The 57,671-nt window shown below is 30.0% G+C and carries 59 protein-coding genes (2 of these 59 cut by a window edge); 23 read left to right on the top strand and 36 right to left on the bottom strand.

The features are described from left to right. The 3 genes in view from LPB136_RS05095 to LPB136_RS05085 are tightly spaced (each overlapping or abutting the next) and all read right to left on the bottom strand, a layout consistent with a single transcriptional unit that may run on beyond the window. Positions 1 to 78 carry the start of a carboxypeptidase-like regulatory domain-containing protein gene (locus LPB136_RS05095; protein ID WP_072555095.1) on the bottom strand. 690 nt of this gene lie to the left of the window's left edge, so the window shows 78 of its 768 coding nt (coding positions 1-78); it begins with the start codon at positions 76 to 78; the stop codon falls past the left edge of the window. After that, a complete protein-coding gene (locus LPB136_RS05090; RefSeq protein WP_072555094.1) occupies positions 75 to 872 on the bottom strand; it encodes a carboxypeptidase-like regulatory domain-containing protein in 798 nt (265 codons plus the stop codon). The genes LPB136_RS05095 and LPB136_RS05090 overlap by 4 nt, the downstream gene beginning before the upstream one ends. Further along, positions 869 to 1,678 (bottom strand): carboxypeptidase-like regulatory domain-containing protein, encoded by an 810-nt coding sequence (locus LPB136_RS05085; RefSeq protein ID WP_072555093.1) that lies wholly within the window; start codon positions 1,676 to 1,678, stop codon positions 869 to 871. Before LPB136_RS05085 ends, LPB136_RS05090 begins: the two co-directional genes overlap by 4 nt. 83 nt (positions 1,679 to 1,761) lie before the next feature. Between LPB136_RS05085 and pepE the strand changes: the two genes are divergently transcribed. Further along, complete coding sequence (pepE, locus tag LPB136_RS05080; protein WP_072555092.1) at positions 1,762 to 2,469, top strand: dipeptidase PepE; 708 nt, start codon at positions 1,762 to 1,764, stop codon at positions 2,467 to 2,469. Positions 2,470 to 2,534: 65 nt separating this feature from the next. Here pepE and ribB read toward each other — a convergent pair whose 3' ends face one another. From ribB to tpx, 6 genes are read right to left on the bottom strand one after another with little or no spacing between them, the layout of a single operon-like run. After that, a complete protein-coding gene (ribB, locus tag LPB136_RS05075) occupies positions 2,535 to 3,677 on the bottom strand; it encodes a 3,4-dihydroxy-2-butanone-4-phosphate synthase (RefSeq protein ID WP_072555091.1) in 1,143 nt (380 codons plus the stop codon). A gap of 1 nt (position 3,678) precedes the next feature. Further along, complete coding sequence (locus tag LPB136_RS05070) at positions 3,679 to 5,127, bottom strand: LptF/LptG family permease (protein ID WP_072555090.1); 1,449 nt, start codon at positions 5,125 to 5,127, stop codon at positions 3,679 to 3,681. A 58-nt stretch (positions 5,128 to 5,185) separates the two neighbouring features. Continuing rightward, positions 5,186 to 5,836, bottom strand: coding sequence for an outer membrane lipoprotein periplasmic chaperone LolA1 (gene lolA1 / locus LPB136_RS05065; protein WP_072555089.1), 651 nt, complete (start codon positions 5,834 to 5,836; stop codon positions 5,186 to 5,188). Positions 5,837 to 5,866: 30 nt separating this feature from the next. Beyond that, complete coding sequence (locus LPB136_RS05060; protein WP_072555088.1) at positions 5,867 to 8,323, bottom strand: DNA translocase FtsK; 2,457 nt, start codon at positions 8,321 to 8,323, stop codon at positions 5,867 to 5,869. Between the two features lie 36 nt (positions 8,324 to 8,359). After that, positions 8,360 to 8,743: a diacylglycerol kinase family protein gene (locus LPB136_RS05055; RefSeq protein WP_072555087.1), complete on the bottom strand. Its 384-nt coding sequence runs from the start codon at positions 8,741 to 8,743 to the stop codon at positions 8,360 to 8,362. After that, the gene (tpx, locus tag LPB136_RS05050; RefSeq protein WP_072555086.1) at positions 8,744 to 9,241 is read right to left on the bottom strand and encodes a thiol peroxidase; all 498 of its coding nucleotides are present in this window, start codon (positions 9,239 to 9,241) and stop codon (positions 8,744 to 8,746) included. 118 nt (positions 9,242 to 9,359) lie between these two features. On the opposite strand from tpx, the gene LPB136_RS05045 reads away from it, so the two are divergent. The 3 genes from LPB136_RS05045 to LPB136_RS05035 all read left to right on the top strand — a co-directional run bounded on the left by LPB136_RS05045 (position 9,360) and on the right by LPB136_RS05035 (position 11,910). Continuing rightward, positions 9,360 to 10,748, top strand: coding sequence for an MATE family efflux transporter (locus tag LPB136_RS05045; protein WP_072555085.1), 1,389 nt, complete (start codon positions 9,360 to 9,362; stop codon positions 10,746 to 10,748). Then, on the top strand, positions 10,735 to 10,959 hold the full coding sequence (locus LPB136_RS05040) for a hypothetical protein (RefSeq protein ID WP_072555084.1): 225 nt from the start codon (positions 10,735 to 10,737) through the stop codon (positions 10,957 to 10,959). Before LPB136_RS05045 ends, LPB136_RS05040 begins: the two co-directional genes overlap by 14 nt. 96 nt (positions 10,960 to 11,055) lie before the next feature. Then, the gene (locus LPB136_RS05035) at positions 11,056 to 11,910 is read left to right on the top strand and encodes a GLPGLI family protein (protein WP_072555083.1); all 855 of its coding nucleotides are present in this window, start codon (positions 11,056 to 11,058) and stop codon (positions 11,908 to 11,910) included. Here the strand turns inward: LPB136_RS05035 and LPB136_RS05030 are convergent, their stop codons facing one another. Continuing rightward, on the bottom strand, positions 11,911 to 14,109 hold the full coding sequence (locus LPB136_RS05030; protein ID WP_237267419.1) for an endonuclease MutS2: 2,199 nt from the start codon (positions 14,107 to 14,109) through the stop codon (positions 11,911 to 11,913). 36 nt (positions 14,110 to 14,145) lie between these two features. Here LPB136_RS05030 and ung point away from each other — a divergent pair, with 36 nt between their 5' ends. Continuing rightward, complete coding sequence (gene ung / locus LPB136_RS05025; RefSeq protein ID WP_072555082.1) at positions 14,146 to 14,808, top strand: uracil-DNA glycosylase; 663 nt, start codon at positions 14,146 to 14,148, stop codon at positions 14,806 to 14,808. Here ung and LPB136_RS05020 read toward each other — a convergent pair. The 13 genes from LPB136_RS05020 to LPB136_RS04965 all read right to left on the bottom strand — a co-directional run bounded on the left by LPB136_RS05020 (position 14,795) and on the right by LPB136_RS04965 (position 25,856). Continuing rightward, positions 14,795 to 15,811, bottom strand: a complete 1,017-nt coding sequence (locus LPB136_RS05020; RefSeq protein WP_072555081.1) for a glycosyltransferase family protein — start codon at positions 15,809 to 15,811, stop codon at positions 14,795 to 14,797. The genes ung and LPB136_RS05020 overlap by 14 nt on opposite strands. Before the next feature lie 3 nt (positions 15,812 to 15,814). Beyond that, positions 15,815 to 16,687 carry a UDP-2,3-diacylglucosamine diphosphatase gene (locus LPB136_RS05015; RefSeq protein ID WP_072555080.1) on the bottom strand — a complete coding sequence of 291 codons (873 nt, stop codon included), beginning with the start codon at positions 16,685 to 16,687 and terminating at the stop codon, positions 15,815 to 15,817. Between the two features lie 207 nt (positions 16,688 to 16,894). After that, entirely contained in the window at positions 16,895 to 17,053 is a 159-nt protein-coding gene (locus tag LPB136_RS13985; protein WP_158009602.1) for a hypothetical protein, read from the bottom strand. Positions 17,054 to 17,071: 18 nt separating this feature from the next. After that, complete coding sequence (locus tag LPB136_RS05010; protein ID WP_072555079.1) at positions 17,072 to 17,932, bottom strand: substrate-binding domain-containing protein; 861 nt, start codon at positions 17,930 to 17,932, stop codon at positions 17,072 to 17,074. After that, positions 17,933 to 18,802: a nucleoside phosphorylase gene (locus LPB136_RS05005; RefSeq protein WP_072555078.1), complete on the bottom strand. Its 870-nt coding sequence runs from the start codon at positions 18,800 to 18,802 to the stop codon at positions 17,933 to 17,935. Then, complete coding sequence (locus LPB136_RS05000; protein WP_072555077.1) at positions 18,802 to 19,746, bottom strand: DUF1835 domain-containing protein; 945 nt, start codon at positions 19,744 to 19,746, stop codon at positions 18,802 to 18,804. Before LPB136_RS05000 ends, LPB136_RS05005 begins: the two co-directional genes overlap by 1 nt. 141 nt (positions 19,747 to 19,887) lie before the next feature. Then, the gene (locus tag LPB136_RS04995) at positions 19,888 to 20,211 is read right to left on the bottom strand and encodes a translation initiation factor (protein ID WP_072555076.1); all 324 of its coding nucleotides are present in this window, start codon (positions 20,209 to 20,211) and stop codon (positions 19,888 to 19,890) included. Between the two features lie 71 nt (positions 20,212 to 20,282). Continuing rightward, positions 20,283 to 21,230 carry an isopenicillin N synthase family dioxygenase gene (locus LPB136_RS04990; RefSeq protein WP_072555075.1) on the bottom strand — a complete coding sequence of 316 codons (948 nt, stop codon included), beginning with the start codon at positions 21,228 to 21,230 and terminating at the stop codon, positions 20,283 to 20,285. A 61-nt stretch (positions 21,231 to 21,291) separates the two neighbouring features. Further along, positions 21,292 to 21,990, bottom strand: coding sequence for a DUF6048 family protein (locus LPB136_RS04985; protein ID WP_072555074.1), 699 nt, complete (start codon positions 21,988 to 21,990; stop codon positions 21,292 to 21,294). After that, positions 21,971 to 22,438: a DUF6452 family protein gene (locus LPB136_RS04980; RefSeq protein ID WP_072555073.1), complete on the bottom strand. Its 468-nt coding sequence runs from the start codon at positions 22,436 to 22,438 to the stop codon at positions 21,971 to 21,973. Before LPB136_RS04980 ends, LPB136_RS04985 begins: the two co-directional genes overlap by 20 nt. Before the next feature lie 32 nt (positions 22,439 to 22,470). Beyond that, positions 22,471 to 22,830, bottom strand: a complete 360-nt coding sequence (locus LPB136_RS04975; protein ID WP_072555072.1) for a four helix bundle protein — start codon at positions 22,828 to 22,830, stop codon at positions 22,471 to 22,473. Positions 22,831 to 22,905: 75 nt separating this feature from the next. Then, positions 22,906 to 24,360, bottom strand: a complete 1,455-nt coding sequence (gene rlmD, locus LPB136_RS04970) for a 23S rRNA (uracil(1939)-C(5))-methyltransferase RlmD (protein ID WP_072555071.1) — start codon at positions 24,358 to 24,360, stop codon at positions 22,906 to 22,908. Positions 24,361 to 24,698: 338 nt separating this feature from the next. Then, entirely contained in the window at positions 24,699 to 25,856 is a 1,158-nt protein-coding gene (locus LPB136_RS04965; RefSeq protein WP_072555070.1) for a mechanosensitive ion channel, read from the bottom strand. A gap of 176 nt (positions 25,857 to 26,032) precedes the next feature. Between LPB136_RS04965 and rocD the strand changes: the two genes are divergently transcribed. Continuing rightward, on the top strand, positions 26,033 to 27,271 hold the full coding sequence (rocD, locus tag LPB136_RS04960) for an ornithine--oxo-acid transaminase (RefSeq protein ID WP_072555069.1): 1,239 nt from the start codon (positions 26,033 to 26,035) through the stop codon (positions 27,269 to 27,271). Between the two features lie 60 nt (positions 27,272 to 27,331). On the opposite strand, the gene LPB136_RS04955 is transcribed toward rocD, so the two are convergent. Further along, positions 27,332 to 28,045 carry an RDD family protein gene (locus LPB136_RS04955; RefSeq protein ID WP_072555068.1) on the bottom strand — a complete coding sequence of 238 codons (714 nt, stop codon included), beginning with the start codon at positions 28,043 to 28,045 and terminating at the stop codon, positions 27,332 to 27,334. A gap of 77 nt (positions 28,046 to 28,122) precedes the next feature. Here LPB136_RS04955 and LPB136_RS04950 point away from each other — a divergent pair, with 77 nt between their 5' ends. From LPB136_RS04950 to LPB136_RS04925, 6 genes are read left to right on the top strand one after another with little or no spacing between them, the layout of a single operon-like run. Continuing rightward, complete coding sequence (locus LPB136_RS04950) at positions 28,123 to 29,091, top strand: stage II sporulation protein M (RefSeq protein ID WP_072555067.1); 969 nt, start codon at positions 28,123 to 28,125, stop codon at positions 29,089 to 29,091. Beyond that, the gene (locus LPB136_RS04945; protein WP_072555066.1) at positions 29,078 to 29,965 is read left to right on the top strand and encodes a hypothetical protein; all 888 of its coding nucleotides are present in this window, start codon (positions 29,078 to 29,080) and stop codon (positions 29,963 to 29,965) included. The genes LPB136_RS04950 and LPB136_RS04945 overlap by 14 nt, the downstream gene beginning before the upstream one ends. Positions 29,966 to 29,967: 2 nt before the next feature. Continuing rightward, positions 29,968 to 30,702: a DUF4129 domain-containing protein gene (locus tag LPB136_RS04940; protein ID WP_072555065.1), complete on the top strand. Its 735-nt coding sequence runs from the start codon at positions 29,968 to 29,970 to the stop codon at positions 30,700 to 30,702. Continuing rightward, positions 30,695 to 31,891: a DUF4350 domain-containing protein gene (locus LPB136_RS04935; RefSeq protein ID WP_072555064.1), complete on the top strand. Its 1,197-nt coding sequence runs from the start codon at positions 30,695 to 30,697 to the stop codon at positions 31,889 to 31,891. The genes LPB136_RS04940 and LPB136_RS04935 overlap by 8 nt, the downstream gene beginning before the upstream one ends. 2 nt (positions 31,892 to 31,893) lie before the next feature. After that, the gene (locus LPB136_RS04930; protein ID WP_072555063.1) at positions 31,894 to 32,910 is read left to right on the top strand and encodes an AAA family ATPase; all 1,017 of its coding nucleotides are present in this window, start codon (positions 31,894 to 31,896) and stop codon (positions 32,908 to 32,910) included. A gap of 5 nt (positions 32,911 to 32,915) precedes the next feature. Then, positions 32,916 to 34,247, top strand: coding sequence for a DUF58 domain-containing protein (locus tag LPB136_RS04925; RefSeq protein ID WP_072555062.1), 1,332 nt, complete (start codon positions 32,916 to 32,918; stop codon positions 34,245 to 34,247). Positions 34,248 to 34,284: 37 nt separating this feature from the next. Here the strand turns inward: LPB136_RS04925 and LPB136_RS04920 are convergent, their stop codons facing one another. The 4 genes from LPB136_RS04920 to LPB136_RS04905 form a co-directional block, all read right to left on the bottom strand. Next, complete coding sequence (locus LPB136_RS04920) at positions 34,285 to 34,653, bottom strand: CCC motif membrane protein (RefSeq protein ID WP_072555061.1); 369 nt, start codon at positions 34,651 to 34,653, stop codon at positions 34,285 to 34,287. 19 nt (positions 34,654 to 34,672) lie between these two features. After that, complete coding sequence (locus LPB136_RS04915) at positions 34,673 to 34,978, bottom strand: DUF2752 domain-containing protein (protein WP_072555060.1); 306 nt, start codon at positions 34,976 to 34,978, stop codon at positions 34,673 to 34,675. Then, positions 34,978 to 35,301, bottom strand: coding sequence for a YbaB/EbfC family nucleoid-associated protein (locus tag LPB136_RS04910; protein ID WP_072555059.1), 324 nt, complete (start codon positions 35,299 to 35,301; stop codon positions 34,978 to 34,980). The genes LPB136_RS04915 and LPB136_RS04910 overlap by 1 nt, the downstream gene beginning before the upstream one ends. A 121-nt stretch (positions 35,302 to 35,422) precedes the next feature. Beyond that, positions 35,423 to 38,053: an AsmA-like C-terminal region-containing protein gene (locus LPB136_RS04905; RefSeq protein ID WP_072555058.1), complete on the bottom strand. Its 2,631-nt coding sequence runs from the start codon at positions 38,051 to 38,053 to the stop codon at positions 35,423 to 35,425. 150 nt (positions 38,054 to 38,203) lie between these two features. Between LPB136_RS04905 and LPB136_RS04900 the strand changes: the two genes are divergently transcribed. Further along, positions 38,204 to 40,396, top strand: a complete 2,193-nt coding sequence (locus tag LPB136_RS04900) for a S9 family peptidase (protein ID WP_418361242.1) — start codon at positions 38,204 to 38,206, stop codon at positions 40,394 to 40,396. A 97-nt stretch (positions 40,397 to 40,493) separates the two neighbouring features. Beyond that, positions 40,494 to 41,492: a PLP-dependent cysteine synthase family protein gene (locus LPB136_RS04895; protein WP_072555057.1), complete on the top strand. Its 999-nt coding sequence runs from the start codon at positions 40,494 to 40,496 to the stop codon at positions 41,490 to 41,492. Positions 41,493 to 41,546: 54 nt separating this feature from the next. On the opposite strand, the gene LPB136_RS04890 is transcribed toward LPB136_RS04895, so the two are convergent. The 4 genes from LPB136_RS04890 to LPB136_RS04875 form a co-directional block, all read right to left on the bottom strand. Then, entirely contained in the window at positions 41,547 to 42,413 is an 867-nt protein-coding gene (locus LPB136_RS04890) for a mechanosensitive ion channel family protein (RefSeq protein ID WP_072555056.1), read from the bottom strand. A 14-nt stretch (positions 42,414 to 42,427) separates the two neighbouring features. After that, the gene (locus tag LPB136_RS04885) at positions 42,428 to 42,931 is read right to left on the bottom strand and encodes a Dps family protein (protein WP_072555055.1); all 504 of its coding nucleotides are present in this window, start codon (positions 42,929 to 42,931) and stop codon (positions 42,428 to 42,430) included. A 77-nt stretch (positions 42,932 to 43,008) separates the two neighbouring features. Beyond that, positions 43,009 to 43,497, bottom strand: a complete 489-nt coding sequence (locus tag LPB136_RS04880; protein ID WP_072555054.1) for a hypothetical protein — start codon at positions 43,495 to 43,497, stop codon at positions 43,009 to 43,011. 256 nt (positions 43,498 to 43,753) lie between these two features. Further along, positions 43,754 to 43,915, bottom strand: a complete 162-nt coding sequence (locus tag LPB136_RS04875) for a DUF1328 domain-containing protein (RefSeq protein ID WP_072555053.1) — start codon at positions 43,913 to 43,915, stop codon at positions 43,754 to 43,756. Positions 43,916 to 44,124: 209 nt separating this feature from the next. Between LPB136_RS04875 and LPB136_RS04870 the strand changes: the two genes are divergently transcribed. Beyond that, positions 44,125 to 44,757 carry an SOS response-associated peptidase family protein gene (locus LPB136_RS04870; protein ID WP_072555052.1) on the top strand — a complete coding sequence of 211 codons (633 nt, stop codon included), beginning with the start codon at positions 44,125 to 44,127 and terminating at the stop codon, positions 44,755 to 44,757. Between the two features lie 2 nt (positions 44,758 to 44,759). Here LPB136_RS04870 and LPB136_RS04865 read toward each other — a convergent pair whose 3' ends face one another. After that, positions 44,760 to 45,797 carry a helix-turn-helix domain-containing protein gene (locus tag LPB136_RS04865; protein ID WP_072555051.1) on the bottom strand — a complete coding sequence of 346 codons (1,038 nt, stop codon included), beginning with the start codon at positions 45,795 to 45,797 and terminating at the stop codon, positions 44,760 to 44,762. Positions 45,798 to 45,923: 126 nt separating this feature from the next. Between LPB136_RS04865 and LPB136_RS04860 the strand changes: the two genes are divergently transcribed. The 6 genes from LPB136_RS04860 to LPB136_RS04835 all read left to right on the top strand — a co-directional run bounded on the left by LPB136_RS04860 (position 45,924) and on the right by LPB136_RS04835 (position 51,628). After that, on the top strand, positions 45,924 to 46,397 hold the full coding sequence (locus LPB136_RS04860) for a hypothetical protein (protein ID WP_072555050.1): 474 nt from the start codon (positions 45,924 to 45,926) through the stop codon (positions 46,395 to 46,397). 30 nt (positions 46,398 to 46,427) lie between these two features. Then, complete coding sequence (locus LPB136_RS04855) at positions 46,428 to 46,628, top strand: hypothetical protein (RefSeq protein WP_072555049.1); 201 nt, start codon at positions 46,428 to 46,430, stop codon at positions 46,626 to 46,628. Positions 46,629 to 46,736: 108 nt separating this feature from the next. Then, on the top strand, positions 46,737 to 47,198 hold the full coding sequence (locus LPB136_RS04850; RefSeq protein WP_072555048.1) for a (2Fe-2S)-binding protein: 462 nt from the start codon (positions 46,737 to 46,739) through the stop codon (positions 47,196 to 47,198). 81 nt (positions 47,199 to 47,279) lie between these two features. Continuing rightward, the gene (locus LPB136_RS04845; protein ID WP_072555047.1) at positions 47,280 to 49,436 is read left to right on the top strand and encodes a xanthine dehydrogenase family protein molybdopterin-binding subunit; all 2,157 of its coding nucleotides are present in this window, start codon (positions 47,280 to 47,282) and stop codon (positions 49,434 to 49,436) included. Positions 49,437 to 49,733: 297 nt separating this feature from the next. Beyond that, a complete protein-coding gene (locus LPB136_RS04840; protein WP_072555046.1) occupies positions 49,734 to 50,981 on the top strand; it encodes an aminotransferase class I/II-fold pyridoxal phosphate-dependent enzyme in 1,248 nt (415 codons plus the stop codon). Between the two features lie 203 nt (positions 50,982 to 51,184). Then, a complete protein-coding gene (locus LPB136_RS04835; RefSeq protein WP_072555045.1) occupies positions 51,185 to 51,628 on the top strand; it encodes an FKBP-type peptidyl-prolyl cis-trans isomerase in 444 nt (147 codons plus the stop codon). A gap of 197 nt (positions 51,629 to 51,825) precedes the next feature. On the opposite strand, the gene LPB136_RS04830 is transcribed toward LPB136_RS04835, so the two are convergent. The 3 genes from LPB136_RS04830 to LPB136_RS04820 form a co-directional block, all read right to left on the bottom strand. Then, the gene (locus LPB136_RS04830) at positions 51,826 to 52,584 is read right to left on the bottom strand and encodes a hypothetical protein (RefSeq protein WP_072555044.1); all 759 of its coding nucleotides are present in this window, start codon (positions 52,582 to 52,584) and stop codon (positions 51,826 to 51,828) included. A 110-nt stretch (positions 52,585 to 52,694) separates the two neighbouring features. Then, positions 52,695 to 55,145, bottom strand: coding sequence for a TonB-dependent receptor (locus LPB136_RS04825; RefSeq protein WP_072555043.1), 2,451 nt, complete (start codon positions 55,143 to 55,145; stop codon positions 52,695 to 52,697). Positions 55,146 to 55,321: 176 nt separating this feature from the next. Then, positions 55,322 to 57,010, bottom strand: a complete 1,689-nt coding sequence (locus tag LPB136_RS04820; RefSeq protein ID WP_072555042.1) for a M23 family metallopeptidase — start codon at positions 57,008 to 57,010, stop codon at positions 55,322 to 55,324. 156 nt (positions 57,011 to 57,166) lie between these two features. Here LPB136_RS04820 and LPB136_RS04815 point away from each other — a divergent pair, with 156 nt between their 5' ends. Next, the gene (locus LPB136_RS04815; RefSeq protein ID WP_072555041.1) at positions 57,167 to 57,457 is read left to right on the top strand and encodes a hypothetical protein; all 291 of its coding nucleotides are present in this window, start codon (positions 57,167 to 57,169) and stop codon (positions 57,455 to 57,457) included. A 16-nt stretch (positions 57,458 to 57,473) separates the two neighbouring features. Continuing rightward, positions 57,474 to 57,671, top strand: the 5' portion of a protein-coding gene (locus tag LPB136_RS04810) for a cell division protein ZapA (protein ID WP_072555040.1). The gene runs 93 nt beyond the window's last position; the window shows 198 of its 291 coding nt (coding positions 1-198); the start codon lies at positions 57,474 to 57,476; the stop codon falls past the right edge of the window.

Here is a 57,671-nt window from a genome sequence, read left to right as displayed (position 1 = left end):
TGTTCCGTATAAAGCTTTTCTTTCTTGGGCAGAAATAGATAAGGTGCTTAAAATAAAAATAAAGAGTAATTTTTTCAATCTTGTTTATTTATAATTTTTAAATACTCCACATGCTCTTGTTTTAGTATTTCAATAACTTTTAAATGATTCCCTTTTTTGTATAAATTTTCTATACCTAAAGGATTACAATATTCTAAAAAATGATAATACCTTTCAACAGGAATTTTTAATTCTTCAAAGAAGAATTGCTCGCCAAAGTTATTTAAAATTTTTGCAGGAAACGATTTTTTAAAAGCTAAATCTCTACGCAAAGCCCATAATCTTTCTGAATACTTAAAAGGCATTCCAATTGAAGTACCAGCTCCAGCAAAGGCTTTTGTGGGATCTGATTCAACAATATGTGGTCTAACTCTTTTGTCAATATGATCGTCTTTAGTTGGTGCTGTCATATCAATCTTAGAAAAATCCATTAATTTCTCTAAAGCTTCAGCTTTTTTGTCTCTTGGTGTTTTGTTAATGTCAGAAGTAAGATTACCCAATAAATCTGTGTTTTTAACATGAACTTCATCTAATTCATAAACTTTTTTATCAATAAAAATATGCAAATCATTAAAGCCAAAACTAACTTTGTTTACTTTATAAAATTTGGTATCATATTGTATTGATGTAACTTTAAGAGAATCTCCAATTTTGGCGAAAATTCTAAAATTACCATTAATATCGGTATAAGTTGCTTGTTTAGTTTGCATGTTAATTACATGTACGTTTCTAATTGCATTAATTGAATCTGAAACTGTACCATACAAGGTTTTTCTTTCTTGTGCAGAAATAGTAATTGAGCTTAAAATAAAAAGGAGTAATAGTTTTTTCAATCTTGTTTTTTTATAACTTTTAGATAACTGATGCTTTCTTCTTGAAAAATACGAATTAACTCGAGTATTTCTTCATTCTTAAATAATTTTTCTATGCTTTTGTAAGAACAATAATCTATAAAATGATAATAATTATCTTTTGGTATTTTTAAATCGTTATAAAAAAAATCTTTCCCTAATAAAGATAATATTCTTTTGGGAAAATTTTGCTTGGCTTCTAATTTTAATTCCAATTCTTTTTTCTGTTTAGAGGATTTGCCTCCAATTCCAAAACTGCCACCAACTCCTTTAAAGCTATTAGCTATATTAACTTTATTGGGCTTTACAAGGTGTAATTCATCTTTACCAATTGGCAAATTCTTTTTAGCATCCTCACTCATATTCATTATCTCCTCAAGCCAACTATCAACTGACTCTAAAACTTTGTCTTGAGGTACTTGTTTAATATCTAAATCTAAAGCACCTAATAAATTGTGTTTTTTTATTTCAACTTCATCCAATTCAATCTCTTTTATTTTTAGTTGAATTGTGTTTGCGTTTAATCCTAAACTATAGGTAGTTACTTTAAAAATAATGGTTTCATAACCAATTGAAGAAAGTTGTAAGTTATCATTTTCTTTAGCAAAAATTCTAAAGAGACCTTCTTTGTTTGTAAAAGTTCCTTGTTTGGTATTTAAGTTAAATACATGGGTATTTTCTATAGGGTTAAAAGAGTCTGTAACTTTACCATATAAAATTACAGGCTTATTTTGTGCGTATAAAACTGAAGTAATTAATAAGAAAAAGAAAAGTATTTTTTTTTGCATTCAGTAGATTTCATACAAATAACGTTATAAACATTCTTAAAAATGTTTTAAAGGATTTGTAAACTTTTGTTAATTTCGTGTTTATGAAAAACTTACTAATTGCAAGTACATCTACAGTTCACGGAAGCGGATATTTAGCATATTTATTACCAACTTTAAAAGCTTTTTTTTCGCAATCGGAAACCATTTTATTTATTCCTTATGCACGTCCTGGAGGAATTTCATACAACAAATACACAGAAATTGCTGCAAAAGCTTTTGCTAAAATTGATAAAAAAGTAGTTGGAATTCATCAGTTTAGTAATCCGAAGGAAGCTATAAAGAATGCTCAAGGTATTTTTACAGGAGGCGGAAATACCTTTGAATTGGTAAATCAGTTGTATAAAAACAATGTCTTGTTAACTTTAAAACAAACTTTAGAAAACGGAACCCCTTATTTAGGTACAAGTGCAGGAAGTAATATTTGTGGTGTAACTATGATGAACACTAACGACATGCCAATTGTGTATCCGCCAAGTTTTAACACAATGAGTTTAATTCCATTCAATATAAATGCGCATTATTTAGATCCAATAGAAGGTTCTACACACATGGGGGAAACTCGTGAAACTAGAATTAAAGAGTATCATGTATTTAATGAAACTTCTGTTTTAGGCTTACGAGAAGGTTCTTGGTTAGAAGTTAAAAATGAAAAAATTACGCTTCGCGGTAATTTAACCGCGCGTTTATTTCAACAAAATGAAAATCCAATTGAATTAGAAAGTGGAGTAGAGGTGAAAAATATGAAGTAGGAAGTTTAAAGATTTTTGGTTGAATAAATATTTTTCTTCCAACTCCCTATTACACACTTCAAATTTTAATAAGATACATAATCTACAATTTCTAAACCATAACCAATCATACCAACACGTTTTGTTTGTTGTGTGTTAGATACTAAACGAAGTTTATGTAAGTTTAAATCGTGTAAAATTTGTGCTCCAATTCCGAAGTCTTTATTATCTAAGTTAATGCTAGGTGCTTTTAATTCTCCTTTAGATTGACTCTCTTTTAATGCACTTAATCTATTTAATAAATTTAAAGATTGCACTTGTTGGTTGATAAATAAAATTGCGCCTTTTCCTTCGTCATTTATAAGCTTAAACATTTGGTCTAACTTCTTATCTGCATTATTGGTAAGTGTACCAAGAATATCATTATTAACTAATGTAGAATTTACACGCGTTAAAACAGGCTCATTTGTAGACCAAGTTCCTTTAGTTAATGCTATATGGACTTGATTATTAGTTGTTTGTTGATAAGCTCTTAAGCGGAAATCTCCAAAACGAGTTTGAATGGTAAAATCTTCTTTTTTCTCAATTAAAGAATCGTGTTCCATTCGGTAAGCAACTAAATCTTCAATAGAAACAATTTTTAAATCGAATTTTTTAGCAACTTTTAACAGCTGAGGTAAACGAGCCATTGTTCCGTCTTCATTCATAATTTCTACGATAACTCCTGCAGGTTGTAAGCCAGCCAAACGAGCAAAGTCTATTGCAGCTTCAGTATGCCCTGTTCTTCTTAAAACACCACCATCTTTTGCTCTTAAAGGAAAAATATGTCCTGGTCTTGCTAAGTCAAATGGTTTTGTATCAGGGTTTACTAATGCTTTAATTGTTAAAGCTCTATCTGATGCAGAAATACCTGTTGTAACTCCTTTTCCACGTAAATCTACAGAAACTGTAAATGCAGTTTCCATTGGGTCTGTATTGTTGTTTACCATCATACCCAACTCTAATTCTTTACATCTACTTTCAGTAAGTGGTGTACAAATTAAACCACGTCCATGTGTAGCCATAAAGTTTACCATTTCTGGTGTAACCATTTCTGCAGCGGCTAAAAAATCTCCTTCATTTTCTCTGTCTTCATCATCAACAACAATAATTACCTTTCCGTTTTTAATGTCTTCAATGGCTTCTTTAATTGTATTTAAATGTATGTTTTTTTCTGTGGCTGTTGTCATTTTAAATGGCTTTGTTCTTTTTAGAAAATAATTTTTTAAAGAAATTAATGATAGGTGATAAAAATGAATTTATATCAAATAATCCTTTATCTTTTGATGCTCTTATAGTTAATAATATTGCAAATGGGAGTAATGCTAATACAGCAATCCACGAACCAACAATGGCGGAAACAGAACTTTCTTCTGCAAGGTTTTTACCAAATGAATTTGTAAAGAAATAGACTACATAAATAGCTATTGCTAAAATCATTGGCAAACCAAAACCACCTTTTCTTATAATTGATCCTAATGGAGCTCCGATAAAAAATAATAGAATACAAGATAAAGATAAAGCTACTCTGTTGTAAAATTCAACATCATAAAGGTTTAAAACCTTTCTACGTTGCTTTAGGCTTTCTTTATTGTTTTTTATATTATTTATAGAACGTTTAGTTTTTGCTAACGCTGTATTTAGAATGTTTACTTGCTGTTTAAGTTCAAAATTATCAAGAATTATTGGGTTTAATTTCTTGTTAATAAGAGAATCTGGGTACTGATGCAGCTCATTTACTCTAACATCTAAACCTAAGGTTTTTGCTCTACCATTAATATACTCATCATAGTTTTGTTTAAGTGTTGGCACAGTATCTTTTAGCTGTTTTAAACTTAACATGTTAAAGTTCTTGGTATATTTTTCTTCACCTAGATCATCTTTATCTAGAGCAGAGACATCAATGTTTATAGTGTATTCATCAAAATCTGCATAAGAAGCAGGCATTTTTTTCTTATCTTCATAAGTTGTATTTTGCTTGATATGATTTTCAAAAAAATGACCATCATTAAGAATAAGTGTCATGTATCTACTGCCTTCTTCAGAAACTATCTTTCCTTTTTTGGCTGTGATAATTTTCTTATTTCCTTTTCTTTCTGATAAATCGTAGATTAAAACATTTTTAAGTAAGTTGCTTTCTTCTCCGTATTTTTCGTCAAATTTAATTTGATAATTAGGTATTTCTGAATTAAAACTACCAGGAACTAGTGCTAAAGCTGGTTGCTTCTTTTTAATATTCAGCTTTAAATTTATAATTTTTAAGTTAGCGTACGGATACACATAGTTTGATATTAAAAAATTTGCAGCACTAATAAAAATTGCGAATACAATTAAAGAACGAACAATCCTTGGTAAAGAAATACCGGCAGATTTTGCAGCGGCAAATTCATATTTTTCAGAAAGATTACCCAAAGTCATTATTGAAGATAATAAAACGGCAATTGGTAAAGCTTGTGAAAGTACTATTAGTGATGCGTAATAGATAAACTTTAGAATAATATCAAAAGTAATCCCTTTTCCTGCAATTTGATCGAAAAAAAACCATACAGCTTGCATTACCAATACAAATAGTATGATAAAAAAAGTTGCAAAAAAGGGGCCTAAAAAAGATTTTAGTATGTATTTATCTAAAATTTTCACAGAAGCAAAAGTACTTTGTTCCTTTTAAAAAAGCTACTAAATTTCTGTTAATTGAAGATTAATCGATTAAATAACCTTGCTTTTGGTATTTAGCTTTATCAAACGAGAATAATTTACTTGAAATTGTTTGATCACTTTTAAAAACATTAATGGTAAATGTAGTTTTAGAGCCGTTTGCTCCACTTTGTATTAACTTATAAATATGTTTAGTTTTTGCATCTATAGCTAATTCAACCTTAATAATTTCAGAAGAACTATCAATTGGAGTAAGCGTTACATATTGTAACTTTCTACCTTTACTATTTTGAAGCTTCCCCATTTTAAAAGTATAACCTTCTTTGTAGAAAGTTAATAATTTAGATGGATAAATAAAACCATCTTCTTCTTCCAAATCTCCTTCAGTAACGGCTATTTCTTTTTCTTCGTGATTAATTACGGCTAATTTTTTTCCGTCGAAAACAAAATCATTTCCTAAATACTTTAGGTTGTATTTTTCTTGCTGAATTGTAATGTTTCCTCTTATTGGAGGGTCGTTTGTAATACCTGCTTCTTCGTTTGTTAACGTAGAATCAAAACCAATATACATATTTTTATAAGCGCCCATTTTTGTAGAAACATCATCTAATAATTTTTTTGCTTCTGATGCATTTTGTGCAACTGTATTAAAACTTAAACATATTGCTAAAAATAAAAATCCTAATTTTTTCATTGTATCTTTTTTTTCCGCTTTGCGGAATTTTTAATTCTTTTCGTTTTCTAATAATTGATCTAAAGCAACAAAATCGGGTACTAAAACCTGTCTTGCTTTACTTCCTTCAAACTGACCTACAATTCCAGCAGCTTCTAATTGATCTATAATTCTACCAGCTCTGTTATAACCCAACTTTAATTTTCTTTGCAATAAAGATGCCGAACCTTGTTGTGCTGTAACAATAACTTCTGCGGCTTCTCTAAACAACTTATCTCTGTCTGCTATGTTATTATCAAGACTTATGCCACTTTCATCATCTACGTATTCTGGTAATAAATGTGCTTCAGGATAAGCGCGTTGAGAACCAATAAAATCGGTAATTCTTTCTACTTCTGGAGTATCTACAAAAGCACATTGAATTCTAACGATATCGTTTCCATTGGTATATAATAAATCTCCACGACCAATTAATTGATCTGCTCCACCAGCATCTAAAATAGTTCTACTATCAATTTTTGATGTTACTCTAAATGCAATTCTTGCAGGAAAATTTGCTTTAATAATACCTGTAATTACATTTACAGAAGGTCTTTGTGTTGCTACAATTAAATGAATTCCAATAGCACGCGCTAACTGAGCTAAACGAGCAATTGGGGTTTCTACTTCTTTACCAGCTGTCATAATTAAATCAGCAAATTCATCAATAACCAAAACAATGTAAGGTAAAAATTGATGTCCGTTTTCTGGATTTAATTTTCGAGCCTTAAATTTTGCATTATATTCTTTAATGTTACGTACCATTGCGTTTTTAAGCAAATCGTAACGATTATCCATTTCAATACAAAGTGAATTTAAAGTATGAACAACTTTTGTAGTATCGGTAATAATCGCATCTTCAGAATCTGGTAATTTTGCTAAATAATGACGTTCAATCTTGTTGAATAAGGTTAATTCTACTTTTTTAGGATCTACCAAAACAAACTTAACTTCTGCAGGATGTTTTTTATATAAAAGTGACGTTAAAACCGCATTTAAACCAACCGATTTTCCTTGTCCGGTTGCACCAGCCATTAATAAGTGAGGCATTTTTGCTAAATCAACCACAAAGGTTTCATTGGAAATTGTTTTACCCAATGCAATTGGTAATTCCATTGGAGATTCCTGAAATTTCTTAGAAGAAATAACAGAATGCATCGATACAATGGTAGATTTTTTATTAGGTACTTCAATACCAATAGTTCCTTTTCCTGGAATAGGCGCAATAATACGAATACCTAAAGCCGATAAAGACAGCGCAATATCGTCTTCTAAATTTTTAATTTTTGAAATTCTAATCCCAGCTTCTGGAACAATCTCATATAAGGTAATTGTTGGCCCAACGGTAGCTTTAATTTGAGAAATACCAATCTTGTAGTTTTTAAGCGTTTCTACAATTCGGTTTTTGTTAGCCTCAAGTTCTTCTGGGTCAATAGAAATTGTTTCGTTGTATTCTTTTAATAAGTTGAATGTTGGAAATTTGAAATTACCAAGTTCTAAGGTTGGGTCAAATTCTCCAAAATCTTTTACTATTTTTTCAGATAAGTTTTCTGTTGAATGTTCTTCTTCAATAGTTTTTTCAACAGCAATTTCTACTTCTTTCGGTAAAACTTTTTCCGTAGTTTTTATTACAGGTTCTAATTCCTTCTGTAAAGGTTTATCTACTTCTAAAGAAATTGAATTTGTTGCTGTTTTTGCAGGCACATCAGAATGTTTACTAATTGTAGGTTGTAAATTTTCTACAGATAATTCAAAACCTGATTTTTCTGTTGTTATTTGAGGCTTTTGTTCTTCGCTTTCTGATTCATCAAAAGCTTTTTCCATTGCTTTATATTCAGCTTCTTGATGTTCTTTAGTAATTGCGTTTTCTCTTTTTTCTTTCAACTTATTACTAATTAATTCAGGCGTAATTTTAAAACGCATTACTAAATAGGCAATAAAAAAGAAACCTAGCAAAATTACTAAACCTGTTTTACCAAGAAATGCTTGTAAGTATTCATTAATTTCAAAACCTATAATTCCAGAAATAAGTGCATATTTTTTTTCAACAAAACCTAAAGTTATAGAAAGCCATAGCATACTTATTAAGCCCCAATTCCAAGAGGTAATTATTCGTTTTGTTTTAGTTTGTAAAAACCAATGTAAACCTGTTATAAAGAGTAAAAAAGGAATTACAAACGCACCAATTCCAAAACCTTTGTAGATAAAGAAATTGCTTAATTTTGCGCCAATTTTACCAAGTAAGTTTTTAGTTTTTATTGTTCTATCTCCAAATTCAGTTAGCGTACTTTGGTCTTCTTGCCAAGAAAAGAAAAATGAAATAAAAGCAACGGTTAAAAAAACAGCAAATAATATTAAAAACGCACCAAGAATGGTTTGTGTTTGTCGGTTTTTAAAAAACTCACGAGTTTGTTTTATAAAAGACGGATTATTACTTTTTTGCTTATTTGTACTTGCTTTCTTGGCCATTAATTTTTTGAAATAATAATTGGTAAATATAGCATTTTACGCTAATAACTCTGTTATTTTTGGAAGGTAAATTATAGCTGCAATAGCTAAAGAGATTAGTGCTGCAATTGCAGGAGCGCCTGCAGCAATATCTTTTATTAAACCTATTTTTTTATGATAATCTGGATGAATAAAATCGGCAACTTCTTCAACCGCTGTATTTACAGCTTCTGCTACTAAAACTAAACCGATAACTAATAATTGTGCCATCCATTCAAAAGAAGAAATATTAAAATAAAAACCTGCGATAATAGCTATTAAAGCAAAAAAAGATTGTGCTTTAATGCTGTCTTCTGTAGTTAAAAGTAACCACATTCCACGAAGTGCAAACTTCATACTTCTTAATCGACCTCTTATAAATCCGTCATTAGGATTTTTCATTTATAAAGCTTTTAATGCAGCTTCGTAATTTGGCTCATCTACAGTTTCTGTAACTTGTTCTGTATGTATTACAGTTCCGTTTTCATCAATTACAACAATAGAACGAGAGTGTAAATTAGCTAATGGACCTGTTGTAATTTCTAAACCATAATCTTTACCAAATTGTCCCGTTGCAAAATCAGATAACATTACAACATTATCAATTCCTTCTGCGCCACAAAAACGAGCTTGGGCAAATGGTAAATCTCTAGAAATACATAATACTTTAGTGTCTTTTAAAGAACTTGCTTCTTTATTAAAATTTCTAACAGATGCAGCACAAGTACCAGTGTCTACTGATGGAAAAATGTTTAAGACTAATTTGTTTCCAGCAAAATCTGCTAATGTTTTTTCAGATAAATCTACTGTAACTAGTTTAAAATCTGCTGCTTTTGCAGCTACTTTTGGTAAGTTTCCTGAAGTTTCTATAGGGTTTCCTTTAAGTGTTATTGTTGCCATTCTATGTGTTTTTAGAATATCAAAAGTACTTAAAAATTTTCAAAATACTGCAGATTAGAACTGTTAACTGAACGCTAAAAAAAACTATCTTCGTGCTTTTAAAAAAGAGCATTCAATTTTGATTTTAGCAAACTATACAAAAGAATTTAAATACAATTGGAAACTTGCAGCACCAGTAATGTTAGGTATGTTAGGACATACTTTTGTTAGTTTTGTTGATAATATAATGGTTGGACAATTAGGAACCGCAGAATTAGCTGCTGTTTCTTTGGGGAATAGTTTTATGTTTATAGCAATGTCTTTAGGAATTGGTTTTTCTACAGCGATAACTCCTTTAATTGCTGAAGCAGATTCTTCTAACAACTTTAAACAAGCAAAATCTACATTTAAACATGGTTTGTTTTTATGTACAGTTTTAGGAATTGCCATGTTTTTGGCAGTATATTTTTCTAAGCCATTACTGTATTTAATGAAACAACCAACTGAGGTTGTAGAGTTAGCACTTCCGTATTTAGATTTAGTAGCTTTTTCTTTAATTCCGTTAATAGTTTTTCAGGCATTTAAACAGTTTAGTGATGGTTTGTCTATGACAAAATATCCGATGTATGCAACTATAATTGCTAATTTGGTTAATGTGCTTTTAAACTACCTACTAATTTTTGGAAAGTTTGGTTTCCCTGAATTAGGAATTGTAGGAGCAGCTTACGGAACTTTAGTTTCTAGATTTATAATGGTGCTATATTTATGGTGGTTATTGAAGAAAAAAGAACGCTCTAAAAAATTAGTTTCAGACATTAAGCTCTTTGTTTTAGATAAGTTAATGTTAAGGAAAATTATAAGTTTAGGCTTTCCTAGTGCAATGCAAATGTTTTTTGAAGTTGCAATTTTTACAGCAGCCATTTGGTTAAGTGGTTTGTTGGGTAAAAATCCGCAAGCAGCTAATCAAATTGCATTAAATTTATCTTCTATGACTTTTATGGTTGCAATGGGATTAAGCGTTGCTTCTATGATTAGAGTTGGAAACCAAAAAGGATTACATAAATATAAAGAACTTCGTAGAATAGCATTTTCAATCTTTTTATTAGGAACAATTTTGGCGGTTTTATTTGCCTTATTGTTTTTTATATTTCATCAATATTTACCTAATATTTATGTGGATTTATCTGATGTGAAAAATTATGCAGATAATATGGAAGTGGTTTCAATAGCTTCTCAATTGTTAATTGCAGCAGCATTTTTTCAAATATCAGATAGTATACAAGTTGTAGTTTTGGGAGCTTTACGCGGTTTACAAGATGTTAAAATACCAACATTGCTTACTTTTATCTCTTATTGGGTAATTGGTTTTCCTGTTTCTTATTACTTCGGAAAAGAAGAAATGTATGGAAGTTTTGGAATTTGGCTTGGCTTATTAGCAGGATTAACAACTGCTTCAATTTTATTATTTATTAGATTCAATTATTTAACAAAAAAACTTATTAAAACAAAAGACAATGGACTTACCTAAATTTTTACTGGCTGATAACAGCGATTTTCCTGAAGATATTTTTGTGTTGCATACAGAATTCCCTCGTTTTTTAATCAATCTAAAAGACGATTCTGTTGAATGGTTTGAAGACTTAACAGGAGAAAAAGAAGAAGATATTGCTACAGAATTAGCCGATTTAATGGATAAAGCTGGAGAATTTTACGATAGTGAAATAAATGCTTTGGAGTAGCTTATTATTATAATTTTCACCTTTCCCAAATTTTATTATTAAAAAACATATGTTTTGTTTATCTTTTTTGTATTTTTGTTAAACAAAATATATTTTATGAAAGCTTTACAATTTAAAATTATTATTCTATTAGTATCATTTACAACATCCTCTAGTTTTTATTTAACTAAGAATATACCTGAAGTAAAAGATTTTCAAGGAAAAGCAACTTATATCTCTAAAACAAAAATGGATTTAGGTACTTGGGGAAATAGGATGTCTGTAGCTCAAAAGAAACAAATAGGTGAAAGACTTAAAAATAGATTAGAAAAAACCTACACCTTAACTTTCAATAAGCAAGAATCTTTCTTTGAAGAGCAAGATAAAATAGATGCAATATCGGGAGCAACTGATTCTTGGGGGAAAAACTTTACTCCAGGTGATCAATACAAAAATGTCAGTAAAAATTCTCAAATACAAAGCCAGGAGTTTTATGGTAAAAGGTTTTTAGTTAAAGATAAGTTACAAGATATTGAGTGGAATTTAGATTCTGAAACCAAAGTAATAGGAAACTATGAGTGTTATAAAGCAACAGCAAGTATTCCAACAGAAGAGTTAACTTGGTATTCTTTTTCTTGGTCCAAAATAAATAGTAGAGAAAAAAAGAAAGAGAAAAATAATGTTAAAGAAAATAAGATTTCAATGACAACTGTTGAAGTTTGGTACACTCAGCAAATTCCAGTAAGTCATGGACCTCAGGAGTTCTGGGGTTTACCTGGTTTAATACTTGAAGTTAGTTCAGGAAACACAACACTTGTATGTACAGAGTTAATTATTAATCCTAAAGATAAATTAGAAATTACTGCGCCTAAAAAAGGAGAAATTGTTACTAAAACTGAATATCAAAATATTATTTCTAAAAAAATGAAAGAGTTTAGAGATATGAGAGCAGGAAGAGGAAGAGGAAGATAGTTACTTTCTTTTTTCAACCAATTCCAACTGATTTGTTTTTGCTTTAGTGGTAAAAACACCGTAATTTATAAAAATGTTTTTCTTTTCAATTTTATCAATAGTTCCAACAGAATTACTGTCAATTAAACGAACTCGATCTCCAATTTTGTAAATATAATCAGCTTTAGCTTTGGCAATTTTTGCGGCTTCAATTTTCTTTTCTTTTCTAACTTCTACAACCTTTTCTAAAACCTCTTTTTCAATTTGTTTTACAATAGCTGTTTTCTTTTGAATGGCAACTTTTTCTTGTTTTTTTTCGGTTTTCGTTTTCTTTTTGGGCGGATTCTTCTTTGTATGTTTTACTTTTTCTGCAGCAACCCATTTTAAAAACTCAGCAGAAAGCTCTTTTTTGTTGTTAGTTTGAAAGTATTTATGCAATAATTCATTCGTTTTTCTACCTAAAGAAAGCATTTTCTGGTTTGTATCATATAATTCTTGGAAACCAGAAAGTTTATCTTGAATCTTCTGTTCTTTCTCCTGTAAACTATCAATATGTTCTCTACCCTTTGTTTGTTGTTTCTCTAAGCTATCAGATCTTTTTTGTAATTTATTACGCTCTTTTTGTAATTTAGATATGGTTTTATCTAAACGTATTTTTTCTGTCTCAACACGTTTTTTTGCTCGGTTGATTAAACTATAAGGAATACCATTTTTTTGAGCAACTTCAAACGTAAAAGAACTACCTGCTTGTCCAATAAATAACTTAAATAAAGGTTCTAATGTACGTTCATCAAACTGCATGTTTGCGTTGGTAACATTATCTAATTCGTTAGCTAACACTTTTAAATTTGCATAATGCGTTGTTATAATTCCGTAAGCTTCCTTTTGATGAAATTCTTCTAAAAAAATTTCTGCCAAAGCTCCACCTAATTCCGGATCAGAACCTGTACCAAATTCATCAATTAAAAAGAGTGTGTTGTCATTACATTTACGTAAAAAATTACGCATGTTCTTTAAACGATAACTATAAGTACTTAATTGATTTTCAATTGATTGATTATCTCCGATGTCAGTTAAAACTGTATTGAAAATTGTAGTAACGCTACGTTCATGAACAGGGATTAATAAGCCGCTTTGTAACATGACTTGTAGTAAACCAATGGTTTTTAACGTAATACTTTTTCCACCAGCATTTGGACCCGAAATAACAATAATTTGTTGTTTTTCGTTAAGCTGAATGGTTTGTGGAACTGTATTTATATTTTTCTCCTCATTCTTTTGCCATAAAATAGGATGAAAAGCGTTCTTAAAAAACAGTTGTTTTTCTTTCGTTATTTTGGGCAATAATGCATTAATACTTCTCGCATATTTTGCTTTTGCACCAACAACATCTAAGTGCGTTAAATACGCTACATATGCTTCTAAAAGACCTACAAAAGGTCTAATTTCTTCTGATAAAGTTCGTAGGATTTTTACAATTTCTTGCTTTTCTTCATATAGTAAATTCTGCAATTCACGTCCATGTTGCAAGGTTGCTTGTGGAGCAATATAAACGATGTTACCAGATTTTGAAGCGCCCAATAAACTACCAGCTACTTTTCTACGATACATGGCTAACACTGCTAAAACTCGCTGATTATCAACTACAGATTCTTTAATGTCATCTAAATAACCGCTAGAAATACTTTTGCTTAAAGCACGTGTAAAACTCTCAGAAATTTTACCACGAACTTGCCCAATATCTTTTCTAATTTGTTTTAAAACGGGTGAAGCATTGTCTGCAATAATTCCATCTGCAGTAATTATTTTTTTTATTGCGTTAGAAATTTCTGTAGTAAATTCAATAGATTCACTTAATAAGAATAGTGTAGGGTAGTAGTCTTTAAATTTCTTTAGGAACTTTTTTTGTTCATTTACAACTTCTGAAGTAGCAGCAATTTTTAAAAAAGCCTCAGGCTCTAAAAAGCTATTTTCAATAGCTAGTCTTTTTATACTTTCTAAAATATTATCAAAACCATGATTTGGAAGTCGGTTTTCGTTTTCAAAAGAGGCTAGATATTCGTTTACCAAATCCAACTCAAAAAATAATTTCTTTTTACTAGTTATTGGCTGAATGTTTAAAACACTTTCTTTACCTAAACCAGAAATACAGAATTCTTCAACTTGTTGTAAAACCGTTGTAAATTCTAAATCTTGTAATGTTTTTGATGAGATGCTCAATGTTGTATATTTGAAAACGATAACAAAAGTAAAACAATGCAAATAAAAATTGCTAGTAGCTGGAATAATATTTTACAAACTGAGTTTGAAAAACCATATTTTAAGAAGTTAATTAACTTTTTAAAGGATGAGTACAGTAGCAAAACCTGTTTTCCAAAAGAAGAAGACATTTTTGCGGCATTTAATTTTTGTTCTTTTGAAGCTGTAAAAGTCGTAATTATTGGTCAAGATCCGTATCATGGAATAAACCAAGCAAACGGATTGTGTTTTTCTGTGCAAGATGGAATTAAACATCCGCCATCTTTAGTAAATATTTTTAAAGAAATTGCTACAGATTTAGGAAGTGAATATCCGCAAAGCGGAAATTTAGAAAAATGGGCTAAACAAGGTGTTTTGTTATTAAATGCAACTTTAACAGTACGTGAATCTGAAGCAGGAAGTCATCAAAAAAAAGGGTGGGAAACGTTTACAGATACAGTAATTGCTAAAATTTCTGAAGAAAAAGAAAATGTAGTCTTCTTACTTTGGGGAAAGTTTGCTGAGAAAAAAGGAGTTTCAATTAATACTGATAAACATACTGTTTTTACAGCACCACATCCATCACCTTTAGGTGCTTGGAGAGGTTGGTTTGGTTCTAAACACTTTTCAAAAACAAATGCTTTTTTAAAAAATATTCAAAAAGAGATTATACAATGGTAGCTTGAGATATTAAACTGTTATTAATATAGGGTAATAATATAGTATCTAAAATTTCTTCAGTAATATCTGGGTATTTTACAATTACTTTTATGTCAGATTTAATCCACTTTGCAATTTTTAGAAGATTCTTTTTACTTAGTTTTTTAATTACGGGAACTCCAATTTCTTTTAAAGCTAACGCATTACATTGTTGCTCATATTGATTTTTCATTGGAATTACCATCAATTTTTTTGTCAAAAATAAGGCTTCAGCAGGTGTTTCAAATCCAGCTCCACAAAGAACACCTTCGCAACTGGTAAGACTTTTTATAAAACCTTTTTCGCTTACAGGTTGAATTGTAATATTGTTTTTAAAATAATTTGTGTCTGTATGTTTGGAAAATATTTGCCATTGAATATTTTTAAAATGCGATAAAATTTTAACTATTTTTTTATCACTATAAGCTGGTAAATAAACTGTATAATGGCCTTTATTTGTTTTATTTCTATACCTGATTTCTTTTCTTAATATAGGTGTAAATATCGAAGAACTATAGGTTTTAAAATGAAATCCAAATTTTGTTTTTGCGGGAGCATAGTATTTTAAAATGAGTCTTTCAGGTTTCAATAAACCATATTTTGGTGTATTTTTATTTATTACAGCATTTTGGTGACTTAAAGATATTATGGGAGTATTTTTAATTTTAGAAGCCCAAGCAGTTATGGGTTCAAAATCATTGATAATTAAATCATAGTCTTTTACAGGTACTGCTTTAATTTCTCTTATAAACTGTTTAAGTTTTAATTGTTTTAAAGATTTCCAAATATTTATGCCTCCGTTTTTACCAAAAACGAAACTTAAGCCATGATATTTGTATTTAATTTTCCAGGGTAATTCTATTTCTCTTTGGTAACCACTAATCAAAATATCTACTTCTGCACGCTGTTTTAGGTGCGGTATAATTTCTAAGGCTCTAACAGTATGTCCATTTCCTGTACCTTGAAGTGCATATAAAATTTTCATTTCTTATTTGTTTTTTAAATCAAATTCAACTAATAGTTCTTCAAACAACATATTGCTGTTACTTTCTGCTGAAATAGTTTCTAGATCTTTAATATCAATATTTAAATGTGCATTTTTTGCTAAATTGTCTTTTTCATATTCATATAAAGACCATTTTTTATTATTGTATTCTAATGCAGTTAAGTTTTCTACCCAATCTCCAGAGTTTAAATAGGTAACTTCTCCTTTTGATGTGTTTATTTTTTTGATTTCTGGTTGATGTATGTGTCCACAAATTACAAAGTCATATTTATTGTCTGTTGCAATTTCAGCTGCTGTAACTTCAAAATCATTAATAAACTTTATTGCGCCTTTTACGCTGTTCTTAATTTTTTTTGAAAACGAAAACTTATTAAAACCAAGTGTTTGGCTAATAGAGTTTACAAATGTGTTTATTAGTATTAAAATATCATAACCAACTCCACCAAGTTTAGCTAGCCATTTTGAGTTTTTCATTGTTACATCAAAAACATCTCCATGAAATATCCAAGCTTTTTTGTTATCTAAGTTTAGTACTATTTTATTAACAATTTCAAAAGAACCTAAACGAAAACCTTTAAACTTGCGTAACATTTCATCATGATTTCCTGTTACATAGTAAATCTTTGTTCCGTTGGTAAGTAAGGAAGTAAGGTATTTTATTACTTTCATGTGGCTTTTAGGAAAGTAACGTTTGTTAAACTGCCAAATGTCTATTATATCGCCATTTAAAACCAATGTTTTTGGGTTAATGGTTTTTAAATAGTTTAGTAGTTCTGTTGCCCTGCAACCAAAAGTTCCTAGATGAACATCAGAAATAACAACAACATCTAATTTACGTTTTTTGATTTTTGTCATTTTTAAACTTCTTTAAAGTTTTAAACGTTTTAATTATAACGAGTTATAATTTAATCAAATGTAAGTATGAAATGTATTCTTAAGTGAAAGTAAAAATGAAGAAATAGTAATTAAATGTTTAACTATTTGCAAATTTTATGTTACTAAAATGAAAAAATCCGCCTTTTAAGCGGATTTTTATTGAATTTGAATAGAGAACTATCAATGTTAATTAACTGATGCTTCTGCAACAATTATATCTTGTTGATAGTTAACTTGTTTAGTTTGCTTAGTTTTTGAAGCTAATCCGCAAGGTTTAGAACTTCCGCAAGATGAAAATCCTAACATACCGATTACACAAATTGCTATAAATATAGTTTTCTTCATTTCTTTAATTTTGAAAGGTCAAAAGTACATATTTTTTATGAACTCGCTAGATTTTTTCTTCTCGTCTATAACGCCAAAGTGAATCATTTTATTTTGAATGCGTCCAATTAAATTTTTACTCATTGGTTTTCCATCATTCCATTCGGTAATTGAAAGCCATTTTTGAATGTCAACTAGTTGCTGTTCATATCGTTTAGCTAATATTTTGTCAATGTTTTCTGTTTTTTTAAAGTCTGTTGCACAGTTGTTTATGATATCTAAAACAGCTTTTACTTCTTTAAAATTGTTTTCTAAAACTTCATTCCTTACAGCAACAACAAAACAAGACCAAGGTGTTGGACAATCTCCTAAACGTCTAAACGTTCCATTATCTACTAATGGCTTTGTGGTAAAATGTTCCCACATAAAATAATCTGCTTCTCCGTTGGTAAGCGCATCGATTCCACCTTGTAAATTACCTATTACTTTAAATTTGAGTTTGTCAATGTCCCAACCATTATTGTGCGCATTTACAATGGCCATTAAATGAGATCCAGAACCAAAACGGCTAATAGCTACAGTTGCATGCTCTAAATCTGCAATTTTTTTGAATTTAGATTTTGCACCAACATGAATTCCCCAAATTAGTGGAGATTTTATGTAGGTTTGGGTAATTTTTGAAGGATTTCCGTTTGCTATATCTTTTATTATTCCTTCAGTAAGAACAATAGCAATATCTACTTCACCAGCACGCAATGCTTTACACATTTGTCCAGTTCCGCCATGGTAATCTTTCCAGCGGAGATTAATACCTTTTTTAGTGTACTCTTTATTTTTTAAGGTAACATACCAAGGATAATTAAAATGTTCTGGCACACCACCAACTTTTAGATCTATCATTTATGCAACAATTTTGTCTAATGTATATTTTATTAAATCGGCTACTATTTTTCCAGGATTTTCACTAAAAGTTCCGTTTGCTCTATTTGCAATAATAGCATTCATAGAAACTGCATTATGTCCAAGTAATTTAGATAATCCGTAAATAGCTGAAGTTTCCATTTCTAAGTTTGTAATTCTATTGTTTTTATAGTTAAAAGAATCAATTTTACTGTTTAAATCAGAGTCTTGAAGTGGCAATCTTAAAACTCTTCCTTGTGGTCCGTAAAAACCTCCAGCTGTTGCTGTTATTCCTTTAAAAGTAATATTTGAAGCTATTTTTTTAGCTAACTTTTCTCCGTTTGCAATTACAAGAGGTTCGCATTTTTTTGAAGACCAGTTTGTGTGTTTTATAAAAGCTTGTTCCATTTCTGGATGCGCAATTTCTTCAACTTGATAGGAGTGAAGCATACCATTTATATCTAAAGCATGAGAGCTTAATAAGAAACTATCTACAGGAATATCTGTTTGTAAAGAACCGGAAGTTCCAATACGAACAATATTTAAAGCAGTATGTTTTTCTTTAATTTGTCGTGTTTCTAGGTTTATATTTACTAATGCATCTAATTCATTAAGTACAATATCTATATTATCTGGACCAATTCCGGTAGAAATTACTGACAAACGTTTGCCTTTGTAAATTCCTGTGGTTGTTTTAAATTCTCTTTTTTGAGTTGTAAAGTCGATTGAATCAAAATGAGCAGTAACTTTATCTACTCTGTCTTGGTCTCCAACAAAAATAATATCTGTTGCAATATCTTTTGGAAGAAGGTTTAAATGGTAAATACTTCCGTTAGGATTTAGTATTAGTTCGGAATGTTTAATATTCATTAAGAAGTGATTTTCAGTAACTTGCCTGTATTGTTTACATACAGGTAGTTGTATTTTTTTGTACCACCAAGATACGAAAAATCTGAACGAATATTAGCGTAAAAATTAATTTGATTATTTAATACCTTTTTACCGATTTTACTGAGTTTTACTGGGCTAAATGAAGTGAAAAGCCTTTTCATTTCACTTAAGTTATTATTGTATTGGATATCTCCAAAACCGTAATTTTCTTGGTGTTGTAATAAGTTTTGAATTAATTGTTCTTTACTAGAGAATTCATTTTGGTTTACAGTTTGTAGAATTGAGTTTTCAATAAAATTTAAGCCATTTTCTATTGAAGGAAAACGTAATAAGTGTGCTTTTATAGCGTCTGCTAAATAAGTAAATGGAGACATTGGATTGAACTGATGCACTGTTTCTAAACGTAAAGGACTATCCGAACAATATAATTGCCAAATATAATCGGCATATTCAATATCATCTTGCGTTAAAACAACTCTATTTTTAAAGTGATTTTGTATTTGTTCTTCGTTTAGTTCTGATAAGTTGTACATTTTATTAGTATCATCTATCTTTCCTGAAGAAACTAAAGATATTTTATAACCTTTTCTATGCTTTTTTAACCAACTTATTACAGCCAGCATATTTACTTGACAAAATAAATCGGATTCAAACCATAGTACAATTTCGTCTTGTTGCTTGTGTTTACAGAGATTTCTGTATTCCTTAAGTGTATAATCTATAAACTTCTTCTTACTTATTTTATAAGATGATTTTAAAAAATCGAAACGAGTTTTCCAAAAGGTTTCACTACCAACATCTGTTAATGTCTGTCCTTCACACAGCATTTCTCGCCATGTAATATAATTGCCATTAAAATTTAAATTTTTAAGATGTTTTGTGGTGTAATCACCATTTGTAATGTGTAAAAAATGGGGTTTCATTATGTTGTAGAATTATTAATTCTGTAGCCAAATAACGTAAAAATAATTAGTATAGTATAAAAGCGAGGTGAGTTTTATTGATATCTTATTAAATGGTTTAAATTTTCATGGTATTTCTAAAATATTTTGTTAAATAATAATTTATCCACCAACACGTTTTACGTTAAATCCTTTATCTTTTAAAAGTTGCATAATTTGAGTACGATAATCTCCTTGAATGATTATTTTTTCATCTTTAAAACTTCCGCCAACGCTTAGCATTTTTTTTATCTCTTTGGCTAGTTTTTTAAAGTCTTGGGTTGCACCATTATATCCTTCTAAAATAGTAATGGGTTTTCCTTTTCTTTTTTCGTATTTACAAATAATAGGTTCGTCTTGGAGCCAAATGTCAGATTTCTCTTTTATAGGTTCTGCAGTTTCTTCGTGCTCAGGAAATAGGTTTTTTAATTGATCTTTTAAATCCATATTTTTTAGTTGGCAGTTCTCAGTAGCAGTTTTCAGTCAGCTTAAAACTGTAAACTGCTACTGTATACTGATTACTTTTTTAATCCAAGTTCTCTTAAACGTTCATCTAAAAACTGACCTGCAGTAATATCATCAAACTTTTTAGGGTTTTCTGCATCAATACAATTTTCTAAAACATCTAATTTCATATCTGAAACTGGGTGCATAAAAAATGGAATAGAATAACGTGATGTTCCCCACATTTCTTTTGGTGGATTTACAACTCTATGTATGGTCGATTTTAATTTGTTGTTACTGTGACGAGATAGCATATCACCAACATTAATCATTAATTCGTCAGGTTCGGCCATTGCATCAATCCAATCTCCATTATGGTTTTGCACTTGCAAACCTTTACCTTGAGCGCCCATTAATAAGGTGATTAAGTTAATGTCTCCGTGTGCAGCAGCTCTTTCTGCTCCTTTTGGTTCAGTTTGTATTGGTGGATAGTGGATTGGTCTTAGAATACTATTTCCGTCTTTAATATAGTTGTCGAAATAAGTTTCTTCTAAACCTAAATGTAATGCAAGTGAACGTAAAACGTATCTCGCTGTTTTTTCTAACATTTTATAGGTTTGTTTACCTACTTCGTTAAAATTCTGTAATTCTTTAACTGTAACGTTATCTGGATATTCTTTTGCATATTTTGAAGCGGCGTCTACATATTGCCCAAAATGCCAAAATTCTTTTAAATCTCCTTCTTTTTTCCCTTTAGCAGATTCTTTTCCGAAGGAAACATAACCTCTTTGTCCACCAATTCCTGGGATTTCGTAGCTTTCTTTTACATCGACAGGTAAGTCGAAAAAGTTTTTAATTTCTGTATATAAATCGTCAACGAGTTTGTCGTCTAAGAAATGTCCTTTTAAGGCTACAAAGCCAATGTTTTCGTAGGCATGACCAATTTCATCTATAAATTTTTGTTTGCGAGTTGCATCATTAGATAAAAAGTCTGCTAAATTTACGCTAGGTATTTTATTCATTGTTAATAAATTTGTTTTAAACGTGGGATAAATTTACTAAAAACAGTAAAACCACCGACAATTACTTATTAACAAACGGAATTAAATAGGAAATAGTGTAGTTAAAGCCAAAACCAACATTGTTAGCATATACTCTGTTAAAACCAGGTGCAAAGAGGGTTTTAAAGTTTTCTGGGTCGTCTATACTGATACCTACTTTGTAAGAAAAACTTAAACCAATAAACAGGTTTTTAAGTGTTTCTGCTTTTAAACCTAATTGTAATTCTGCCCAATGTGCCGTTAAACCAGTATCAGTAAAAGGTGTATCTATTTGGTTTGCTATAAAATAAGTGTTTCCTGTATTTGGAGTATAGCTATTTACTGTATTGTCAAAAATGCTAAAACCATATCTAAAACCAACAAAGATTTCATTATTCATATCTAGCCAATTTTCATAAGCATTGTAGTTTGCGCCTAATCTAATATAGCTCCCTTTTGCGGTAGAATTTGTAAAATCTTCAATTGTGTTTTCTTCTTCGTAACCTAATTCTGCTGCAGCATACCAGTTTTTAGTAATTCTATAATCTCCAGTAATTTCAAATCCGCTGTAAGAATCATCTAATATGGACTTAATTGGTTTACTTATATCTAGACCAACTCTAATTCCATAACCAGTTTTATAGGTTACCGAATCTTTTTTCACTTCGGTTTTTTCTTTTTCTTGAGAAAACCCGTCAATCGAAATAATAATCAATAAAATGCTAATGAAATACTTGTACATGCGCTGAGTCTTGATTTGTTATTGACGGAATTATGGTTGGAGTTATTGAAGAAATCCAACTGTTTGATGGTGAATCTAAACTTAAAGAAACATCCTTATAAGTAAAACGATAACCGCAAGAGCGAGATGTGAATTCCTCTTCAGGAGTATAGGTTATCGTTAATTTATTTAGTAATAAAGTTCCTTGAGATAGATTATAAACTGTTTCTGATGTTAACGGATTTAACGGAATTGCAATAGAATCTACAGCTTCGTTTAAGTAAAGACTATCTTTTCCTTCTGCCCAAATATATAGTGAGTCTGTTGCTTTTATTGTTGTTGTACTTGTTGCATCGTAAAAGCGTAACACTAAATTAGGTGTTGTAGGTTCTACACAAATATCATCTATTTCGCAAGCGGAATTTAAGGATACTGTAGCAATTAAAAATATAATAAATCGTTTATTCATTTATATGTTTATTTGTTTAAACGTGTATGTGTTTATTTGAGTTGAGAGTTTCGTAAAGCATTTAACATGTTGGTGATTTTCTCTAATTTTTCTCGCACTAAAATATAATCTTTTTCAGAAATAAAGTTTAATTCTTTAGAAATTATGAGTTGATTTAACACTTCCATTGCAGAACTAAAAGAAATTGTTGTAAAACGTGCTTTGTCTTTATTTGTTTTTCTTGATGTTCCTTCTGCTAAATTTGAAGCGATTGAAACGGATGCTCTTCTTAACTGAGAAATTAAACCAAATCTTTCTTCAGAAGGAAAATCTTTTGTTAATCTATAAATATCTTTTACAAGATTTTTTGATTCTTGCCAAACCGTCAATTTTTCAAATGAATATACTTTCATAATAGCTTATTTTTATACAAATAAACAAATAAACCCTAAAACAAACAGCAAGAGTAAGTAAACGAATAAACTTATTTACACCTTTTCAAACAAAACAACCGTTTCTATATGACTTGTATGCGGAAATTGATCTACCAAACTAATCTTTTTTAACTCGTAACCAGCTTCTCGTAACATTTCTGTATCACGTGCTTGTGTTGCAGGGTTACAAGAAACATACACCATTCTGTCTGCATTTAGGTTAATGATTTTCTTTAGCGTTTTTGGTGCAATTCCTGCTCTGGCTGGATCTAAAATTAGGGTTCTAATCTTATTTTGATATTGTGGATGTTCATTTAAAAACTTACCAACATCTGCAGCATAAAATTCTAAACCTTCAATATTATTACGTTTGGCATTTTTCTTAGCATCTTCAATTGCTGAAGCTACAATATCTACACCAACTATTTTTGCGTTTTCACTTTTTGAAGCTAATATTTGACCAATAGTTCCAGTTCCACAAAATAAATCCATAACAACAGTATTGTCAATTGCAGCTTTATTTTCTAAAGCATAATCGATAACTTTTGTATATAGTTTTTCGGCAGATTTTGGGTTTGTTTGAAAGAAGCTTTTCATGCTAATTTCAAAATTTAAACCTAACAATTCTTCTACAATTTTGTCTTTTCCGTAAACAAGATTTATACTTCCAGAAGTTGCAATGGTTCTATCGCCAACTTCATCGTTAATTGTGTGTAATAAACCTGCAATTCTGTCTCCAAAAATTCCTTTTAAAAAGGCTGCAAACTCATGTAAATCGAATTTGTCTAATTCTGGTGATGTGGTTACTAAATTGAATAAAAGTTCGTTTGTTTTGTATGATTTTCTAACTACAAAATATCTAAAGAATCCTTCTCTTTTTGGTCCGTGCCAAGGTGCTAAACCTGTATCTTGACAGTATTTTCTAATGTTTATTAAGTTGTCTTCAAACTCTTTGTCGAATAAACCAGAATCTTTATCAAGATTATCTCCCATCCACCAAACTCCACGACGTTTAAAACCTAAAGTAAATTCATCTACATCGGTTTTGTTTACTCTGTCGTAACCAATTGCAGAAAAACCATATTCCATTTTATTTCTGTAATGAAATACATTTGGTGAGGTTATAAACTCGTCAAAAACATCTTCAATATTTTCAACTTTTCCAATACGTTTAAAGAGTGAAAGTGTACTTTCTTTTTTATATTGATGTTGTAAATCTATCGGTAATTTAATATACGGAGCTCCAGGAATGTCTTGAAAAGGAACGTCGACTTCGTTTTCTGAATCTTCTAAAACATCAATTAATTTAGCTTCTGCGTACTTTTTACTCGATTTTTTAATCTGTGCTTTTACCAATTGTCCTGGTAATGTATTAGGAACGAAAACAACAAAGCTTCCTTCTTCAGATTTTATTCTTGCAATTCCTTTTCCGCCAAAGGCATAATCTTCAATTTTTAATTCTAAAATTTGATTTCTTTTTACAAACTTGTTTCGTTCTCTACGTGGCATTCTCTGTTGTTTATTGGATTTGCAAAATTAAGGAAAAGATATTGATTTTTTCACCACGGAATCACGGATTATTTTACCACATAGAAACATAGAACACATAGTTTTTTTGAGTGAGTGAATCTTTATGTTCTATGTTTCTATGTGGTTTGTTTTTTAAGTATGGAACCGCATTTGCGTTAGGGATTGAACGGCTTGTTTGAGCTCTTTTTTATTTTTCAAAAAAAGCGAGTAGTGAAAGCCCGACCTTTTTAGGTAACGCCCAAATTAAGATTGTTCTATTTTTCTGCATAAAAAAAGCACCTCAATTGAGATGCTTTTTAATGATATGATTTTAAAGTTTATTTTTTATTAAACTTATCTAAAATTTTTGTCATTTGTTTTCCTGCTGCTTCACGACCTCCTAAACCGAAAGCTAATACAACTGTTAAGGCAACTGCGCCTAAAGTGATACCAAATGCTAGGTTTATAATATCATCTGCAATACCCATTCTGCGTAAACCAATTGCTAAAAAGATTGCTAAAATTGCTACTTTTATAATGTTGGCTACAAATGGATTATCGTCTGATTTTAAGAAGTTTTTAGAGGCAACATTTGCAACCCAATTTCCTATTGCTAAGATTACTAAACCGAATAAGATATTACCACCTAATTCAATTACAGTATTCATCATTTCTGATAATTTTGTGAACTCTAATTTTTCTATTGCAGTAACTAAACCGAATAAAATAATAAAAGCATACACAATATTTGCTATTAAACGTTCTATGTTTGTTTTTCCTGTAACTGCTGTTAAACCAGATTTTTGCATTACTTGGTTTAAGTTTAAACTGTCTAATAAATCTTTTAATAGCTCGCTTAAGAAACGACCTCCAACTACAAAGATTATCATGATTATTGTTGCCACTAATACTTTAGGAATTGCACTAAAGAAGCTTTGTAACATTTCGCTTGCTGGCTCTGAAACTGAACTAATATTTAAAATGTTTAATGCTGATATTAATAAAGGAATAAAGATGAAAATAAATACTACTTTCTTTAATATATCTACTAAATCTATATTTTCTGGTAAGCGTAATTTTGGAGCAAATTTTTGAATTGTATCTCCAGATAAGCCAACTAATTCAGATACAATTGTTGCCAACATATAACCAATGTAAGCCACTAAACCTGCACCGATAATGTTTGGAATATAGCCTAAAAATCCATCAAGTAAACCTTTTACTGGTTCTAAAACACTTGTCATTCCTAGTTTGTTAAGCGCTAGCATAAACACAAAAATCATTACTAAGTAGTATAACAATTTTGCAATTACATCTGCAAAGTTTACTTTTTTACTGCTTAAAGAATCATCTACGCCCGATTTTTTAATAAGGTTTTTAACTACTTTTTTTAAGATTCCAGCTACAAACCATCCTATTATAATAATGGCTAATGCTGCAATTGGAGCTCCAAAAGAGCCTGTTAAATTGTTGTACGTTTCAATAACTTGGTTCATAATTTTTTTTGATTTTTTGATTCCTTTTTATGACACATTATTTTAAGAAAAGTCACTATTAATTTGTAATTTGCACCTTCGGGGATGATTTCTTTCCCACGCTGAATTTTCAGTTTTTACTGAAAGGATAAAGGTAGAACAGGAATGGTTTTTTTATTAATTAAATATTATTTAAAATGGCTATTTTAGACCAATTAACTTCGCAAAAAGCGATTGAATTAGAGAACAAATACGGAGCACATAACTATCATCCACTTCCTGTGGTTTTAAGCAAAGGAGAAGGAGTATATGTTTGGGATGTTGAAGGAAAAAGATATTACGATTTTCTTTCTGCATATTCTGCCGTAAACCAAGGACATTGCCATCCAAGAATTGTAGATGCAATGGTAAATCAAGCAAAAACATTAACCTTAACGTCTCGTGCATTTTATAATGACATGTTAGGTTCTTATGAAAAATATGCTACTGAACTTTTTGGTTTCGATAAATTATTACCAATGAATACTGGCGCAGAAGCCGTGGAAACTGCTTTAAAATTAGCTAGAAAATGGGCGTATGAAGTAAAAGGGATTGATGAAAATAAAGCAGAAATTATTGTTTGTGAAAATAACTTTCATGGAAGAACTACTACTATTATTTCATTCTCTAACGATCCAGTTGCAAGAAAAAACTTTGGACCTTATACTAAAGGGTTTTTAAAGATTGAATATGATAATTTACAAGAATTACAAGAAGCATTAGAAAGTAGTAACAATATTGCTGCATTTTTAGTAGAACCAATACAAGGTGAAGCGGGTGTTTATGTTCCTTCTGAAGGATATTTAGCTGCTGCTAAAAAAATGTGTGCAGATTATAATGTGCTTTTTATTGCTGATGAAGTACAAACCGGAATTGCAAGAACAGGTAAAATGTTAGCTGTAGATCATGAAAACGTAAAACCAGATGTTTTAATTTTAGGAAAAGCACTAAGCGGAGGCGCGTATCCTGTTTCTGCCGTGTTAGCAAATGATAACGTAATGAACGTTATTAAACCTGGAAATCATGGTTCTACTTTTGGAGGAAATCCTGTTGCAGCAGCAGTAGCAGTTGCAGCTTTAGAGGTTGTTAAAGATGAAAAATTAGCAGACAATGCAGAAGCTTTAGGGCAAATGTTTAGAGCAGAACTTGCTGAATTTGCTAAAGAAAACGAGCTTGTAAAATCTGTCAGAGGTAAAGGGTTATTAAATGCAATTTTAATAAATGATACTGAAGAAAGCTCAACAGCTTGGGATATTTGTATGAAATTACGCGATAACGGTTTATTAGCAAAGCCAACACATGGAAACATAATTCGTTTTGCGCCACCTTTGGTAATGAACAAAGAACAATTAATGGATTGTATTTCAATTATTAAGAAAACAATCTCTGAGTTTTAATCATTCTTATTTAAGAAAGTAAATAAACAAAAAAAGCGACCATTGGGTCGCTTTTTTTGTTTATTGTTGTGTGTAATAATTATAATCTTTAATAACCAATTCAACAAAATCCATTGGCTGCAAATCTGTTTTTATATTGGTAAGTTCTATAATTTTAACGTGTAGTTTTAGAATTATTTTATGATTTCTAGTTCGTTTAGATTTCCTGTACAATTGTTTTATGGTTTGCATATCACTATCAGAAAGCATAGTAACTTGTGGAAACGTTGGTTTGTAATCTATAGCAACATCTACACCTAAAGTATTTAAAGTAACTCGTTTTTTCTCACTAATAACAGTTGTTCCTCCTGCAATATCTCCTAAACGTTGTCCTTTTCCGTTTAATAAAATAGTTAATACAGCAACAGAACCACTTGCTAAGTTAAAATCGATTACACGCAACATCCAGCGTAAAAGATAGCTTCCAAAAGTAGGTTTAGTACCATCTAATTTTACAACTCTTAATTTGTTAATTATTTTTCCTGGAGTTTGTCCGTTTAGTAAAACTTCAAAAAGTAAACTGTAGAAGAAAATAGGTAAACCAAAAATGGTCCCAAATACATAAAGCGTAAATCCCTCATCAATATTTAACCAACCCATAACGAACATTAAAACGATAACATAAAGCACAATTATTAGCGTATCTAACAAATAAGAACCAATACGCGTAGTTATATGTGCTGCATTTTGTTGTAAAGTAATATTTTGAGCTGTTTCTATTTGAAAGTTATCCATTTTTTATCGTTATTTGTTGTCAAATAAGAATTGCGAATATAATAATTTCATTAATCTTTTTAGTCTTTAATTTATAAATGAGAGAAGCTTCTTTTGTATCAAAAAATAAAGAAAAGTGGCAGCTTTTTGATGACGTTTTGTCAAATAAAAAGCAGGTTTCTCCAGATCAATTATCGGATTTATATATTGAAGTTACAGACGATTTAAGCTACGCAAAAACATTTTATCCTGCTAGTAATACAGAAGCATACTTAAATTCTATTGCTTCAACTGCACATATTAAAATTTACAAAACAAAAAAAGAAGGGAAGAATAGATTTGTTCAATTTTTCTTAAAAGAGTTTCCGCTAGAATTTTATCAACATCAAAAACAACTACTAATTGCCTTTGTGGTTTTTGGTTTTTTTACATTAGTTGGTGCTTTTTCAGCTTCAAAAGATGCAGATTTTGTACGTTTAATTATGGGCGATGCTTATGTAAATATGACTTTGGAAAACATTGAAAACGGAGATCCAATGGCGGTTTATAAAAAAGCAAATGAAACCGAAATGTTTATTGGTATAACAATTAACAATATTCGTGTTGCTATGTATGCCTTTGTTTTTGGAATGTTGTTTTCTGTAGGAACTTTATATATAATGATGCAAAACGGAATAATGTTAGGCTCATTTCTGTACTTTTTCTATGATAAAGGCTTGTTTTGGGAATCTTCCAGAACCATTTGGATTCATGGAACTATAGAGATTTCAGTAATTGTAATTGCAGGTTGTGCAGGTTTGGTGTTGGGTAACGGTTTATTGTTTCCAAAAACATACTCGCGTTTAGAATCTTTTAAAAAGAGTATAAAAGCAGGTTTAAAAATTATGGTAAGTACAATTCCATTTTTTATAGTTGCCGGTTTTTTAGAAGGTTTTGTAACTAGACATACAGAAATGCCAGATTGGCTAGCAATTTTTATCATATTAATATCACTATCAACTATTATATTTTATTACATAATATACCCAATTCAACTAACTAAAAAAATGCAAAATGAGAAACAATAACGAGTACGTAGAGTTTAAAAAAGAGCGCGATTTAGGTGCAATAATTACAGATACATTCAAGTTTTTTAGACTAGAATGGAAACCGTTTTTTACAACAACATTTAAGATTGCTTTAATTCCAATCTTAATTGCTTTAGCGGGTATTTTATATTATTCTTATGAGCAATCTAATTTATTTTCGGATGTTGATTGGAGTAACCCTAATAATGCACAAACACAATATAGTGGTGCAGGAATGGTAATAGCAACTTTTGTAATGTTTTTCTCATACTTAATTGCTTATATAATGATAAACGTTGCTGCAATGTATTATATAAAATCTTATATAGACAATGAAGGAAAAACTAATTATGAAGAAATAAAACAGAACGTAAGTAACAATCTTTGGGCATTTGTAGGTTTAGGTTTTTTAGTTGGTATAATGGTTTTTGTAGGAATGCTTTTTTGTGTAATTCCAGGAATTTATGTTGCAATACCTTTAACATTAGCTTCTTCAATTTATGTTTTTAAAGGAAAAGAAGTAATGGATGCTATTAGTTATAGCTTTACTTTTATAAAAAATCATTGGTGGGAAACCTTTGGGGTTTTAATTGTAGTTGGTTTATTAATTGGCGTTTTAGGTAGTATTTTTTCTATACCTTCTATAATCTATATGCTTATTAAATCAATGTCTGGTATTGGAGAAAATGATCCAATGGCAATTATGAGTATTTTTTCTGATCCAATTTATTTGTTTTTAACAGTTGTTTCTTACGTTGGGCGATTTTTGTTTTACGCAGTAACATTAGTATCTACAGTGTTAATTTATTTCGATATAAACGAACAAAAATATGCATCAGGAACTATTGAACAAATTGATAGATTAGGAGAGTAATTTTGAAGCATTTTATAATTTTTATATCGTTTTTTATCTTTTCCTTCGGAAGTTTTGCGCAGCAAGATTTTGAAGGAATACAAATAGATAGTACCCAAGTTTCTCTAACGAAATTTGATGAGCAATCTATAGAGAAGTATAGAAATTCGGATGATTTTAATTATAACGTTCAAAAGAAAGAAGACAATATTTTAGATCGCCTTTGGAACTGGTTGGGTAGATTGGTTAAAAAAGGACTTTCTTGGATATTTGATGATATTTCTCCTGCTTTAGGTTTAATAAAAGACTTTTTATCAATATTACCTTATATTCTTTTAGCTGTTTTACTGTATTTTATTTTGAAGTTTTTCTTAAAAATTGATACCAATAATTTAAAAAATAAAAACGCTAAAATAGCAGCTATTCATATTACAGATGAAGAAGAGTTGATTAAAAATAGCGATTTACAAGAGCTTGTAAATCAGTCTGTAACTAATAAAAATTATCGTTTAGCGGTTCGTTATTACTATTTGTTAATTTTACAAAAATTAGCGGATAAAGAACTGATAATTTGGCAACAAGAGAAAACAAACGAAGATTATATTAAAGAGTTACAAGCAACTAAAGTGCATCATCAATTTACAGAAAGCACACGTTTATACGATTTTGTTTGGTATGGAAACTTTGATATTGATGAAACTGAATTTACCAAAGCAGCAAGCCTTTTTACGAACTTAAAAAGTAAAATAGGTGAATAAGAAAGTAAAAATATATATAGCACTTTTTATAGCAATTGTAGTCTTGTTAATCTATGCAGATGCAACAAAAGTAAAACCTATAAGTTGGTTTCCTTCTTATGTGGCAAAACACAAAATGCCCTACGGAACCTATGTTTTAAGAAAAGAATTACCAAGTTTTCTTTCCAATTCAACCATAAAAGACATTAATGCAGCTCCGTATGTTTTCTTACAAGATAGCACAGTAAACGGAACGTATTTCTTTGTAGATGGAGGAATTAATTTTGGAGAAGACGAGTTTAATGAACTTTTAAAATTCGTAGAAAGAGGTAATGATGTGTTTTTGTCTACAAATGGAAGTCAAATAGATACTTTAGGATTAAAAACCAGTTCGTTATCTACTTTAGAACTGAATGAAAAACACTATGTTTCTTTGTTAAACCCTGCTTTTTCGGATAAAAAATATAGTTTTGATAGACCAATGCCGCGTATTTATTTTGAAGAAATAGACACCATAAATACTACAGCTTTAGGTAAAATAACCATGTTTGATAAAGACAGTGTAGCTTTAAAAAGTGGCGTTAATTTTATAAAACATAAATTTGGGAAAGGTAATTTTTACATCAATACATTTCCGTTAGCTTTTACAAATTATAATATTTTGCATCAAAAAAATGATGCGTATGTTGCATCAGTATTATCGTATTTAGATCCAGAAAAACCAATACTTTGGGATGCATATTATAAAACAGGGAAAGATAAAATTACGTCACCATTAAATTATATTTTAAATTCTAAAAGTTTAAAATGGGCATATTATATTGCTCTAATTGGTGTGTTGTTTTTTGTGTTTTTCAAAGGAAAAAGAGAACAAAGAGACATACCAATTATAACACCGTTAAAAAACCAAACATTAGCATTTACAAGGACAATTAGTAATATGTATTATGAGAAATCTCAGCATCAAAAAATAGCCAATCAAAAAATTAATTATTTTTTAGTTTGGGTTAGAAGTAAAATGAATATTCCAACGGATGTGCTAAATCAATCGTTTTATAAACATTTAGCCTCAAGAAGTAATAATACTGAAGAAGACACTGAGAAAGTTTTCAAAAAAATAGCACAAATTCAACAATTAAATACGGTTTCAAAAGAACAATTAATTGCATTAAACAGCTTAATTGAAACCTATAAAAGTAAAACACAATAGCAATGGAAAATACTGAAAATCAGCAAAATGAAAATATTTTAGAAAATCAAAACGAATTTAAAAATCGTATTGATTTATCGAAGTTAAAAGAAGCAGTTTCTTCAATAAAAGCACAACTACAAAAAGTAATTGTTGGGCAAGAGGATTTTATGGAATTACTTTTAGTGTCTTTATTAGCAGACGGACATGTTTTAATTGAAGGTGTTCCTGGAGTTGCAAAAACAGTAACTGCAAAGTTGTTAGCAAAAACAATAAGTACGGATTTTAGTCGTATTCAATTTACGCCAGATTTAATGCCTTCGGATGTTTTAGGAACTTCAGTTTTAAACATGAAAACGTCTGATTTTGAGTTTAAAAAAGGACCTGTATTTTCAAATTTTGTTTTAATTGATGAAATAAACAGAGCGCCAGCCAAAACGCAATCTGCATTGTTTGAAGCGATGGAAGAACGCCAAGTAACTATAGACGGAACACAGTACAAAATGAGTCCGCCGTTTATGGTGTTGGCAACTCAAAATCCTATTGAGCAAGAAGGAACGTATGCATTGCCAGAAGCACAATTAGACCGTTTTTTATTCAAAATTAATGTTGGTTATCCAAATTTAGAAGAAGAGGTTAAAATTATTAGCAATCATAACGCTAGAAAAGGGCAGAAGCCACAAGAATTAATAACATCTGTACTTTCTGAAGCAGATTTGTTAACGTATAGAAATAACATTTTTGATATTCTTGTTGAAGAAAAAATTGTAAAATATATAGCAGAAGTTATAACAAATACACGTAATCATCCTCATTTGTATTTAGGTGGTTCTCCACGTGCAAGTATTGCGGTTTTAATGGCTTCAAAAGCATTTGCAGCAATTAACGGAAGAGATTTTGTAACTCCGGAAGATGTTAAAAAGAGTTTATATCCTGTTTTACGTCATCGTGTAATGCTAACTCCAGAGCGAGAAATGGAAGGTTTAACTGCCGATAAAGTTATAGAAATGATTGTTCAATCTGTTGAAGTTCCAAGATAATAGCTGTGAAGTTTTATAAATCCATATTTGTACACGATCAATTTTTCTATTACATCGCAGGCTTGTCTGCATTGTTTTTATTGTCTTATTGGTTGCCCTTTTTATACAGTCTTGCGTGGGTTTGTGTACTAATTTTTGGTGTGCTAACGTTGTTTGATTTCGTTTTACTTTTCAGGAATAAAACAGCGATTTCAGCAAAGAGAATTTTGTCAGAAAAGTTTTCAAATTCTGATGAGAATCCAGTTTCAATTCAAATCGATAATAAATATCCATTTCAGGTTTTTGTAAAAGTTATAGATGAATTACCTAGTCAGTTTCAAAAAAGAGATTTTAATCATTTTTCAACTATAAAATCTTCAGAAAACTATCAATTCGATTATCAAGTAACACCTGTTGAACGTGGCGAATACCACTTTGGTTTTGTACATGTTTTCGCATCTTCACAATTAAAAATTATTGCACGTAGGTTTAGTTTTGATAACCAACAAAAGGTTGCTGTGTATCCATCTTATATTCAAATGAAAAAATATGAGTTTTTGGCAATGAGCAATAGACTTACGGAATATGGCTTAAAAAAGATTAGAAGAATTGGGCACACTATGGAATTTGAACAAATTAAAAGTTACGTTCCTGGAGATGATGTTAGAACTATAAATTGGAAAGCTACCGCTAAAAAAGGCGCATTGATGGTGAACCAATATCAAGATGAAAAATCGCAACCAATATATTCTATTATAGATATGGGACGCGTTATGAAAATGCCTTTTGAGAATTTAAAATTAGTGGATTATGCAATTAATTCTACACTAGCTTTTTCAAATATAGCATTGTTGAAAAATGATAAAGCAGGAATGTTAACTTTTGCAAAAAAGGTAGAAAATATTGTTGCTGCAAGTAATAAGAAAACACATTTAACAACTATAAATGAAACGTTATATAACTTAAATACCAGTTTTTCTGATACTGATTTTAGCTTGTTATACGCAACCATTAAAAGAAAAATTAACCAGCGTAGTTTGTTAATTGTGTACACAAATTTTGAGCATATTTCTGCACTTAAACGTCAATTACTATATTTAAAAGCGATAAGTAAAAAGCATTTACTAATTACCGTATTTTTTGAAAATACAGAGTTAGATGAATTAATTGCAACAAATGCCGAAGATGTTCAAGGAATTTACCACAAAACAATAGGAGAAAAATTTGCCTACGAGAAAAAACGAATGGTAAAAGAACTAGAGAAAGCTGGAGTGCATGCAATACTTACAAAACCTAATAACTTATCTGTAAATGTTATTAATAAGTATTTAGAATTTAAAGCAAAAGGCTTGATATAAAAAAAGCGGTTATTTTAATAAATAACCGCTTTTTCTTTTATTGTAATTCTTGTATTCTTTGCTGAAGTAATTCAGGATCAGATAATGCATCCCAACCAATGTAAGCAACAATTCCTACGATATAAGCAATAAACAATACGTTTAAAACAATACCAACAATACATAAGATTTTACCTGTTTTAACATTAGAAAATCCTGTGTATTCTTCTGGCGAGGCAAGATATACTTGTTTCGCTTTTTTAGCTAAAACAAGACCAACTATACCTAGAATTAAACCAATAATACCATAACAGCAACAAGTTACAATAGATAATATTCCTAAGATTATTACTCCTGTAGCATTAGGTAGTTTTTGTTTTTCCATGTAATTGTAATCATTTGAATTTGATACGGTTGGTTTGTCCATTTTTGGTTGATTTTTTTTATTAAAGATTAAATATAAAGTTCATTTTTATAATATAACTGATAGAAATTATTAGCACATTAATAATAGCTAAAGTAAAAATAATTTTTGAAGCGTGTTTTAGTTTCAGTTTTTTGTTTATCAAAATAAAAGCAAACAAAAGAACTAAAGTAAAAATTGCAGGGTACAAGTAAAAAGCTTCTGTAAATTCTCCTTTTACAAGATGAACAACAGAACGTTGTATACCACATCCTGGACAATCTATCCCAAAGATTTTTTTATTTAAACAAGGTAATAAGTAGTCTTGTATGTTAAATTCTAAGAACATTATTTAAACATATCCATTCCAGGAATATTTGGCATTCCGCTTTTAGCAGCAACCGCCATTTCTTGTTCGTTAATTTCTCCTGCTCTTTTTAAAGCTTTGTTTAACGTTAAAACTAAATAATCTTCTAGTTCTTCTGCATCAGAAAGTAGTGAATTGTCGATGTTAATAGCTCTAATCTCTCTATTTGCAGTAACAGTAACTTTTATTTTTCCTTCGGAAGAAGATTCATCAATAAGTACATTGTTTAAACGTTGTTTTGTTTCTTCAACCTTTTTTTGAGCATCTTTCAGCTTGTCCATCATTCCAGATAAATCTCCAAACATTATTCTTTTGTTATAAATTATTAGGAAACAAACTTAGTGCTTTTCAAATTAATTTAAAATCAACTTAGCATAAAAAAAGGAGCGATTTGTTTCGCTCCTTTTAACAATTTTAGAATTACTATTATTTCTTTTTTGTTGTATCTTTTTTCTTCTTACTAAAAAAACCGCCCAAAATTCCTTTAATTTTATCTTTAGGAGTATTTGTTGTTTTGGTTGAATCTTTCTTAATAGTATCGTTTTTAGTGTTTCCTAAGCCTAATAAGTTTTTAATTTTATCTTTCCCTTTATCTTTTAAATCTTGTTTTTGTTTTTCTATTAATTGTGTTATTAAGTTAGAAGTGGCGTCTTTAATATTTGTTGAAAAACTAGGGCTTGTAAAATTTCCAGTTAAAATAGCTTTTATAGGTATGGTTTTAATGTCTGCTGTTTGTTTAGGAGATAATTTAGAAAGTAAATTGGTGGCTTCTGTTCCTAGGTATTTAACAGGAATATTAAAAGTAATGTCATAATTCATTGAATTATCAAAACCATGTTTACCGCCAACTTGCATTTCAATATCTTTATAATTAAGATTGAATGGTTTTACATTTACGTTACCATTTTCAAAAGTAAATAAGGCTTTAACATTATTAAGGTTTAGCTTGCTAACGTCTAAAAAATCTACTTTAGAACTCACCGATTTTAGTACAGTTGAATTGCTAGCTTTTAATTTAGTGTCAAGTAATTGACCCAATAAATTTCCAGAAATAGACTTTAAATCTGGCGTCATATCTTCATTTAAAAGACCAGATACTTTTATAGTAGAGTTTATTTTTCCTTCAATAGTTTTTGCAATTGGAGCAATGGCTTTTAACATGTCTAAGTTTCCAAAAGAGTCAGCAATATTTAACTCTTTTAAGTTTAAATTCATATTAAATTTAGATGCATCTCCTTTGGTAGAAACATTTCCGTTGAAACCAATATTTCCACCAAAAACATCTGTTTTTAAGTTTTGTAAGTCTACCGCTTCATCTTTAATAAATAGGTTTCCAGAAACATTAGACAAGTTAATATTGTCATAAACAACGGTTTTGGCTTTTGCATTTAATTTGATGTCTAAAAAAGAAGGGATTTTCAGTTTTGCTGTTTTGGTATCAGTTTCACCTTCGGTTTTTGTTTCAGTTGAAAGAAAATCTGCAACTTTTAAATTGTTAGAATTCAAGTCAAAATTTCCCTTTAAAACTTGGTCTTTAAATAAGAAACCATAAAAATTATCTAAATTTCCGTTTAAAGAAAGATCAGATGTTCCTGTTTTAGCTTTAAACTCATTCAATTTTATTGAATTTGTGTTGAAAGCAATAGCAGTTTTATCAATAAAGAAAGGTTTTGCAACATCTTTCCCTTCATATTTAAAGTTGTTTAAAGAAATTGTTCCTGCATTTTTTATTTGCTGATAATTCCCTTTTTCAACAGCATTCATATCAAAATTTGTAGTAACATCTGCTTTTAAAATTCCGGCTAATTCATTTTCTAATTTAACAGGATATACTTTGCTAATGTTCGCTATATTTATAACGCCGTTTGCTGTAATATTAACCTTTGGGTTTGTAGTAATATTACTAACATTTCCATTTGCAGAAAAGACATCTTCATCAATTTTAAAATTCAGTTTATTAACGTTTACATAGGTGTCTTTTAAATTCCCTGTTTTGTTAATTATTTTAGAATTGATGTTTATATTTTTAACCGATTTTGGTAAATCGGCATATTTAAACATAGCATTGTTAGATGAAAATGAAATATCTAACGTTGGAATTGTATTTTTAGAATAGGTTCCTTTTACAAGACCATTTAGGTCAAAATTCCCTTCGGTTTTAATCGATTTTAAATTACCAGAATACTGAGAAGGCAATAGAGCTAACGCATTTTTAAAGGATGAAGTTGGTGTTTTAAAACTAATATCGTACAATTGACCTTCTTCTACAAGTTGAATAAAACCATTGAATTCTAAAGGTAATTGGTTTATATAACCTGTGTTTTCTTTAAAAGTATATTTAGCGTTTTTTAGGTCAATTCCTATAACGGCATCCAAAGAAACGGCTACATTATTTATATAGTTAACCTTGTCTAAATTAAACGAAACTTTTGCAGTTGATTTTGTGTCTAAATCTAGAATATCATCAGCAAAATTTCCTTTTCCTGTATGGTAAATACTGTCTAATTGTAACTGTGTGTTAGTGCTTCTATCTAAATAATTAAACTGTAAATTATCTACTTTATAATCTTGAATATTAAATGAAAAAGAACTGTTGTTTTCTGCTGTGCTTTCTTGTGTTTCATTTTTTAAAGCAATGTAGTAATTTCCAAGACCTTCTTTATTTAAAATAATATTTACTTTTCCGTTAGCTGTAGCAATACTTTTTAAATCGATTGTTTCATCTGCATTTTTAAAAAGTTCAGTAATTTTCATATCTAAACTCAATGTTTTAGCTACGAATAACGTATCGCCAACAAAAGGTTCTTTGTTTACTACCGAAACATTATTAACGGTTAAACTCGCTAAAGGAAAGCTTTTTAGAAAGCTTAAATCGGCTTCGTTAAAAGTAACCGTTGCATTTATATTATTGTTAATGGTATTGGTTACCATTTGTACAATTTTATCTTTAAATACATACGGAATTGCAACTAACGCAATTAATACAATAAGAAGAATAGAAACACTCCATTTAAGTATTCTTTTAGTAAGTGATTTCTGTTGTTTTTCCTTTTTCATAAATCAAAATCTACATTTAAATTAAACATAGTACAAAGATACTTTTTTATAAAAAAGAACTTAGCTCATATAATGTTAAAAGTAGTTCATTTGAGTTATTCTAAGTTAAAATTTGTATTTTTAAAGATATTATAAACTAATCCAAAAGAAATGAAAAATCAACTGCTATTAGTTACAGTTTTTAGTCTTATTTTTGCTACCGCTTGTAAAAAAGAGCAAAAGAAAGAAATGAAAGACAATAACGCTACACCACCAGTTGCAGAAAAGCAACCCAAAGAATTAGAAATTCACGGAGACAAACGTACAGACAATTACTTTTGGATGCGTCTTTCTGAAGAACAAAAAAATGCAAAAGAGAAAGATGCTCAGACACAAAAAGTGTATGATTATCTAAATGAAGAAAATGCTTATTTTGATAAAGTAACTGCGTATACCAAAGATTTTCAAGAAACATTATTTCAAGAAATGAAAGGTAGAATTAAAGAAGACGATTCTTCTGTACCTTATAAAAATAGAGGTTATTACTACATTACGCGTTATGAAAAAGGGCAACAATATCCTATTTACGCTCGTAAAAAAGGAAATTTAGAAGCTACTGAAGAAATCATGTTTAATGTAAATGATGAAGCAAAAGGGCACGATTATTTTCAATTAGGTGGTTTAAGTGTTTCTCCAGATAACAAATTAGCTTCTTTTGCAGTAGATACAGTAAGTAGAAGGCAATATTTTATCAGAATTAAAAATTTAGAAACGGGTAAAATTTATAAAGATATTATAGAAAATACGACAGGAGGTTCTACTTGGGCAAATGATAATACAACATTGTTTTATGCTAAAAAAGATCCAATAACGTTGCGTAGTTCTAAAATTTATAAACACGTTTTAGGATCAGATTCTAAATTAGATGAGTTAGTTTTTGAGGAAAAAGACGAAACATATAACGCATTTGTTTACAAAACAAAATCAGATAAATATATAGTTATTGGTTCTTCTGCAACGGTTTCTACGGAATACCAAGTTTTAGATGCTGATAATCCTAATGGCGAATTAAAAATGATTCAAGCTCGTGAGCGCGATTTAGAATACGATATTGCACATTACGGAGATCATTTTTACATAAAAACCAATAAAGATGGCGCAACTAATTTTAAGTTGATGAAAACGCCAGTTGAAAAAACTTCAAAAGAAAACTGGGTAGATGTAATTCCGCATAGAGATGATACATTATTGGAAGACATTTCAATCTTTAAAGAATATTTAGTTTTAGAAGAAAGAAACGAAGGTTTAAATAAAGTTCGCATTAAACGTTGGGATAATAAAGCCGATTATTATTTACCGTTTGATGAAGAAACCTACGCAGCAGGTGTGTATGGAAACCCAGAATTTGATACCGATGTAATTAGATATTCATATACATCAATGACAACACCAAACTCGGTGGTAGATTTTAATATGAGCGATAAATCTAAAGACGTTAAAAAAGAACAAGAAGTACTTGGAGGTAAATTTAATAAAGCAAATTATATAAGCGAACGTGTTTGGGTAACAGCAAGAGACGGAAAAAAGGTTGCCGTTTCAATTGTACGCCATAAAGATACTAAATTAGGTAAAGACACACCATTATTACAGTATGCGTATGGATCTTATGGTTATACAATTCCAGATAGTTTTAGCACAACGCGTTTAAGTTTATTAGACAGAGGTTTTGTATATGCATTGGCGCACATTCGTGGAAGCCAGTACCTAGGAAGAGAATGGTACGAAGATGGTAAAATGCTGAACAAGAAAAATACGTTTACAGATTTTATTGATTGCTCAAAATATTTAATTGAAAATAACTATACTTCAGCTGAGCATTTATATGCAAGCGGAGGTTCAGCAGGAGGTTTATTAATGGGAGCAATTGTAAATATGAATCCAGAATTATACAATGGAATTATATCAGCTGTACCATTTGTAGATGTAATTTCTACCATGTTAGATGAAAGTATTCCGTTAACAACTGGAGAGTTTGATGAATGGGGAAATCCGAAGGATAAAGAATATTACGACTATATAAAATCATATTCACCATATGATCAAGTAAAAGCACAAACGTATCCAAATATGTTGGTAACAACAGGTTTACACGATAGTCAAGTACAATATTGGGAACCAGCAAAATGGGTGGCAAAATTGCGTGAGTTAAAAACTGACGATAATTTATTAATGATGCACACAAATATGGAAGCTGGTCATGGTGGCGCTTCTGGTAGATTTGATGCTTTAAAGGAAGTTGCAAGAGATTATACATTCTTTTTAGCACTAGAAAATAAGATTGATAAAGTAAAGGTGAAGCTGTAGTTTTATAATTCTATAAGAAAACGTACTTTTGCAGTCGATTGAAAGAACCTCATAGCATTCAGTCTATGAGGTTTTTTTATGAATACTAATAACAGAAATGACTAGAAATCAAAACGTTTACAATAATATTATAGAGTTAATTGGTCAAACACCATTAGTTAAATTAAATAGAGTTACTACAGATTTAGAAGGTGTTTTTTACGCAAAATTAGAATCTTTTAATCCTGGTCAATCAGCAAAAGATAGAATTGCATTACATATTATTGAAAATGCTGAGAAGAAAGGAATTCTAAAACCAGGCGATACTATTGTAGAAACAACTTCAGGAAATACAGGTTTCTCAATTGCAATGATAGCTCTAGTAAAAGGATATAAATGTATTTTAGCAGTAAGCGATAAATCTTCACAAAATAAAATTGACGTTTTAAAAACAATGGGAGCAAACGTACATGTTTGTCCTGCCAATGTACCTGCAAAAGACCCTCGTTCTTATTACGAAACAGCAAAAAGAATTCATAGAGAAACACCAAATTCAATTTATATAAATCAATATTTTAATGAATTGAATATTGAAGCGCATTATAGATCTACTGGTCCAGAAATTTGGGAGCAAACCAACGGAAAAGTAACGCATGTAGTTGTAGCAAGTGGAACAGGAGGAACCATTTCAGGAACTGGTAAATTTTTAAAAGAACAAAATTCTACTATAAAAGTATTAGGAGTAGATGCTGTTGGTTCTGTATTGAAGAAATACCATGAAACTTGCAAGTTTGATGAAAATGAAATAAAACCTTATAAGATTGAAGGTTTAGGTAAAAACTTAATTCCGTCTGCTACAGATTTTGATGTAATTGATGTATATGAAAAAGTAACTGATAAAGAAGCTGCTTTATCATCTAGAGCCTTAGTGCAAGAAGAAGGTTTACTTTGTGGTTACACCTCAGGTGCTGTAATACAAGCAACCAAACAATACGCAGAAAAAGGAATGTTTTCTAAAGATAGCGTAGTTGTAGTAATTCTTCCAGATCATGGAATAAGATATATGGATAAAATATATTCGGATTCTTGGATGCGTGAAAATGGATTTATGAAATAAAAAAAGCACATTTAAAATGTGCTTTTTTTAGTATCAATTTTTGTAATTTTAGTATTATTTAGAAACATCCAATGTATTATCAAATTGAAGTGTTCTAATAGGAAATGGAATATTGATTCCTGCTTTATCAAAAGCTTTTTTAATTTCTTTTATTGCATTGTTTTTAGCTATCAATTTTTCTAATGAGTTTTCTGCATCAATCCAAAATCTACATAAAAAATTTATAGAACTACCACCAAATTCGGTATAATAAAATTCTACGTTTTCATTGCTTAAAACCTGGTCAAAGGCTTTAGCAATAGTTTCTTTTGTTAATGCTTCAACTTTATCTAAATCAGATTCGTAACCAACACCACATTCTAACCTTACTCGCATTCTTGTCGTAAGAGAATAGTTTTTTAAAGGGCTTTCTAAAACATCTTTATTGGGGATAATTACAATGTTATTATCGGCTTCTTTTAATACAAACTCTTTTAAATTTATATCTATAACTTCACCGGAAAATCCATTAGTTTCTACCCAGTTTCCAATTTTAATACGTTCTCTAAAAGATAAAACAATACCAGAAATAGTATTAGATAATGTTCCTTGTAAAGATAAACCAATAACTGCACCAGCAATACCCGCTGTAGTTAATAAAGAGGTAAGTGCTTCGTCTAAATTTAAAATATTTAATGCAATAAATAAACCAGCCAATATTATTATTACAGAAATAATTTTACTAATAACACCACTAACGGCTTTCTTTTTTACTTTTTTTGAAACAATTTTTTCAATTAGTATACTCACTTTTTGAGATATAAAAAAAGATATTGTTAAAACTAATATGGCTACAATAATATTAGGAAGGTTACTTAATAAAGAGTTCCACCAGTTGTCTATTGTATTTGTTGCTTTGTTTATTGCTTTTTCTGCTTGCATTATTTTTTCTGTTTTTATGATAATATTATTTCGTTTTTAAATTGTTCTACAGTATTTTTAGACCATGCGTTTAGCATCCAACTAGTTTTTTCTAACTGACCAATGTAACCGCCTATTATATCTATTGTTCCTTCATCTTTTGCATCTTCAGCTTTTTTTATGACATTATTCATTTGAATTAATAATGTTTTATGGTCTTCCAATAATGTATTAACCATGTCTCTATCTGTTTTAAAAGGTGTTTCTTCTGATATTGAAGAAATTTTTAAATACTTACTATATCTACTTATAGGATGATATTGTAATGTAACTATTCTTTCAGCTATTTCATCTATTTTGGCTCTTGCATCTATGTACATTTCTTCAAATTTTTCATGTAATTCAAAGAAGTTTTTCCCTGTGATATTCCAATGGAAGTTTCTCAATTTCTGATAGTAAATGTGATAATCTGCTAATAATTGATTTAATTCCTTAGCTACAGGTAATATTTTTTCTGTTTGTATGTTTAAGTAATTCATTGTTTTTAACTTTAAGTTAGCTTTTATAAAAAAGGATGGTAAGAAACCATCCTTTAGGATATGTAGTATTTAAATTATTAAAATGCTTCTAAATTCAATTTATAATCATCATAATAAGAAGCGATAAATTCTCCTTCTTGATTAAAATATCCAGAACCGGTATAATTTTTATCTTCTGATTCATCAGTATCTGAACTGTGGATTATTTTGGTTAAATTAATAGTAGAGTCTTTTGCTAAAGCTGTTCCTGCAGGTAAAGAATAACTTACTTTTACGGCTCTGTCATAATAAGCATCTTCATCTTCGTTAATCATAACAATTTTAGTAACACTAATTGGTGTTTCAATTCTTTGTTGATTTAACATGTGTTTTTGATTTGGATTAAGTCTTACTTCTGTTTCTTTTAATGTAATTATTTTTACATCTTTTTCAACAGATTTTCCATCTTCGATAGCCACAAGAGTTACATTTTTTGTTTTTTCTATTAAATCTACTTGCACTACATTTTCTTGTGCAAATAAAATTCCGGTTGATAATAATGTTAAGGTTAAAATGAAATTTTTCATAATATATATGTTTTTAATTTTTAAGTAATTTATTTTTTTGATGCTTACTACTTTACATCTTTTAAGTTGGTTGTTAAACAACTACACTACAAATGTATGGAGTAGATAGAGTCTACATTTGCTCATTTGAATTCGTTCTTTGCTCATTTCGTAAAAAATTAACTTTTCAAGGTGTTTATGTTAAATTATGTTCAATAAAAACAAAAGAAGAATGATTAAAAATCATTCTTCTTAATAATATTTTGAAATCTATAATTTAAATTGCTTTTTTTCCTCTTAATAATGATATTATAAATAATACAATAAAGATGAAAAATAGAATCTTTGCAATTCCTGTTGCTGTTCCTGCAATTCCCGAGAATCCTAAAATTCCTGCAACAATTGCTATAATAATAAATGTGATTGACCAACGTAACATAATATAAGTTTTAAGGTTAATATTAATTGTGTGTACAGTTTTTGCACACAGCAAAGTTATGTTGAAAGAATACTGTTGTTTTGCTCTAATACGTTAATTATTAACTCATCTGCTAAAGGCGTTTTTTTTAAATGAGCAAATTTTATATTGATATGCGTTAAAAAAAAGAGTGTAGTAAAATTATTTTTGTTCTTAATAAATAGAAGAAAATGAATTATAAATTATCTAACATAGCAAGTAGAACTACTATAGAGGATTTTGCTAAAATAAAATTTAAGCATCCATATCTTTATAAACCTAAATTAAAAATTGATGGATTAAAAGAGCAAAATGTTTCTATTATTACTATGGATAATCCAATTGAGATTAACTATGGGATTTGGGGTATTTTACCTCAAAATTTTGAAGGTAGCTGGAAAAATTTTCAAAAACTAAAAAGAACACTACACACAAGAGTTGAAGATATATTTAACAATGTATTATTTACAAAATCTTTAAAAAATAGAAGGTGTTTAGTTTTAGCAACCGGCTTTTATGCTCACAAATTAGAGACAAATACAGTACAAAATTATTTAGTTGAAAAAAAGAATAGAGAACCTTTTTATTTGGCAGGTATATACAACACTACGGAAGATGGTTTTACAACATGTTCTATAATTAACACAGACGCAAATAAGAAATTAAACTCAATAAATAATATATATGATGTAATGCCATTACAAATACCAGGTATTTTTAAAAATAAATGGTTGAATAAAAAAACAAGTTTAGAGGAAATTAAATATTTAATTTCAAAACCCTATAGAACTAAATTTAATATTCAAAAAATAGTATCAAATTAAGGTTAAGAAGCTTTAATTGTTACGTTTTGCTTGTTTTTTAAAAACTTACTTGGGCTAATTCCATATTTCTTTTTAAATATTTTTGAAAAGTAACTTCTGCTACTAAAGCCAATAGAATAGACTATTTGAGAGATGTTATAATCCGTATTATTAATTAAGTCACGAGCTTCTTCTAGCCTTACATGCCTTATGTATTCAATTACTGTTCTAGAAAATAATATTTTAAAACCTTCCTGTAATTTTGCTTGTGGTAAACCAAGAGTAATTGCCAATTCTTCCACATTATAATCTTCAGCTACATTGTTAGAAATTTTTTGTGCTATTTTTCTAACACTATTTAATTCTTTTTTACTTAGCGAAGTGTTAGGTTGCTTATTTGTTTTTACATCTTTATTATGTTGTAAAATATGTTCTGATAAAATTTGATAAATAATACCTTCTTTTATCAAAATTTTAATCATTCCTTTTTGTTTTACCTTATTATATCTTTTAATAAGGTTTGCTAACTTTAAATTATACGTTCCAAAATAAGCGAAAACATTTTCGTGTTGTTGATCGTAAAAAACTTCATACAAACGTTTATTTAATTGAGAAGCATCATTTAAACGTTTCCTAATAAATTTTAATCTACTAATTTGAATAACATGAATGTTCAACTTAACATTCTTTTCAAAATATCCATAATTATAACCACCATCTTTACTTGTAATTATTACAGATTGAAATTGAGTTAATTTCCTTTTTTTATTTTCTAATTCAAATCTATGAAAACAATGTCCTTCAGTTAAATAGGTAAAATGAATTGGGTTAAATTCAGAAGTATCCATAACCAAAGTTATATCTTCTAAGAAAGTTATATCATATTCTAAAACACTTCCTCCCCATTCAAACGTAATAAAAGTAATTTTACCAGTAGCAATATTGTTATTTACACTCAAAATATATTCGCCCCAACGTTCTATAATTGTACCACCAATAATTTCTTGAATTTGCTTAACCGTACCTTCAGTACTTTTGGCAGTAATATTAATTGTTATCATATAATGAGTTCTACAAAAAAATAAAGATATAGTTTTTAAATGAGTTAATAATCATTTCTATAGAGCAAATAAAAACTTAGTAGTTGCAGTAATTTTACATTGTAATCAATTTAAAAAATATATAACATGAAAAACACAAACATTTTAATTGCAATTTTATTTTTAATAACAGGAGCAATGTCAGCACAAGATATCTCTAAAAACGCTTTAGGTTTAAGAGTTGGAGACAATGATGGATTTGGTGGAGAAATCTCTTATCAAAGATATTTAGATGATAATAACCGTTTAGAATTTGATTTAGGTTTTAGAAACTCAAACAATGTAGATGCCTTTAAGTTAGTAGGTCTATACCAATGGGTGAATCCTTTAGGAGAAGACGGTTTTAACTGGTACGTTGGTGCTGGTGCAGGTTTGGGTTCTTTTAGTACTCCAGGAAATGATGGAACATTTTTTTTAGCAGCAGCTAATCTAGGTATCGAATATAATTTTGATATTCCTTTATTAATGTCTCTAGATATTAGACCAGAGTTAGGTTTTAACGATAGTTATAGCGACGATTTAGATTTTGATATAGCTTTAGGTATTAGATACCAATTCTAAAAAATTAATTAACTTTTAAACAATATAATTATGAACAAAACAATAAAAACAATTTTAATTGTAGTAGGAATTCTATTAGTAGCTTACGGAGCATACGAAATAATTGTACCAGAAGCATCTTTAGATATTGGTATAGCAGAATTTGAAGCACAAGATAACAACAGTGCATATATTACTCTAGGTGCAGGTATAGTAACGCTCTTGATTGGTTTATTTGTAAACAAAAAATAATTAATAAAAAGTGAAGCGAAAGCTTCACTTTTTTATTTTAAGAAATAATTAAAGGATTAATATTCAATTTTTTCGTAACTTTTACCAATAAATTAAAAACTACTTAAAATGCCAAACTACACTTTAAAAATAAACGGAGAACTCAAGTCTTTTTCTGCGGATGAAGACACACCTTTATTATGGGTTTTAAGAGACGAGTTAAATTTAGTAGGAACAAAATTTGGTTGTGGTATTGCACAATGCGGAGCTTGTACCATTCACTTAAATGGAATAGCAATGCGAAGTTGTCAGCTAAAAGTTTCTGAATTAGATTCAGAAGAAATCACAACAATTGAAGGTTTGTCTAAAGAAGGAGATCATCCATTACAAGAAGCTTGGAAAGAAGTAGATGTGCCACAATGTGGTTATTGTCAAGCAGGGCAAATTATGACTGCGGCTTCGTTTCTTAAAGACAATCCATCACCTTCACAAGAAGAAATAAGACAAGCAATGCACGGTAATTTGTGTAGATGTGCTTCGTATAATAGAATAGAAAAAGCAGTAGCAATTGCTGCAAAAAAAATGTCTTAATTGAAAAAACGTTCTTCGAAGAAGAAACCTTAAAATTGTCATTCCCGTGAAAACGGGAAACTAATTAAAATTACTTAAAGCATGGAATCTCCAAAAAAATATAGTTTTAGCAGAAGAAATTTTTTAAAAACATCTGCTTTGGCAAGTGGTGGAATTATGATTGGTTTCAATCTGTTATCAGCTTGTAAACCCAACGTAACACCATCCGTGGATGTAGAAAATTTAAATTTCAATGATTTTAATGCATTTATTAAAATTTCAAAGGAAGGTTATGTAACTATTTTTTCACCAAACCCAGAAATTGGACAAGGTGTAAAAACGTCTATGCCAATGATTATTGCAGAAGAATTAGATGTTGAATGGAATAAAGTTCATGTAGCACAAGGGAAGTATAACAATAAAGAGTATCAACGTCAAGTTGCAGGAGGAAGTCAATCAATACGTTTTGGTTGGGATGCTTTAAGGCAAACAGGTGCAACCACAAAGCAAATGCTAATTAATGCTGCAGCTATAAAATGGAATGTTGATGCTGCAACTTGTTCGGCTTCAAAAGGGGTAATTACCAATGCAAAAGGAGAAACATTAGGTTATGGCGATGTTGTAAATGAAGCGGCTTTATTAGAAGTTCCAGAAAATGTTACGCTAAAAAAGCCTTCGGAGTATACAATTATAGGAAAAAGTGCTACCAATGTAGATTTAGATAAAATTGTTACAGGAAAACCCTTGTTTGGTTTAGATTATGTAGCTGAAGGAATGCAGTATGTTTCGGTTCTACGTCCGCCAGCATTTGGGCAAACCTTAGCAAGTTTTGATGATACTGAAGCTAAAAAAGTAAACGGAGTTTCTCAAGTGATAAAATTTGGCGATAAAGTTGCAGTTTTAGCAAGTAATACTTGGGCAGCAATGAAAGGTAAAAAAGCTATAAAAGCTACTTGGGTAAGTAATGAAAAGTTAGAAAGTACGGATGATCACGATAAAATGCTGACTAAAATTTTAAACAGTAACAAGTCTGAAGTTAGAAGGGAAGACGGAAATGTTAAAAAAGCATTTTCTAAAGCAGATAAAGTGATTGAAAGAACCTATCATTCACCATTTTTACCACACAATTGTTTAGAACCAATGAATTTTTATGCAAATGTAACTGCAGAAAAAGTACATTTAGTTGGGCCAATTCAAACTCCACAGTGGACTGTTGGTAACGTTGCTCAATTATTAAAAAGAAAGCCAGAAGAAATAGAGTTAGAAATGACAAGAATGGGCGGTGGATTTGGTCGTCGTTTATATGGCGATTTTGCTATGGAAGCCGCAGAAGTTTCTTTACTTTCTAATAAACCCGTAAAAGTGGTGTTTTCTCGTGAAGATGATATGACAGACGGAATTTATAGACCCGCAATAAAATATAGAATTGCAGCATCTATAAAAGATAATAAAATTACAGGTTATCATTTAAAAGAAGCTGCAATAAATGGAAATATGTATGGATTAATTCCTAATTTTTTTCCTGCAGGTTGTATTCCTAATTATAAAGTTTCTACAGGAAATTACCAAAGCAATATAACAACAGGGGCCTGGAGAGCGCCTTATACTAACTTTTTAGCGTTTGCAGAACAATCTTTCTTTGATGAATTGGCAGATGAAATTGGTAAAGATGCAGTTCAATTACGAATTGATTTATTGCAAAATGTAAAAAATACAGAAGATAAAAATATAGAATATTCAGGAAAACGAATGGAAGACACCATAAAACTGGCTGCCGAAAAAGGTGGTTGGGGAAAAGCAAAAGAAGGTGTTTACCAAGGTTTTTCAGCTTATTATAGCCACAACACACATGTTGCAGAGTTAGCTGAGGTTGTTATTAAAAATGATTTACCTGTTGTTACTAAAGTAGTTGCTGCGGTAGATTGTGGAATAGTAGTAAATCCAACTGGAGCTAAAAATCAAGTTGAAGGTGGTGTTTTAGACGGAATTGGACATGCAATGTATGGTGATTTAACGTTTAAAGACGGAAAACCATCAAATAAAAACTTTGATACTTACAGATTAATAAGAATGAATGAAACTCCTAAAGTAGAGGTTCATTTTGTGGAAAATGAATTGTCACCAACAGGACTAGGAGAACCAGGACTTCCGCCGGCTGGTGGAGCAGTGGCAAACGCAATACATAAAGCATTGGGTAATCGAATGTATAAACAACCGTTTATTGCTGAATTAAAAAAAGAAGAAAATATAGTTGGTTAAATATTAATAGATAATTTTTTTAATATGAATCTCCTAAAATGTAAGGCTTTTAGGGGATTTTTTTTGTTATTCCATAGAAATCTATGCTAACTTTCTATGGATTTCCTGTCCGCATAAGAATGACAAAAATCACCAAGTTTTCCCGCGTTAGGGATTGCAGCATTTGTTTGAGCTCTTTTGTGAAGTATGAACAAAAAGCGAGTGCGGAAAGCCCGCTCGAACGCCCCCAAAAAATCTATTTGAATAGTTCTTAAAAAAACGTTAATTTCGCAACCTACAAAAAATTAGAAGTAACAAATGGTAAAGGATTTATTTGAGAGGATTAAGGAAGATAAAGGACCGTTAGGAAAATGGGCTGATAAAGCAGAAGGGTATTATGTTTTTCCAAAGTTAGAAGGACCAATTTCTAACAGAATGTCTTTTAATGGTAAGAAAGTAGTTACTTGGAGTATCAATGATTATTTAGGTTTGGCAAATCATCCAGAAGTTTTAAAAGCTGATGGAGATTCTGCTGCAACAGACGGATTAGCGTACCCAATGGGTGCAAGAATGATGTCTGGTCATACAAAATACCACGAACAATTAGAGCAAGAATGTGCTGAATTTGTGGATAAAGAAGCTGCATATTTAGTAAACTTTGGTTACCAAGGAATGGTTTCTGCCATTGATGCTTTGGTAAACAAAGACGATATTATTGTGTACGATATGGACACACACGCTTGTATTATTGATGGTGTTCGTTTGCATGCTGGTAAGCGTTTTGTGTATAGACATAATGATATTGAAAGCTGTGAGAAAAATTTACAACGTGCTACAAGAATGGCAGAAAAAACGGGTGGAGGAATCTTATTAGTTTCTGAAGGTGTTTTTGGAATGCGTGGAGAACAAGGTAGATTAAAAGAGATTGTTGCGTTAAAAGAGAAATATAACTTCCGTTTATTGGTAGATGATGCACACGGTTTTGGAACTTTAGGAAAAGACGGTAGAGGTACTGGTTTTGAGCAAGGAGTACAAGACGGAATAGACGTTTATTTTGCAACTTTTGCAAAATCAATGGCTGGTATTGGTGCTTTCTTTGCTGCGGATAAAGATATAATACAGTATTTACAATACAATATGCGTTCTCAAATGTTTGCAAAATCGTTACCAATGCCAATGGTAAAAGGTGCGTTAAAACGTTTGGATATGATACGTACAATGCCAGAATTAAAAGATAATCTTTGGAAAATTACCAATGCATTACAATCTGGTTTACGTACTGCTGGTTTCGATTTAGGAACAACACAAACGTGTATTACACCAGTTTATTTAAAAGGAGAAATACCTGAAGCAATGGCAATGGTACACGATTTACGCGAAAACCACAGTGTATTTTGTTCAATAGTTGTGTATCCTGTAATACCAAAAGGATTAATTATTTTAAGGTTAATTCCAACAGCAAGACACACACAAGAAGATGTAGATGAAACTATTACTGCGTTTTCTGCTATTAGAGAGAAATTAGAAGACGGAACTTATAAAAAAGTTGCTGCGGCAATGATGTAGGTTTTGTAATTTATAAAATTGAAAAATCCAGCTGAAAGGCTGGATTTTTTTTATGTGTTTTTAACCGATTTGTCATAAGATGATAGGTTAACTGACAAAGTTGCTGATTAAAGGTTTATAAACTGCTGTTTTCTCTTTTGGCTCGGTTTTGGTCTTAATAGTTCCAGTAAATAAAAATGAATTATTAAATTAAAAGATATAGTATGAGTCAAGTAAAAGCGAATAGCACAGTAGTAGTACATTATACAGGTAAATTAGAAGACGGACAAATTTTTGATACTTCTGAAGGAAAAGAGCCAGCAGAATTTGTTTTAGGAGAAGGAAGATTAATTCCAGGTTTTGAGAACGGTTTAATTGACATGAAATTAAGCGAAAAGAAAACCATTACAATTCTTAAAGCAGATGCTTATGGAGATGTTGTTAAAGAAATGATTCAAGAAATTAAGAAAACAGATTTACCACAAGATATGGAACCACAAGTTGGTATGGGACTTGTTTCTAAAGGACCAGATGGTCAAGAAATTAATTTAATGATTGCTGAGGTGAAAGAAGATACTATTGTTATAGATGGTAATCATCCGTTAGCAGGTAGAGATCTTATTTTTGATCTTGAAGTTGTTGAAATTAAAGAAACTGCTACTGCTTAATACAGTAAGTATGTTTTTATAGAATTGAAAAATCCAGCTCTTTGAGCTGGATTTTTTATGTGTATTATTTTTAATATTTCGCTAACGGTTTATGTATAAGATTAGTTGCGTGTTTCAAGCAACTAATTTACTAGATTTAACACGAACGGCGAAATTCCGAAGGAATTTCCCAAGTGAGCCAAAACTAGCAATTAATTTTATACGGTGTTGTGGGTATGTGCTTTGTTTTCAAACTGTTTTAATATTTCAATACTTTTATTCAATCTTTCCAAATCATATTTTGGAAATGTATTTTTAAAATTTAATAATCTTTGTTTTGATAGTTTATCTCCATTTAAAGCACAAGTCAGTAATATTTCTTGTAATGACCATAAGTTCTTTTCATATTCATCAGATTTTTTATTTTTCAATTCAATAGTTTCTTTAAAATATTCATTTGCTCGAATTAAAGCTTTTTCACTAATTAATGGTGGTTTTAAAATGAATTCCTTTTCCGTTATTTTTATGCTATCATTTTCAACGTAAATTTCCTCTTTAAAAACAGAGTAATATTTTTGAGTCCAATTATTTTCCTCATATTGTTTGTCCCAATAAAAGAACATTCTTATAGGTTCAATTATTAATTTTCCATTTTTATATGATTTATCATAAGGACCAAACTCATTCCTTATAGTTTTTCCAGTTTTAAGGTCGTAAATTGTTTCAGTTCCACTTCCAGCTTTTCGTTTACTCAAATATTCAATCTTATTTTTATAGGTTGCTAAAATCTCATATTTTTCGTGACCGTCAGCTACAATATTAACTCTTGTTGTATCACAGAATATGATACTATCATTTCTTGAGTAAATTCCGAAATCTGGCCACCTTTCATCTGGACAATCAAAGAAAGGTTTAATCTCTTTTTTACAAGAAAAAATTGATGTTATTAAAAATAAAAATATAATTGTATTTCTCATTTTTTGCATTACCCACAATGTTAAAAAGAATATTCACAGTTTTAATTGTTAATATTCAACGTTAGCGAAGTTACCTGGAAATTAGTTAAGAATCAAACTAAATATTCTAATTAAAACTTCATTCCAACTTTAAAGTTCAATACTCTACCTGTCATAAAGTTAGGTATTCCGTATTGCTGTTTAGAATACACATCGCGTACCCAAGTATTAGTGTTAGAGTTCAAGATATCAAACATGTTAAAGAGTTCTAAACCAGCTGTTAATTCTTTGAAATTACTTAAAAAACCAGTTTTATATTGTTTTTTAGCATCTGCAAAAACATAAGAAACGCCAATATCTGCACGTTTATAGTCTTTTAATCTATTCTGAAATTGATAAACATCTGCATACGCTGGCGAACCTCCAGGTAAACCTGTATTGTACACCAAATTTAAATAAGCTTTTAAATCTGGTAAATTTGGCACATAATCTTGAAATAAAATTCCCACTTTTAAACGTTGGTCGGTTGGTCTTGCAATATAACCTTGGTTGTTAATGTTTTCTTCGGTTTTTAAATAGCCTAAACTTACCCAACTTTCGCTTCCAGGAACAAACTCACCATTTAAACGAACATCTAATCCGTAAGCATACGCATTTGTTACATTATCTGCTCTATATCTAATTCTTACATTATCTACTGTATATGAATTTACATCAGACAAGTTTTTGTAATGCAGTTCTGTAGTTAACTTAAAAGGACGTTCCCAAAGTCTAAAACTGTATTCGTTTCCAGCAACAATATGAATGGATTTTTGTGCTTTTACTTCTGGATTTACTTCGCCATTATTATCTCTTAATTCCTTATAAAACGGAGGTTGAGAATACCAACCACCAGAAATTCTAAATAACATGTCTTTATCCCAATCGGGTTTTATAGCAAATTGCCCTCTTGGACTAAATATAAAATGATCTTCTTCGGAAAAACCTTCGGCATTAACTGACCAACTTTGTGCTCTTACGCCTGCATTAAACCAAACTTGATGTTCGTTTAACATTGTTTTTCTACTGAATTGCACAAAACCAGAAACTCTATTAATATCTACATCATTTTCTGCTCTAATGTCTTGAAAAGGTTCAATAGGTCCAGTAAAAGGAGTGTAAGGTTGGTTGTTACCAATGTTATGATGTGAAGGACGAATAGAAAAACCTAAAGAATCGATGATTTCCCATTCTCTAATGCGGTCTTTTATATTTTCTGTTTGATATTTTACACCTGCTCGCCATTCGTTTTTACCATCTTTCAACGTTGCTTTTACTTGAACGTTTGTAATTAATGCATCTAAATCGTTTCGAGCGTGATTTATTTGTGAGCCAATTCCTTCAGAAAACTGAACATCTCCAAAATTATCGGAACCAATATTGCTATCAACTTCACCTAAATTATATGAAGCCGCAATATCAAAATATTCTTCTTCTTGCGTATTAAAACTAGAAACTGTTGCGGTGATGTTTAAGTTTTCATTTACTTGATAATCTGCAGAAAATGCGCCAAAAAGGGTTTGGTAACTATCTTTTTCTTGACCGTCATAATAAACAATTAATTCTAACGGATCTACAACAGTTCCAAAACGAGTTCTTCGCGATAATGGTTTGTAGTTGTAATCGTTTAATGAGAAATTTCCAAGGAAATTTAGAGACAGTTTTTCGTTAACTTCATAAGAAAGAAATGTTTGAACATCTGTAAATTTTGGTCTAAAATTAACATCAGTTTGCTTACTATTCACAAACAAACTGTTATCTCTATAACGAATGCCAAGAATTGCGCTTAATTTATTGTTTAGTAAAGTACCTTCAATAGTTGCACTTCCGCCTAATAAACTCATATCTATTTGCGCACCAAATTCAGTTGGTTTTCTGTAGGTAATGTCTAAAACAGATGATAATTTATCGCCGTATTTTGCTTGAAATCCTCCAGCAGAAAAATTAATATTCTGAATCATGTGTGAATTGATAAAACTTAAACCTTCTTGTTGTCCAGAACGAACCAGGAAAGGTCTATAAATTTCAATTCCGTTTACATACACCAAGTTTTCATCAAAATTACCACCACGAACATTATATTGTGTGCTTAACTCGTTATTATTACTAACTCCAGGGAGTGTCATTAAAACATTTTCTACACCAGCATTTGCACCAATTAGATTTTTAACTTTTTCGGTTGAAATTGTTGTGATTCCTTCAGCTTCTTTTTTTCTGTTTCTAACAATTACTTCTTCAATTTCTTCTGTTTTAAAACGCAAAGTAGGCGAGTAGGTAAATGTTTTTACGCCACGAGCTGTAAATTTTTTACTAACAGATTTGTATGAAACATGCGTAAAAGTTACGGCAACCGTTTTACGAATTGGAATGGTAAATTGATAACGACCCTCTTTGTCTGTAATTGTTCCTTTTCCTTGATAAGAAATTGCAACACCTTCAATTGGTGCATTGTATTTATTGGTAAGTTTACCTTTAATAGTAGCTGTTTTTTGAGCAAAAAGCACAGAAGGTATTAGTATAAATAACAGTAAAATATGTTTCAAAATATATTTGCTTTAGGTCTTAATTCTCTTTTCTTGTTTTTCTAATACTTGTCATTCCTGCGAAGGCAGGAATCCAAAATAAACTTAATCTAGATTCCTGCCTACGCAGGAATGACAGGGAATTTTAAAAAAATTCACCCATTTATTCCTACCTCATGGAGAGCTTAGATGGGTTTTTACTTTCTGAAAAATGTTGCAGAAATGTTTTTGGTATTTCCAACATTGTCAGAGACTACAAGTTTAAAAAGATGTTTGCTGCCAACCAACTTTTTATCATTAAAATTATAGGTTAAAATTCCGCGTTTATGATTGTATTCCATTAAAATCCATTCTCCGTCTATGGTTGCTCTAAAATTTTTAATTCCTGAACCAATATCAGAAATTTTAACTTTTAGCGTTTTAGCTTTAGATAACCATTGTTCATTTTTAAAATTTAGTAATGAAATTTTAGGGTTTATTTTATCTGAAAGTAATTTATAACTTCCAAGCGTTTTAGTTGTACAATAAAATGTAGTTTCTTTTTTCTTTGTTGCAACGTACCTTGGATATTTTTTATTGGTAACATTGGCAATATAGAGTTGTTCTTTTTCAGCTCCAGAATAAGAAGAAACATCAAAAGTTAGTGTAAATTTTTTATCTAAAGGAATCGTTGATTCATGTACTTTAGCAACTCCGTTTTCAACCTTAAAATCTAAAAATAAGTCCTTATAAAATGTGTTTTTAGGAAAAGCAATGGTTACATTTTCTTGTTGAAATTTATTAAAATTCTTTGCTTTAACTTTATAAGCAGTTGTGTCTTTTGAAGAAAAAATAGTGTTGTTTGGAACTCCTTTTACGGGTATTTTTAAGTTAGATGAATTTCCTTTAAAATCTTTAGCAATAATTTCGATGTTATAATTTACTCCGTCTTCAATATAAATTTTTCCATTATCTAATAAATCGCTGTAAATACTTAGTTTATTAGATTTTACTTTATGTGTCTTTTGAAATCGGCTTTTAAATTTTTTATAAAAAGGATAATCAATTAATAGATTAATGAATTTACTTTCAGCAAAAGAGAAGGTTTCTACATCGTGGTAATAATAACGTTCCCCGTTTACGTTCATTTCTAGACTGTAAATTCCGTTTTTGTTGGCAGCTCCATTCAACCTATCAAAAGCATTAACCCCAAAACCAATATAACCATTTGCGGTAATTCTATTGGTTACGTATTTATTATCGCCAACATTTTTTATATTTAAAACAACATCTTTAGAAGCTTGATTGATACGAGAATTATTATCTAAAGCATATACTTTGGCTTTTTGTAAAGTAGGTGATTTTGTATCTTCTGGAAAAATTCCAAAATGCATCGGATTTATAATGTGTTCTGTTGCTGTATCACGAATTTCAAAGTGTAAATGTGGACCGCCAGAACCACCTGTGTCACCAGTAAAACCAATAACATCGCCTTTTTTTACAGGGAACTTTTCTTCCGAAGGAAAAATATTACCAGTTTGATAATTTTCTTTTTTGTACTGAATGCTTTTTACATACTTTTCTATAGGCTCTTCAAATTTTTGAAGATGTGCATAAACCGTTGTGTAACCGTTGTAGTGTGTAATATAAATTGCTTTACCAAAACCCCATTGAGAAACTTTAATTCTAGATACATAACCATCTGCCGGAGCATAAATTTTAATTCCTTGTCTTCCTTGTGTTTTAATGTCTAAACCAGAGTGGAAGTGATTGCTACGCAACTCACCAAAAGTACCCGATAATACAAGCGGAATTTTTAAAGGATTTTCAAAATCGGTTTGTGGATATTTTTGAGAAAATCCGAAGGAATACATAAAAATAAATAGAAGTAAAATGTGTTTTTTCAAAGTGCAATGTTTAACTGCTAAAGTACTAAATTTGTGCCAAATTTATAATGGCCTTAGTGTTCTGAATAACAGTGGTTTAATAAAAAGATAAAATTTTATTGCTTTATTAAGAAGAGAATGTTAAATTTGGGGGATAGTTTATTATTAAATTGATAGATGAGTAATACGTTAAAAGCCATTCATTTATTGGAAGAAAAGTTGCAAAACTTACTTAACAATTATGAATTTTTACAAGAAGAAAACAAGGCTTTGTTACAAAATAACACAAGTTTACAACATCTATTAAAAGAAAAAGATAAGCAAATTAATAAACAAGCTGAACAATATAGTTTGTTAAAAGTTGCTAAAACTATAGAAGGTAGTAAAGAAAATACAAGAGAAACAAAACTCAAAATAAATGCTTTAATTAGGGAGATTGATAAATGCATTCTTCAATTAAATTCATAAAAAAAAAGTTCTTTAAGTGGCAAAATTAAAAGTTAATGTAGTAATAGCTGGTCGTACATATCCATTGAGTGTTAATAACACAGAAGAAGAAGAAGGTATGCGTAAAGCAGCAAAAAGCATTAATGAATTAGTTACTAAATATGAACAAAATTATGCGGTAAGCGATAAACAAGATGTATTGGCAATGTGTGCCTTACAATTTGCATCTAAAGCA

Source organism: Tenacibaculum todarodis (genome assembly GCF_001889045.1).
Taxonomy (GTDB): domain Bacteria; phylum Bacteroidota; class Bacteroidia; order Flavobacteriales; family Flavobacteriaceae; genus Polaribacter; species Polaribacter todarodis.
This window is presented reverse-complemented; position numbering and strand designations above follow the sequence as displayed.

Excerpts from the sequence above, each read along its gene's own strand:
- LPB136_RS04965 (WP_072555070.1), bottom strand. The coding sequence starts at position 25,856 with ATGAACCAAGTTATTGAAACGTACAACAATTTAACAGGCTCTTTTGGA.
- LPB136_RS04950 (WP_072555067.1), top strand. The coding sequence starts at position 28,123 with ATGAGAGAAGCTTCTTTTGTATCAAAAAATAAAGAAAAGTGGCAGCTT.
- LPB136_RS04905 (WP_072555058.1), bottom strand. The coding sequence starts at position 38,053 with ATGAAAAAGGAAAAACAACAGAAATCACTTACTAAAAGAATACTTAAA.
- LPB136_RS04860 (WP_072555050.1), top strand. The coding sequence starts at position 45,924 with ATGAAAAACACAAACATTTTAATTGCAATTTTATTTTTAATAACAGGA.
- LPB136_RS04910 (WP_072555059.1), bottom strand. The coding sequence starts at position 35,301 with ATGTTTGGAGATTTATCTGGAATGATGGACAAGCTGAAAGATGCTCAA.
- pepE (WP_072555092.1), top strand. The coding sequence starts at position 1,762 with ATGAAAAACTTACTAATTGCAAGTACATCTACAGTTCACGGAAGCGGA.
- LPB136_RS04955 (WP_072555068.1), bottom strand. The coding sequence starts at position 28,045 with ATGGATAACTTTCAAATAGAAACAGCTCAAAATATTACTTTACAACAA.
- LPB136_RS04885 (WP_072555055.1), bottom strand. The coding sequence starts at position 42,931 with ATGAATTACTTAAACATACAAACAGAAAAAATATTACCTGTAGCTAAG.
- LPB136_RS04945 (WP_072555066.1), top strand. The coding sequence starts at position 29,078 with ATGAGAAACAATAACGAGTACGTAGAGTTTAAAAAAGAGCGCGATTTA.
- ung (WP_072555082.1), top strand. The coding sequence starts at position 14,146 with ATGCAAATAAAAATTGCTAGTAGCTGGAATAATATTTTACAAACTGAG.
- LPB136_RS04975 (WP_072555072.1), bottom strand. The coding sequence starts at position 22,830 with ATGAAAGTATATTCATTTGAAAAATTGACGGTTTGGCAAGAATCAAAA.
- LPB136_RS04980 (WP_072555073.1), bottom strand. The coding sequence starts at position 22,438 with ATGAATAAACGATTTATTATATTTTTAATTGCTACAGTATCCTTAAAT.
- LPB136_RS04880 (WP_072555054.1), bottom strand. The coding sequence starts at position 43,497 with ATGAAAAATTTCATTTTAACCTTAACATTATTATCAACCGGAATTTTA.
- LPB136_RS04990 (WP_072555075.1), bottom strand. The coding sequence starts at position 21,230 with ATGAATAAAATACCTAGCGTAAATTTAGCAGACTTTTTATCTAATGAT.
- LPB136_RS04875 (WP_072555053.1), bottom strand. The coding sequence starts at position 43,915 with ATGTTACGTTGGTCAATCACATTTATTATTATAGCAATTGTTGCAGGA.
- LPB136_RS04920 (WP_072555061.1), bottom strand. The coding sequence starts at position 34,653 with ATGGACAAACCAACCGTATCAAATTCAAATGATTACAATTACATGGAA.
- LPB136_RS13985 (WP_158009602.1), bottom strand. The coding sequence starts at position 17,053 with ATGAAGAAAACTATATTTATAGCAATTTGTGTAATCGGTATGTTAGGA.
- LPB136_RS05060 (WP_072555088.1), bottom strand. The coding sequence starts at position 8,323 with ATGGCCAAGAAAGCAAGTACAAATAAGCAAAAAAGTAATAATCCGTCT.
- rlmD (WP_072555071.1), bottom strand. The coding sequence starts at position 24,360 with ATGCCACGTAGAGAACGAAACAAGTTTGTAAAAAGAAATCAAATTTTA.
- lolA1 (WP_072555089.1), bottom strand. The coding sequence starts at position 5,836 with ATGAAAAAATTAGGATTTTTATTTTTAGCAATATGTTTAAGTTTTAAT.
- ribB (WP_072555091.1), bottom strand. The coding sequence starts at position 3,677 with ATGACAACAGCCACAGAAAAAAACATACATTTAAATACAATTAAAGAA.
- tpx (WP_072555086.1), bottom strand. The coding sequence starts at position 9,241 with ATGGCAACAATAACACTTAAAGGAAACCCTATAGAAACTTCAGGAAAC.
- LPB136_RS04870 (WP_072555052.1), top strand. The coding sequence starts at position 44,125 with ATGAATTATAAATTATCTAACATAGCAAGTAGAACTACTATAGAGGAT.
- LPB136_RS05040 (WP_072555084.1), top strand. The coding sequence starts at position 10,735 with ATGGACTTACCTAAATTTTTACTGGCTGATAACAGCGATTTTCCTGAA.
- LPB136_RS05020 (WP_072555081.1), bottom strand. The coding sequence starts at position 15,811 with ATGAAAATTTTATATGCACTTCAAGGTACAGGAAATGGACATACTGTT.
- LPB136_RS04835 (WP_072555045.1), top strand. The coding sequence starts at position 51,185 with ATGAGTCAAGTAAAAGCGAATAGCACAGTAGTAGTACATTATACAGGT.
- LPB136_RS04845 (WP_072555047.1), top strand. The coding sequence starts at position 47,280 with ATGGAATCTCCAAAAAAATATAGTTTTAGCAGAAGAAATTTTTTAAAA.
- LPB136_RS04895 (WP_072555057.1), top strand. The coding sequence starts at position 40,494 with ATGACTAGAAATCAAAACGTTTACAATAATATTATAGAGTTAATTGGT.
- LPB136_RS04865 (WP_072555051.1), bottom strand. The coding sequence starts at position 45,797 with ATGATAACAATTAATATTACTGCCAAAAGTACTGAAGGTACGGTTAAG.
- LPB136_RS05085 (WP_072555093.1), bottom strand. The coding sequence starts at position 1,678 with ATGCAAAAAAAAATACTTTTCTTTTTCTTATTAATTACTTCAGTTTTA.
- LPB136_RS04850 (WP_072555048.1), top strand. The coding sequence starts at position 46,737 with ATGCCAAACTACACTTTAAAAATAAACGGAGAACTCAAGTCTTTTTCT.
- LPB136_RS05005 (WP_072555078.1), bottom strand. The coding sequence starts at position 18,802 with ATGAATATTAAACATTCCGAACTAATACTAAATCCTAACGGAAGTATT.
- LPB136_RS04855 (WP_072555049.1), top strand. The coding sequence starts at position 46,428 with ATGAACAAAACAATAAAAACAATTTTAATTGTAGTAGGAATTCTATTA.
- LPB136_RS05010 (WP_072555079.1), bottom strand. The coding sequence starts at position 17,932 with ATGATAGATCTAAAAGTTGGTGGTGTGCCAGAACATTTTAATTATCCT.
- LPB136_RS04900 (WP_418361242.1), top strand. The coding sequence starts at position 38,204 with ATGAAAAATCAACTGCTATTAGTTACAGTTTTTAGTCTTATTTTTGCT.
- LPB136_RS04830 (WP_072555044.1), bottom strand. The coding sequence starts at position 52,584 with ATGAGAAATACAATTATATTTTTATTTTTAATAACATCAATTTTTTCT.
- LPB136_RS05035 (WP_072555083.1), top strand. The coding sequence starts at position 11,056 with ATGAAAGCTTTACAATTTAAAATTATTATTCTATTAGTATCATTTACA.
- LPB136_RS04915 (WP_072555060.1), bottom strand. The coding sequence starts at position 34,978 with ATGTTCTTAGAATTTAACATACAAGACTACTTATTACCTTGTTTAAAT.
- LPB136_RS05000 (WP_072555077.1), bottom strand. The coding sequence starts at position 19,746 with ATGAAACCCCATTTTTTACACATTACAAATGGTGATTACACCACAAAA.
- LPB136_RS04890 (WP_072555056.1), bottom strand. The coding sequence starts at position 42,413 with ATGCAAGCAGAAAAAGCAATAAACAAAGCAACAAATACAATAGACAAC.
- rocD (WP_072555069.1), top strand. The coding sequence starts at position 26,033 with ATGGCTATTTTAGACCAATTAACTTCGCAAAAAGCGATTGAATTAGAG.
- LPB136_RS04840 (WP_072555046.1), top strand. The coding sequence starts at position 49,734 with ATGGTAAAGGATTTATTTGAGAGGATTAAGGAAGATAAAGGACCGTTA.
- LPB136_RS04985 (WP_072555074.1), bottom strand. The coding sequence starts at position 21,990 with ATGTACAAGTATTTCATTAGCATTTTATTGATTATTATTTCGATTGAC.
- LPB136_RS05055 (WP_072555087.1), bottom strand. The coding sequence starts at position 8,743 with ATGAAAAATCCTAATGACGGATTTATAAGAGGTCGATTAAGAAGTATG.
- LPB136_RS04930 (WP_072555063.1), top strand. The coding sequence starts at position 31,894 with ATGGAAAATACTGAAAATCAGCAAAATGAAAATATTTTAGAAAATCAA.
- LPB136_RS04995 (WP_072555076.1), bottom strand. The coding sequence starts at position 20,211 with ATGGATTTAAAAGATCAATTAAAAAACCTATTTCCTGAGCACGAAGAA.
- LPB136_RS04815 (WP_072555041.1), top strand. The coding sequence starts at position 57,167 with ATGAGTAATACGTTAAAAGCCATTCATTTATTGGAAGAAAAGTTGCAA.
- LPB136_RS05015 (WP_072555080.1), bottom strand. The coding sequence starts at position 16,687 with ATGACAAAAATCAAAAAACGTAAATTAGATGTTGTTGTTATTTCTGAT.